56 protein-coding genes (1 of these 56 only partly in view) are annotated in these 55,076 nt (G+C 64.4%); 19 read left to right on the top strand and 37 right to left on the bottom strand.

What is annotated here, in order from left to right; all coding sequences use genetic code 11:
• Positions 1-222: 222 nt before the first annotated feature.
• Positions 223-573, bottom strand: coding sequence for a RidA family protein (locus IVB01_RS21235; protein WP_247280457.1), 351 nt, complete (start codon positions 571-573; stop codon positions 223-225).
• 200 nt (positions 574-773) lie between these two features.
• Here IVB01_RS21235 and IVB01_RS21230 point away from each other — a divergent pair, with 200 nt between their 5' ends.
• The gene (locus IVB01_RS21230; protein WP_247494831.1) at positions 774-3,095 is read left to right on the top strand and encodes a molybdopterin guanine dinucleotide-containing S/N-oxide reductase; all 2,322 of its coding nucleotides are present in this window, start codon (positions 774-776) and stop codon (positions 3,093-3,095) included.
• A 65-nt stretch (positions 3,096-3,160) separates the two neighbouring features.
• Here the strand turns inward: IVB01_RS21230 and IVB01_RS21225 are convergent, their stop codons facing one another.
• The 7 genes from IVB01_RS21225 to IVB01_RS21195 all read right to left on the bottom strand — a co-directional run bounded on the left by IVB01_RS21225 (position 3,161) and on the right by IVB01_RS21195 (position 11,335).
• Positions 3,161-4,321: an MFS transporter gene (locus IVB01_RS21225; protein WP_247280459.1), complete on the bottom strand. Its 1,161-nt coding sequence runs from the start codon at positions 4,319-4,321 to the stop codon at positions 3,161-3,163.
• A 1,027-nt stretch (positions 4,322-5,348) separates the two neighbouring features.
• Positions 5,349-6,581: a Zn-dependent hydrolase gene (locus IVB01_RS21220; RefSeq protein ID WP_247280460.1), complete on the bottom strand. Its 1,233-nt coding sequence runs from the start codon at positions 6,579-6,581 to the stop codon at positions 5,349-5,351.
• Positions 6,574-7,359: an ABC transporter ATP-binding protein gene (locus IVB01_RS21215; protein WP_247280461.1), complete on the bottom strand. Its 786-nt coding sequence runs from the start codon at positions 7,357-7,359 to the stop codon at positions 6,574-6,576. Before IVB01_RS21215 ends, IVB01_RS21220 begins: the two co-directional genes overlap by 8 nt.
• Positions 7,356-8,129, bottom strand: coding sequence for an ABC transporter permease (locus IVB01_RS21210; RefSeq protein ID WP_247280626.1), 774 nt, complete (start codon positions 8,127-8,129; stop codon positions 7,356-7,358). The genes IVB01_RS21215 and IVB01_RS21210 overlap by 4 nt, the downstream gene beginning before the upstream one ends.
• A gap of 71 nt (positions 8,130-8,200) precedes the next feature.
• Complete coding sequence (locus IVB01_RS21205; RefSeq protein ID WP_247280462.1) at positions 8,201-9,145, bottom strand: ABC transporter substrate-binding protein; 945 nt, start codon at positions 9,143-9,145, stop codon at positions 8,201-8,203.
• Between the two features lie 106 nt (positions 9,146-9,251).
• Positions 9,252-9,980, bottom strand: a complete 729-nt coding sequence (hutC, locus tag IVB01_RS21200) for a histidine utilization repressor (protein ID WP_247280463.1) — start codon at positions 9,978-9,980, stop codon at positions 9,252-9,254.
• A complete protein-coding gene (locus IVB01_RS21195; RefSeq protein WP_247280464.1) occupies positions 9,977-11,335 on the bottom strand; it encodes a formimidoylglutamate deiminase in 1,359 nt (452 codons plus the stop codon). Before IVB01_RS21195 ends, hutC begins: the two co-directional genes overlap by 4 nt.
• A gap of 82 nt (positions 11,336-11,417) precedes the next feature.
• Between IVB01_RS21195 and hutI the strand changes: the two genes are divergently transcribed.
• Genes hutI through hutU form a run of 3 tightly spaced genes read left to right on the top strand, consistent with a single transcriptional unit; the run spans position 11,418 to position 15,865 of the window.
• Positions 11,418-12,632, top strand: a complete 1,215-nt coding sequence (gene hutI, locus IVB01_RS21190; RefSeq protein WP_247280465.1) for an imidazolonepropionase — start codon at positions 11,418-11,420, stop codon at positions 12,630-12,632.
• Positions 12,629-14,188, top strand: coding sequence for a histidine ammonia-lyase (hutH, locus tag IVB01_RS21185; protein ID WP_247280466.1), 1,560 nt, complete (start codon positions 12,629-12,631; stop codon positions 14,186-14,188). The genes hutI and hutH overlap by 4 nt, the downstream gene beginning before the upstream one ends.
• A 9-nt stretch (positions 14,189-14,197) precedes the next feature.
• On the top strand, positions 14,198-15,865 hold the full coding sequence (gene hutU, locus IVB01_RS21180; RefSeq protein WP_247280467.1) for a urocanate hydratase: 1,668 nt from the start codon (positions 14,198-14,200) through the stop codon (positions 15,863-15,865).
• Between the two features lie 100 nt (positions 15,866-15,965).
• Here hutU and blaBJP read toward each other — a convergent pair whose 3' ends face one another.
• The 4 genes from blaBJP to IVB01_RS21160 all read right to left on the bottom strand — a co-directional run bounded on the left by blaBJP (position 15,966) and on the right by IVB01_RS21160 (position 19,111).
• Complete coding sequence (gene blaBJP, locus IVB01_RS21175) at positions 15,966-16,850, bottom strand: BJP family subclass B3 metallo-beta-lactamase (RefSeq protein WP_247280468.1); 885 nt, start codon at positions 16,848-16,850, stop codon at positions 15,966-15,968.
• A 171-nt stretch (positions 16,851-17,021) separates the two neighbouring features.
• A complete protein-coding gene (locus IVB01_RS21170) occupies positions 17,022-17,297 on the bottom strand; it encodes a Plug domain-containing protein (protein WP_247280469.1) in 276 nt (91 codons plus the stop codon).
• Between the two features lie 61 nt (positions 17,298-17,358).
• Positions 17,359-18,498, bottom strand: a complete 1,140-nt coding sequence (locus IVB01_RS21165; protein ID WP_247280470.1) for a hypothetical protein — start codon at positions 18,496-18,498, stop codon at positions 17,359-17,361.
• Between the two features lie 316 nt (positions 18,499-18,814).
• Positions 18,815-19,111 (bottom strand): hypothetical protein, encoded by a 297-nt coding sequence (locus tag IVB01_RS21160; RefSeq protein WP_247280471.1) that lies wholly within the window; start codon positions 19,109-19,111, stop codon positions 18,815-18,817.
• 172 nt (positions 19,112-19,283) lie between these two features.
• On the opposite strand from IVB01_RS21160, the gene IVB01_RS21155 reads away from it, so the two are divergent.
• A complete protein-coding gene (locus IVB01_RS21155; protein ID WP_247280472.1) occupies positions 19,284-20,093 on the top strand; it encodes a substrate-binding domain-containing protein in 810 nt (269 codons plus the stop codon).
• On the opposite strand, the gene IVB01_RS21150 is transcribed toward IVB01_RS21155, so the two are convergent.
• Positions 20,067-20,765: an ABC transporter permease gene (locus IVB01_RS21150; RefSeq protein WP_247280473.1), complete on the bottom strand. Its 699-nt coding sequence runs from the start codon at positions 20,763-20,765 to the stop codon at positions 20,067-20,069. The genes IVB01_RS21155 and IVB01_RS21150 overlap by 27 nt on opposite strands.
• Positions 20,766-21,193: 428 nt before the next feature.
• Here IVB01_RS21150 and IVB01_RS21145 point away from each other — a divergent pair, with 428 nt between their 5' ends.
• The 4 genes from IVB01_RS21145 (at position 21,194) to IVB01_RS21130 (ending at position 25,380) form a co-directional block, all read left to right on the top strand.
• Positions 21,194-22,045: a 3-hydroxybutyryl-CoA dehydrogenase gene (locus tag IVB01_RS21145; protein WP_247280474.1), complete on the top strand. Its 852-nt coding sequence runs from the start codon at positions 21,194-21,196 to the stop codon at positions 22,043-22,045.
• 137 nt (positions 22,046-22,182) lie between these two features.
• On the top strand, positions 22,183-22,647 hold the full coding sequence (locus IVB01_RS21140) for a group III truncated hemoglobin (RefSeq protein WP_247280627.1): 465 nt from the start codon (positions 22,183-22,185) through the stop codon (positions 22,645-22,647).
• A gap of 235 nt (positions 22,648-22,882) precedes the next feature.
• A complete protein-coding gene (locus IVB01_RS21135) occupies positions 22,883-23,536 on the top strand; it encodes a Rieske (2Fe-2S) protein (RefSeq protein ID WP_247280475.1) in 654 nt (217 codons plus the stop codon).
• A 116-nt stretch (positions 23,537-23,652) separates the two neighbouring features.
• Entirely contained in the window at positions 23,653-25,380 is a 1,728-nt protein-coding gene (locus tag IVB01_RS21130) for a methanol/ethanol family PQQ-dependent dehydrogenase (RefSeq protein WP_247280476.1), read from the top strand.
• Positions 25,381-25,640: 260 nt separating this feature from the next.
• Here IVB01_RS21130 and IVB01_RS21125 read toward each other — a convergent pair whose 3' ends face one another.
• The 7 genes from IVB01_RS21125 to xoxF5 all read right to left on the bottom strand — a co-directional run bounded on the left by IVB01_RS21125 (position 25,641) and on the right by xoxF5 (position 33,523).
• Positions 25,641-25,898, bottom strand: coding sequence for a hypothetical protein (locus IVB01_RS21125; protein WP_247280477.1), 258 nt, complete (start codon positions 25,896-25,898; stop codon positions 25,641-25,643).
• Positions 25,899-25,952: 54 nt separating this feature from the next.
• Positions 25,953-28,265: a molybdopterin cofactor-binding domain-containing protein gene (locus IVB01_RS21120; RefSeq protein ID WP_247280478.1), complete on the bottom strand. Its 2,313-nt coding sequence runs from the start codon at positions 28,263-28,265 to the stop codon at positions 25,953-25,955.
• Between the two features lies 1 nt (position 28,266).
• Complete coding sequence (locus tag IVB01_RS21115; protein ID WP_247280479.1) at positions 28,267-28,719, bottom strand: (2Fe-2S)-binding protein; 453 nt, start codon at positions 28,717-28,719, stop codon at positions 28,267-28,269.
• Positions 28,720-29,350: 631 nt separating this feature from the next.
• Positions 29,351-29,914 (bottom strand): S-(hydroxymethyl)glutathione synthase, encoded by a 564-nt coding sequence (gene gfa / locus IVB01_RS21110; RefSeq protein WP_247280480.1) that lies wholly within the window; start codon positions 29,912-29,914, stop codon positions 29,351-29,353.
• 31 nt (positions 29,915-29,945) lie between these two features.
• Positions 29,946-31,055: an S-(hydroxymethyl)glutathione dehydrogenase/class III alcohol dehydrogenase gene (locus IVB01_RS21105; RefSeq protein WP_247280481.1), complete on the bottom strand. Its 1,110-nt coding sequence runs from the start codon at positions 31,053-31,055 to the stop codon at positions 29,946-29,948.
• A 60-nt stretch (positions 31,056-31,115) separates the two neighbouring features.
• Entirely contained in the window at positions 31,116-31,628 is a 513-nt protein-coding gene (locus tag IVB01_RS21100; protein ID WP_346015556.1) for a c-type cytochrome, methanol metabolism-related, read from the bottom strand.
• Positions 31,629-31,717: 89 nt separating this feature from the next.
• On the bottom strand, positions 31,718-33,523 hold the full coding sequence (gene xoxF5, locus IVB01_RS21095) for a lanthanide-dependent methanol dehydrogenase XoxF5 (RefSeq protein ID WP_247280482.1): 1,806 nt from the start codon (positions 33,521-33,523) through the stop codon (positions 31,718-31,720).
• 510 nt (positions 33,524-34,033) lie between these two features.
• Here xoxF5 and IVB01_RS21090 point away from each other — a divergent pair.
• Positions 34,034-35,002, top strand: coding sequence for a helix-turn-helix domain-containing protein (locus IVB01_RS21090; RefSeq protein ID WP_247280483.1), 969 nt, complete (start codon positions 34,034-34,036; stop codon positions 35,000-35,002).
• Positions 35,003-35,046: 44 nt separating this feature from the next.
• On the opposite strand, the gene IVB01_RS21085 is transcribed toward IVB01_RS21090, so the two are convergent.
• From IVB01_RS21085 to IVB01_RS21065, 5 genes are all read right to left on the bottom strand, one after another.
• Complete coding sequence (locus tag IVB01_RS21085; RefSeq protein WP_247280484.1) at positions 35,047-35,472, bottom strand: hypothetical protein; 426 nt, start codon at positions 35,470-35,472, stop codon at positions 35,047-35,049.
• 128 nt (positions 35,473-35,600) lie between these two features.
• Complete coding sequence (locus IVB01_RS21080) at positions 35,601-36,590, bottom strand: tripartite tricarboxylate transporter substrate binding protein (RefSeq protein WP_247280485.1); 990 nt, start codon at positions 36,588-36,590, stop codon at positions 35,601-35,603.
• Positions 36,591-36,788: 198 nt separating this feature from the next.
• Positions 36,789-37,718: a transporter substrate-binding domain-containing protein gene (locus IVB01_RS21075; protein WP_247280486.1), complete on the bottom strand. Its 930-nt coding sequence runs from the start codon at positions 37,716-37,718 to the stop codon at positions 36,789-36,791.
• The gene (locus IVB01_RS21070) at positions 37,715-38,071 is read right to left on the bottom strand and encodes a c-type cytochrome (protein ID WP_247280487.1); all 357 of its coding nucleotides are present in this window, start codon (positions 38,069-38,071) and stop codon (positions 37,715-37,717) included. The genes IVB01_RS21075 and IVB01_RS21070 overlap by 4 nt, the downstream gene beginning before the upstream one ends.
• A gap of 10 nt (positions 38,072-38,081) precedes the next feature.
• Complete coding sequence (locus tag IVB01_RS21065) at positions 38,082-39,746, bottom strand: methanol/ethanol family PQQ-dependent dehydrogenase (RefSeq protein ID WP_247280488.1); 1,665 nt, start codon at positions 39,744-39,746, stop codon at positions 38,082-38,084.
• Between the two features lie 334 nt (positions 39,747-40,080).
• Here IVB01_RS21065 and IVB01_RS21060 point away from each other — a divergent pair, with 334 nt between their 5' ends.
• From IVB01_RS21060 to IVB01_RS21040, 5 genes are all read left to right on the top strand, one after another.
• Positions 40,081-40,473 carry a calcium-binding protein gene (locus IVB01_RS21060; RefSeq protein ID WP_247280489.1) on the top strand — a complete coding sequence of 131 codons (393 nt, stop codon included), beginning with the start codon at positions 40,081-40,083 and terminating at the stop codon, positions 40,471-40,473.
• A 122-nt stretch (positions 40,474-40,595) separates the two neighbouring features.
• On the top strand, positions 40,596-40,919 hold the full coding sequence (locus tag IVB01_RS21055; RefSeq protein ID WP_247280490.1) for a hypothetical protein: 324 nt from the start codon (positions 40,596-40,598) through the stop codon (positions 40,917-40,919).
• A gap of 228 nt (positions 40,920-41,147) precedes the next feature.
• Positions 41,148-41,228 (top strand): pyrroloquinoline quinone precursor peptide PqqA, encoded by an 81-nt coding sequence (pqqA, locus tag IVB01_RS21050; protein WP_008562446.1) that lies wholly within the window; start codon positions 41,148-41,150, stop codon positions 41,226-41,228.
• A 24-nt stretch (positions 41,229-41,252) separates the two neighbouring features.
• Entirely contained in the window at positions 41,253-42,158 is a 906-nt protein-coding gene (locus tag IVB01_RS21045) for a hypothetical protein (RefSeq protein WP_247280491.1), read from the top strand.
• A gap of 141 nt (positions 42,159-42,299) precedes the next feature.
• A complete protein-coding gene (locus IVB01_RS21040; RefSeq protein WP_130211758.1) occupies positions 42,300-42,509 on the top strand; it encodes a hypothetical protein in 210 nt (69 codons plus the stop codon).
• Between the two features lie 10 nt (positions 42,510-42,519).
• Here IVB01_RS21040 and IVB01_RS21035 read toward each other — a convergent pair whose 3' ends face one another.
• Genes IVB01_RS21035 through IVB01_RS21020 form a run of 4 tightly spaced genes read right to left on the bottom strand, consistent with a single transcriptional unit; the run spans position 42,520 to position 45,361 of the window.
• Positions 42,520-42,873, bottom strand: a complete 354-nt coding sequence (locus IVB01_RS21035; protein WP_247280492.1) for a hypothetical protein — start codon at positions 42,871-42,873, stop codon at positions 42,520-42,522.
• Between the two features lie 50 nt (positions 42,874-42,923).
• Positions 42,924-43,634 carry an ABC transporter ATP-binding protein gene (locus IVB01_RS21030; protein ID WP_247280493.1) on the bottom strand — a complete coding sequence of 237 codons (711 nt, stop codon included), beginning with the start codon at positions 43,632-43,634 and terminating at the stop codon, positions 42,924-42,926.
• Positions 43,624-44,361 carry an ABC transporter permease subunit gene (locus IVB01_RS21025; RefSeq protein ID WP_247280494.1) on the bottom strand — a complete coding sequence of 246 codons (738 nt, stop codon included), beginning with the start codon at positions 44,359-44,361 and terminating at the stop codon, positions 43,624-43,626. The genes IVB01_RS21030 and IVB01_RS21025 overlap by 11 nt, the downstream gene beginning before the upstream one ends.
• 1 nt (position 44,362) lies before the next feature.
• Positions 44,363-45,361: an ABC transporter substrate-binding protein gene (locus IVB01_RS21020; protein ID WP_247280495.1), complete on the bottom strand. Its 999-nt coding sequence runs from the start codon at positions 45,359-45,361 to the stop codon at positions 44,363-44,365.
• An 87-nt stretch (positions 45,362-45,448) separates the two neighbouring features.
• On the opposite strand from IVB01_RS21020, the gene IVB01_RS21015 reads away from it, so the two are divergent.
• Positions 45,449-45,808, top strand: coding sequence for a hypothetical protein (locus IVB01_RS21015; RefSeq protein ID WP_247280496.1), 360 nt, complete (start codon positions 45,449-45,451; stop codon positions 45,806-45,808).
• A 202-nt stretch (positions 45,809-46,010) separates the two neighbouring features.
• Here IVB01_RS21015 and IVB01_RS21010 read toward each other — a convergent pair whose 3' ends face one another.
• Together IVB01_RS21010 and IVB01_RS21005 are read right to left on the bottom strand one after the other, a co-directional pair.
• Positions 46,011-46,829 (bottom strand): quinoprotein dehydrogenase-associated SoxYZ-like carrier, encoded by an 819-nt coding sequence (locus tag IVB01_RS21010; protein WP_247494830.1) that lies wholly within the window; start codon positions 46,827-46,829, stop codon positions 46,011-46,013.
• 42 nt (positions 46,830-46,871) lie between these two features.
• Positions 46,872-47,798 carry a quinoprotein relay system zinc metallohydrolase 2 gene (locus tag IVB01_RS21005; RefSeq protein WP_247280498.1) on the bottom strand — a complete coding sequence of 309 codons (927 nt, stop codon included), beginning with the start codon at positions 47,796-47,798 and terminating at the stop codon, positions 46,872-46,874.
• A 127-nt stretch (positions 47,799-47,925) separates the two neighbouring features.
• Here IVB01_RS21005 and IVB01_RS21000 point away from each other — a divergent pair, with 127 nt between their 5' ends.
• Positions 47,926-48,810 carry a substrate-binding domain-containing protein gene (locus IVB01_RS21000; protein WP_247280499.1) on the top strand — a complete coding sequence of 295 codons (885 nt, stop codon included), beginning with the start codon at positions 47,926-47,928 and terminating at the stop codon, positions 48,808-48,810.
• On the top strand, positions 48,807-49,364 hold the full coding sequence (locus IVB01_RS20995; RefSeq protein WP_247280500.1) for a PQQ-dependent catabolism-associated CXXCW motif protein: 558 nt from the start codon (positions 48,807-48,809) through the stop codon (positions 49,362-49,364). Before IVB01_RS21000 ends, IVB01_RS20995 begins: the two co-directional genes overlap by 4 nt.
• Positions 49,365-49,532: 168 nt before the next feature.
• Here IVB01_RS20995 and IVB01_RS20990 read toward each other — a convergent pair whose 3' ends face one another.
• The 6 genes from IVB01_RS20990 to IVB01_RS20965 all read right to left on the bottom strand — a co-directional run bounded on the left by IVB01_RS20990 (position 49,533) and on the right by IVB01_RS20965 (position 54,603).
• Positions 49,533-49,832: a copper-binding protein gene (locus tag IVB01_RS20990; RefSeq protein ID WP_247280501.1), complete on the bottom strand. Its 300-nt coding sequence runs from the start codon at positions 49,830-49,832 to the stop codon at positions 49,533-49,535.
• Between the two features lie 144 nt (positions 49,833-49,976).
• Positions 49,977-50,585, bottom strand: a complete 609-nt coding sequence (locus tag IVB01_RS20985) for a hypothetical protein (protein WP_247280502.1) — start codon at positions 50,583-50,585, stop codon at positions 49,977-49,979.
• Positions 50,582-51,430: an ABC transporter permease gene (locus IVB01_RS20980; RefSeq protein ID WP_247280503.1), complete on the bottom strand. Its 849-nt coding sequence runs from the start codon at positions 51,428-51,430 to the stop codon at positions 50,582-50,584. The genes IVB01_RS20985 and IVB01_RS20980 overlap by 4 nt, the downstream gene beginning before the upstream one ends.
• A complete protein-coding gene (locus IVB01_RS20975; protein WP_247280504.1) occupies positions 51,427-52,233 on the bottom strand; it encodes an ABC transporter ATP-binding protein in 807 nt (268 codons plus the stop codon). The genes IVB01_RS20980 and IVB01_RS20975 overlap by 4 nt, the downstream gene beginning before the upstream one ends.
• Positions 52,230-53,189 carry a YVTN family beta-propeller repeat protein gene (locus tag IVB01_RS20970; RefSeq protein WP_247280505.1) on the bottom strand — a complete coding sequence of 320 codons (960 nt, stop codon included), beginning with the start codon at positions 53,187-53,189 and terminating at the stop codon, positions 52,230-52,232. The genes IVB01_RS20975 and IVB01_RS20970 overlap by 4 nt, the downstream gene beginning before the upstream one ends.
• 232 nt (positions 53,190-53,421) lie before the next feature.
• Positions 53,422-54,603: an ABC transporter substrate-binding protein gene (locus IVB01_RS20965; protein WP_247280506.1), complete on the bottom strand. Its 1,182-nt coding sequence runs from the start codon at positions 54,601-54,603 to the stop codon at positions 53,422-53,424.
• Between the two features lie 59 nt (positions 54,604-54,662).
• On the opposite strand from IVB01_RS20965, the gene IVB01_RS20960 reads away from it, so the two are divergent.
• Positions 54,663-55,076, top strand: partial view of a DUF3280 domain-containing protein gene (locus IVB01_RS20960; RefSeq protein WP_247280507.1) — the 5' portion only. It continues 159 nt past the right edge of the window; only the first 414 of its 573 coding nucleotides appear in the window; it begins with the start codon at positions 54,663-54,665; its stop codon lies off the right edge, out of view.

The raw sequence follows: 55,076 nt of genomic DNA, 5'->3' as shown, positions 1-55,076 counted from the left end.
CAGCCGTTATGAAATTCTGCGGGCGCGAGCGTGCTGGCCGCGACAGGCCATCGCCGTCAGGGACTTGAGATCATCCCAGTCAAACAACACAGGTCCCCAACGGCCGCAGCCATTCTAACGCAAGGGATCTACATCAGTGTGCTTCGAGCGCAGAATCCCTGAGGGAAGCGGACGCGCTTTGCGACCGCCACGCGAATCCGCACAGCGGATCGGCCTGCACCACTATTGTCGCGCAGCGATGGCGGTCATCTCGAGCTTGACGCCCGAGCCGAGATCGGCGACGCCAATTGCGGCCCGCGCCGGCAGATGAGCTTCTGCAAAGTGCGCCTTCCAGGCCGCATTGAACTCGGCCTTCTCCTTCAGGTCGGTCATGTAAATGGTCACCTGCAAGATGTTGGTCAGATCGGATCCGACGGTCTTCAGCAGCTGCGCCAGTTGCCGGAGGACGTCGTTTGCCTGGCCCGACATATCGAGGCTCGTGTCCTCGGGAACGATTCCACCGATGTAAAGCACGCCATTGTGCTCGACCACTTCGTGGAGCAGACCTTCGTAAGGCGAGACGCGCTTGATCATGATGAGACCGTTGTGGCTTGAGGGGAGGGACGCATATCGCACAGGTTGAGGACCAATACGAGCCCCGTGCCGCGCTCGTGCTCCGCTCGATGCCTTGCCCTTCACACACGGGAGCCCGGCGTTTGCATCAGCCCGGATCTCGATGACATCGGGATGCGGATCGCTATACTGCCACCACATACCGGAACAAGGACGATCTAATGGACGACACGATTGGCTTCCCCGACCCCGGCCTCGACCTGTCCGACGGCTTCAAGCCGCATACTTCGCATTGGGGCGTGTTTTCCGCGCGTCAAGGCAAGGCCGGGCTCGAGGTGAGGGCCTATGCGGGGGATCCCGATCCGAACGGCATCATCGACAATTTTCCGGGCGCTCTGCGGCATCAGGTCCGCATCGCCCAGCCGGCGATCCGCCGCGGCTGGCTCGAGCGCGGTCCCGGCCCGGACGATCGCCGCGGCCGCGACGAATTTGTCTCCGTGAGCTGGGAGAAGGCGCTCGATCTGCTCGGTGACGAGCTGGCGCGTGTCCGCGACACGCACGGCCCCGGCGCCGTGTTCGGCGGCTCCTATGGCTGGTCGAGCGCGGGCCGCTTTCATCACGCCCAGAGCCAGGTGCATCGCTTCCTCAACATCGCGATGGGCGGCTATGTGCGCTCGGTCAACACCTATTCTTCCGGCGCGTCCTCGGTGCTGCTGCCGCAGATCCTGGCCGGATACGAGGATATCACCAAGCGCAACGTCACCTGGGAGCAGATCGCCTCTGACACCGAGATCGTGCTGGCCTTCGGCGGCATGGCGCTGAAGAATTCCATGGTCGCCGGCGGCTCGATCAGCAAGCATGTCGAGCGCGGCGCCATGGCAGCGGCACGCCGGCGCGGCTGCGAGTTCGTCCTGGTCAGCCCGCTGCGCGACGATCTTCCGGTCGAAGCCGGCGCCGAATGGCTGAGCTGCGTGCCCGGCACCGATACCGCGCTGATGCTCGGCATCGTCCACACGCTGGTGAGCGAAGGCTTGCACGATCAGGCCTTCCTCGATCGCTATACGGAGGGGTGGCCCGTCTTCCTGCGCTATCTCACCGGCGAGAGCGATGGGCAAGCGAAGCACGCCGAATGGGCCGCCCCGATCTGCGGCGTCGACGCCGACAATATCCGCGCGCTGGCGCGCCGGCTCGCCGGAAAGCGCGCACTCATCACCGTATCGCATTCGCTGCAGCGCGCCGAACATGGCGAGCAGCCAGTGTGGAGGGGGCTGGTGCTGGCGGCAGCGCTCGGCCAGATCGGTCTGTCCGGCGGTGGCTATGCCTATTCGTTAGGTGCGATCGGCTATTACGGCCGCCGCGTCAACGACGTGCCAGGACCGACGCTGGGGCAGGGCCGCAACGGCGTTGCCGATTTCATTCCGGTCGCGCGCATCGCGGACATGCTGCTCCACCCGGGCGCTACCTACCGTTACAATGGCGAGACGCGCACCTATCCGGACATCCGCCTCGTCTACTGGGCCGGCGGCAATCCCTTCCATCACCACCAGGACATCAACCGTCTGCGCAAGGCGTTTGCGAAAGTCGACACGCTGGTCGTGCACGAGCTCGGCTGGACCGCGACGGCCCGGCATGCCGACATCGTGCTGCCCGCGACCATGACGCTGGAGCGCGAGGACATCGGCTATTCCACCAACGATCCCCTCATGGTCGCCATGCACCGGATCGCCGAGCCGTTTGGTCTTTCGCGCGACGACTATGAGATCTTCGCCGATCTCGCCGAGCGTCTCGGTGCGCGCGAACCTTTCACTGAAGGCCGCAGCTCGCGGCAGTGGCTCGAGCATCTGTATGAGCCGACCCGCGCCTCGCTGGCCAAGCGTGGCCTGGAGGCGCCGAGCTTCGATGAATTTTGGCAACGCGGCAGCCTGATCGTGCCGCAGCAGCCCGATGACGGCGGCAGGCTGCGCCGCTTCCGTGAGGATCCCACAGGTCACGCCTTGCCGACGCCGAGCGGCCGCATCGAGATCTTCTCGGCGAAGATCGCAGGCCATGGTGATGCGGATTGTCCCGGTCATCCGGTCTGGCTGGAGAAGACCGACACACCGAAGCCCGGTGCGCCGTGCTTCCTCGTCGCCAACCAGCCGGTGACGCGCCTGCATAGCCAGCTCGATTTCGGCGGCCATTCGCTGGCCGCCAAACACCGCGGCCGCGAGGTCGCGCGCATGAATCCGCGTGACGCTGATGCGCGCGGCATCAGGGATGGCGATATCATCCGCCTGTTCAACGACCGCGGCGCCTGCCTTGCCGCAGTTCACGTCACCGACGGCATCGCGCCCGGCGTGGTGCAACTGCCGACCGGCGCGTGGTATGACCCGATGGATCCCGAGGACGACGCGCCGCTCTGCGTGCACGGCAATCCGAACGTGCTCACCCGCGACATCGGCACCTCGTCCCTGGCGCAAGGTTGCACGGGGCAGTTGACAGCGGTCGAGGTGGAAAAGTTCACGGGCAATCTGCCACCGATCCGGGCGTTCGATCCGGTGTAGGGTATTCGTCGAAGCCCGGATGGAGCGCGAGCGTATTCCGGGACCGCTCGTCCAGCATCGGCCGCTCACGCCCGGGCGCGCGATGTCCGGTGCTGCTCCTTCGTGACGATGCCTGCCGACAGCGTGACCAGACCCATCAGCGCGGCGAGCAGCCAGAACGCCGTTGGCAGCCCACTGGCGCGAGCAACGAAGCCGACGCCGGCGGGACCGAGGAGGACGCCGGCATAGCCGGCAGTCGTGATCGCCGCGACGGCGAGGCCCGTTGGCATGGCTTTCTGCTTGGCCGCCCCGCGGAACAGCACCGGCACCAGATTCGATGCGCCGAGGCCGATGAGCAGGAAGCCGGCTATGGCAACCGCCGCAACGGGAGCCGTGAGCAGGACCACGAAGCCCGCGATGGCGATGAGGCTTCCCCACAACAGCGTGGCGCGGTCTCCGATGCGTGCGACGACGGCGTCGCCGCCGAGCCGCCCCACGGTCATCGCGATCGAGAACACCATATAGCCGGCGCCGCCTTGCGCCTCCGAGACGAGACCCGCGCCGATGACGAGCAGAGCTCCCCAATCGAGCATCGCGCCTTCGACGAGGAAGGTGATGGCGCCAAGCAGCGCGAGCAGGAGCACCGATCCGTGCGGCAGCACGAACAGAGGGCCGTCCTGCACCTGCGCTGAGCGGAGCAGGCGCGGCCAGGTCACCAACATCGCGATCAACATCAGGATAGAGCAGACCAGCGCGCAGGTGAGCGCGCCGAATTGCAGCGAGAGCAGTGCCGTCATCAGCGCAGAGCCGGCGAAACCGCCGATGCTGAACAGCGCGTGGAAGCCGGACATCAGCGGACTGGCTGCGGCGCGCTCCACCTCCACCGCATGGATGTTCGTGGCGACGTCGATCGAGCCGAGCGCGGCCCCGAACGCAAAGAGCGCCAGCGCCAGCGCTGAGGGCGAGCTTGCGATCGCAAGCAGCGGCAACACCAGGGCGAGACCGAGCCCGCCCGCGATGATGATCGGTCTGCTGCCGTAGCGCGCACTCAGCACGCCGGTCAGAAGCATGGCGAGGACCGAGCCGATGCCGAGGCTGAGCAGCAGCAATCCGAGCATGCCGTCGTCGACGCCGAGGCGCGTCTTCGCGAACGGCACCAGCGGTGCCCAGCACGCAATGCCGAAGCCCGCGACGAGGAAGGCGAGCCGGGTCGCAAGGCGTGTTGCCGGCCGATCGGCAGAAAGCATGGGAACTCCGGGGGAGCATGGGCGGGCGGCCGACAAGCCCCAGGATTGCCGCGCCATTATGTCCGAGCGGTGCACGAATTGTCGCAGGCAGCTCGTGAAAAATGCAAGCGGGCGCCGGCGGGGGAGAGGCCCCATGGCCCCGCGCATCGGCTGGGCGAGGTGGGACTAGGCGCCCCAGCTGGTGAAATGTGGATGGATGTAAACAGACTAGCCAGGCCGGCGCGGGTCCGTGAGGCAAAACACCCGATCGTTTCCATATGTGTCGGCGTCAAGCCCTAAGGGAAAAAATATTTCGCTTTACCGAAATTCGGAAATGGCGTATGTGTCGCCCATCCCGGCTCATCCGAGAGGGGCGGTCATGTGTCGTGATGATCGCGGAGCCGGGCTTGCGGTGGACGCGGCAGCGTCGGGCGCGAGAGGCCAGGGGCAGGGCGGATTGCTCTCCGTGAGCCCTTAAACTTCGCGCAGACGGACGGCGCTGTCAGGTTCGTCGCGCCAGCATGTCGATGGCAAGGTGCACAACGCCGTCGAACCCTGCGGCGCAGGCGAGCCGCGCGTACGGCAAAACCGTGTGGTCCTGGCCGTCGTTGCTACGGTCAAGCTCTTGCGGATGCGGCATTGGCGTCAACCGGCGCGGTGTCCGTGACTTCTACGAGGGCGAGGGAGGCCAGAACGAATTCGGCTCCCAGGAGAGCGCGGCATAAGCCGTCAAACCACTGCGCAGGGAAGGCCGTGTGTTGGGCTTCACCTGTATGCCGCTGTGCAGTTTTCTGCGTGTGCCTTTCGCACAGCAGACCGTGGGTGCCAGCCGGCATCCGGCCTTCCCTGCGCCCTCCCGGCTTTGAGGGTGGAGCGCCGAAGCAAAGCTCGGGCGAAATCCGCCGCGAGAATGCGAAGGCGTGTCTGCGACTACACGCGCTGTCTTCGCTCGGCCTTGGCCGGGCGATCCAGTACTCCGAGACCGTTGTGGATCAATCGACAGGCCGTGGCGTACTAAATTCCCCGCTTTCGCGGGGAGAAGCTCGTTCTAACCGCCGAGGATGCGCCGACAGGCATCGACGAACACCTGCGCGCCGGTGACGATGTCGGCATCGGCGGTATTCTCGGTCCAGTGGTGGCTGATGCCGCCGATCGATGGTACGAACAGCATCCCCGCGGGCATGATCGTTGCCAGCATCTGCGCATCGTGCCCGGCGCCGCTGGGCATGCGGACCGATCGCCCGCCGGCCAGGGCCTTGCTTGCGGCTTCGATCGCATCCTGAAAGCCGGCGTTCATCATGGCCGGCGCGCCGGTGCGCAGTTTCTCCACCGCGACGGTGCAGGGGCCCTTCGCATTGACCTCGTCCGCCATAGTCCGCAGCAACTGCTCCAACCGCGCGATGACCGCCGGGTCGTCGTCGCGCATCTGGAACAGCATTTCCGCGCCGCCAGGAATGATGCTGGGTGCGCCGGGATCGAGCGTGATGCGACCGGTGGTCCACACCGTGCGCGGGCCGCAGGCATCAGGGAAACGCTCGTCGATCGCGACGCAGAATTTGGCCAGCGCCAGGCCCGCATCCTTTCGCACGGCCATGCGCGTGGTGCCGGCGTGGTTCTGCTCGCCGACGAACTTGATCCGGTATTGCCAGATGCCGACGATGGAGGTCACGACGCCGATCGCGAGGCGGCCACTTTCGAGCGTGTCGCCCTGCTCGATATGGGCCTCCAGATATCCGACGTGCCGGCCGGGCGGGGCGGTGATGCGCGGACGTCCTGCGAGCCCCATGTCGGCGAGTGCGTCGCGCATGGTGCGGCCGCTGGTGCGGTCGCGGGCAGCATCGATGTCGGCCTCGGTCACCTGACCGACATAGGAGCGTGAGCCGAGGAAATGCCCAAAATGTCCTTCCTCGTCGCACCAGGCGGCGACCTCGACCGCGCCTTCGAACGAGGGATCGGCGTTGAGCACGCGTGCCGCCTCGAGCGCATAGACGACGCCGAGCGGACCGTCGAGCCAGCCGGCGTAGTTCTGGCTCTCAAGATGCGATCCCGCCAGCAGCTTCGGTCCCGGCTTCGCGCTGGTACCGAAGACGTTGCCGATGCCGTCGATGGCAGCGGAGAGGCCGGCGTCAGGCAGCTTCCGGATCAGCCAGTCCAGCGAAAGCTTGTGCGGCTCGGAGAAGGTCGGCTTGTGCACGCCGGTCTTGTAGGCGCCGATGGCGCGCAGCGCGTTGAGGTCGGCGAGGACGCGTTTCCCGTCGGCGCAGGGCGGAGTGTCAGGCATGTTCGGCAACCTTCAGCGCCTCGGTGCGAATCTCCTCGACCAGCCGCTCCTTGAGCTTGACGAATTCCGGCGTGGTCTTGATCTTGTAGGAGCGCGGATGCGGCAGCTCCACATGGATCTCGGCCTTGATCCGGCCCGGGCGCGCGCTCATGACGACGACGCGGCTACCGAGGAAGATCGCCTCCTCGATGTCGTGGGTCACGAACAGCACCGTCTTCTGGTCGCGCTCCCAGATCCCCAGCAGCATCTCCTGCATCAAGGCGCGGGTCTGGTTGTCCAGCGCGCCGAACGGCTCGTCGAGCAGCAGGATCTTCGGATCGTTGGCGAGCGCGCGAGCGATCGCGGTGCGCTGCTGCATGCCGCCGGAGAGTTGCTTCGGCCAGTGGTTCTCGAAGCCGGACAGTCCGACCTGGCGGATGAAGGCATCGGCGATCCGTTTGCGCTCGTCTTGCGGCACGCCGCGCTCGCGCAGGCCGAAGGCGATGTTCTCGCGCACGGTCAGCCAGGGGAACAACGTGTAGGACTGGAACACCATGCCGCGATCTGCGCCAGGGCCGGCCACCTCGCGCCCGTCAAGCGTGACTCGCCCGCTGGTCGGGCGATCCAGGCCCGCGACGATGCGGAGCAGCGTGGACTTGCCGCAGCCCGATGGGCCGAGGATCGTAACGAAATCGTTGTTGCCGATGATGAGATTGGTCGGCTCCAGCGCCTTGGTCGGCGCGTTGCCGTGGCGTGCCGGGAAGGTGCGCGAAACCTGTTCGATCTTGAGCGTCGTCATGCGAGCTTCCATGGAAACAGCCAGGCATTGAACGCCTTGAACAGGAAGTCCGAGATCAAGCCAATCAATCCGATCACGATGATGCCGAAGATGATCTGGCCGGTGTTGAGCAGCGCCTGACTGTCGGTGATCATGTGGCCGATGCCGGAGGACGAGCCGATCAGTTCGGCGACGATGACGTAGGTCCAGGCCCAGCCCAGCACCAGCCGCAGGATTTCCGCGATCTCGGGCGCGGAGGAAGGCAGCAGCACGCGGCGGATGATGCCGCGGTCGCTGGCCCCGAGTGTATAGGCCGCCTCGACCAGGTCACGGCGCGTCGCGCCGACGGTCACGGCGACCATCAGGATGACCTGGAACACCGAGCCGATGAAGATGACGAGCAGCTTCTGCAACTCGCCGATGCCGGCCCACAGGATCAGGAGCGGAATGAATGCGGAGGCAGGCAAGTAGCGCGCAAAGGAGACGAACGGTTCGAGGAACGCTTCGACCGGCTTGTAGGCGCCCATGAGCACGCCAAGCGGCACCGCGATGATCGCGGCGAGAGCGAAGCCGCCGACGACGCGCCAGATCGTCATGCCGATATCGTAGACGAAGCCCTGCTTGGCCAGCAGGTCATACCCTTCCTGCACCATGGTCAGCGGGTTGGCGAGGAAGGTCTTCGACACATGGCCGCCGAGCGTTGCCCACGACCAGAGGGCAACGAACAGCACGAAGAATGCAAGGCCGTACGCCATGCGTTGCTTCGATGTCACGGGATCCAGGGGACGCATCAAACTGTCTATCCGAATAGCCGATCATGCGCCGGTCCCGCGCTTCAGCGGAACCGGCAACTTGCAGAGGTTTACTTGATGAAGCTCGCGTCGAAGAGGTCCTCGACCTTCGGCGCGGCCTTGATGATGCCGATTTCGAGCAGGAGGTCGGCGGCCTCCTTGTTGAAAGTCAGGAAATCGCCGGCGAAGAACTTCTGGTTCGCGGCCTTGTCCTGCCAGCGCAGATATTTCGCCGAATTGCCGAACTGCTCGCCGGTCTGCTTCACATCGGCGCCCATGATCTCGTAGGCCTTGGCCTGATCCTTGGCGATCATGTCGAGCGCCTCGAAATAGCTGTCGGCGAGCGCCTTGGCGGCCTTGGGGTTCTCCGTTAGGAACTTCGGCGTGCAGCCAAAAGTGTCCATGACCATCGGGTAGTCGAGCGTGGTCGCGATGATCTTGCCCTTGTCCGGCGCGGCGCGCACGGTCGAAAGATAGGGTTCATAGGTCATCGCGGCATCGTTCTGGCCGGAGACGAAGGCCTGCGCAGCTGCAGCCGGCTCGAGGTTGACGACGGTGACGTCTTTCACCGACAGGCCATTTTTCTTGAGCATCCAGGCCAGCGCGAAATAAGGCGAGGTGCCGGGCGCGGAGGCCGCGACGGTCTTGCCCTTCAGGTCCTTGATCGAGGCCAGGTCGTTGCGGACGGCCATGCCGTCGGCGCCGTAGCTCTTGTCGAGCTGGAAGATCTGCTTGGTGGCGACCCCGTTGGCGTTCCAGGAAATCCAGGTCTCGACGGTCGTTGCCGCGCACTGGACGTCTCCGGAGGCGATCGCGAGGTGACGGTCCTTCTGCGGGATTTTCTTGATGGTGACGTCGAGGCCGTTCTTCTTGAAGATGCCGGCTTCCTTCGCCAGCGTCAGCGGCGCAAAGCCCGTCCATCCGGAGATGCCGATGCCGACCTTGATGTCGTCGGCGAGCACCGGAGTGGAGGCCGCGAGGGCAATGATTGTCACAAATACTTTCGAACTACGCATGATTGTCGTCCTCTTGCCGATCGATGGATTGACGTCGTGTTGATCCTTGTCGGTCCATTTGGACCGTTGCCCGAAGCATTGCACGAATTGTGCCGCCATTATTCTCTCAGCCTCCCTTGAATCGTGCGACAAGGCGGTGAGAGTCACCGGGATAGAGCAGGCGCACCGCGGTGATCGTGCGCGCGCTGCGCCAGGTATAGCGGTCGATCACGAGGCAGGGCGCGCCGACCGCGATGTCAAGTGCCTTCGCGGCGCGATGATCCGCAACAATGGCGCTGATGGTATGCTCGGCCTCGGTCCACGGGACATGGTGGAGTAGCCACGAGCCTGGCGGCTCGCGCGAGAAATCCGCGGTCGCAGCGTTCGGCACGGACGCAAGGTCGATCAGCCTGTCCTCGACGGCGAACGGCACGTTGTCGGCGCTATGCCGGCAGGCGATCGCGACCACCTTGCCGGACTTCTTGACGCCGAGGCGGGCGCGGTCAGCGGCGGTCGCTGTGCGCAGCTTGCGGCCGATCAGCTCGTAGCCGTAGCTGCGGCCGAGCGAGATGATCTCGGCACGGATGTCGGCGATCTTGAGCACGGCAGACTGATGCTGCGGCCGGCGCACGAAGGAGCCGGCGCGCCGCCGCCGTTCGATCAGGTCGGCTTGCGCCAGCTCCGACAGCGCCTTGTTCACCGTCATGCGCGAGCAGCCGTAGCGCGCGACCAGCTCGTGCTCGAAGGGGATGCGATGCCCGGGGGGCCATTCGCCGGTCAAGATGCACTTTTCGATATCGGCGCGGATTCGCTTGTAGAGCGTCGGCTTGTCGGCCGCATCGGTTGCGAGGCTCATGCGACGAGCCTCCGGACGGAGGCGTTGAAGCGCTCGCGGGCGGCTTGGCGCAGCTTGTGCCGGCCGCCCTCAACCACTTTGTCGCCGCCGGCCCAAACGCAATCGATTGCGCCGCTGCCGGCCGCAAAGATCCAGGCGTCGATGATGGCGTCGCGTGCGCGTCCCGCCAGAGATGGATGTGCCGTGTCGAGCGTGACGATGTCAGCGCGCGCTCCCGGCGCAAGGCCGACGGTCGTCTGCGCCAGCGCTTGTGCACCGCCCGCAAGCGCATGGTCGAACAGCGTGCGTCCGGTCGAGCGCCCGGCGCCGCTGGAGAGCACGTTACGCTGGCGATGCTTGAGGCGCTGGCCATATTCGAGCTGGCGTAACTCGTCGGCGACGCCGATCAGCACGTTGGAATCGGTGCCCACACCGAACGCGCCGCCGGCATCGAGGAATTCGCGTGCCGGAAAGATGCCGTCGCCGAGGCTTGCTTCGGTGATCGGACAGAGACCCGCGACCGCGCCGGTCTTGGCGAATGCGATGACTTCCTCATTCGTCGTGTGGGTGGCGTGGATGAGGCACCAGCTTTGATCGACCGGCGCGTGCTCCAGCAACCATTGCACAGGTCGCCGTCCCGACCATGCCAGGCAATCCTCGACTTCCTTCACCTGCTCGGCGGCGTGAATGTGCACCGGCCCGCCATCGGCAAGCGGAATGATCGACTTGAGCTCGTCAGGCGTCACCGCGCGCAGACTATGCGGCGCGATGCCGATATTGGCGCCCGGCAACCCGCTGATCGCCTTGCGCGAGGCGGCCATAAGGGCGGCGAACTGATCGACCGAGCAAATGAAGCGGCGTTGGCCTGCATGCGGCGGTGCGCCTCCAAATGAGCCGTGCGCATAAAAGCTCGGCAGCAGCGTCAGCGCAATGCCCGACGTTTCGGCAGCCTGTACGATGCGCGTGGCCACCTCGCCGACGTCGGCGTAGGGCGAGCCATCGCGATCATGATGCAGATAGTGGAATTCGCCGACGCGGGTGAAACCCTGCTCCAGCATCTCGATATAGAGCAGCGTTGCAACCGCCACGACGTCGTCCGGCGTCATCGCCAGCGCGAAGCGATACATCGTCTCGCGCCAGGTCCAGAAGGTGTCGGTGCTATCGCCGCGCAGCTCGGCGAGACCCGCCATGCCGCGCTGGAACGCGTGGCTGTGCAGGCTCGCCAATCCCGGAAGCGCGATTGCGTGGCGCTCGTCGCCGGCTACCGGGGCCACGCCCGGCGTCACCGCCGCGATCGCGCCGGCGGTGACGACCACCTGCACGTCATTGGCCCAGCCCGAGGGCAGGAGCGCGGAGGCGAAATGCAGTCGGGTCATGATTACACGCCGGCTGGACAGAACCGCCCCACGATTATATGTCTAGACATATAAGTCAAGCATCGCACGAAGGGGCCGTTGCATGGCAGAGCGCTTCGACCGGATCTGGCACAATGCCCGGCTCGCCACGATGCGGGCTGACCGTCCTGATCTTGGCGAGATCGAGCGGGGCGTCATCGCCACGCGCGGCGGCCGTATCGTCTATGCGGGCGCGCAGACCGATTTTCCGGCGGATGCCGATGCGGTGGAAAAGATCGATTGCGCGGGACGCTGGATCACGCCCGGTCTCATCGATTGCCACACCCATCTGGTCTATGGGGGCAACCGCGCGCACGAGTTCGAGCTGCGCCTGAAGGGTGCGAGCTACGAGGAGATCGCCCGCGCCGGCGGCGGCATCGTCTCGACGGTGGCTGCGACGCGGCAGGCGAGCGAGGTCGAGCTCGTCGCAGGCGCGCTGCCGCGGCTCGACGCCTTGATCGCCGAGGGCGCAACCACGGTCGAGATCAAGTCCGGCTATGGTCTCGATACCGAGACCGAGATGCGTCAGCTTGCCGCCGCGCGCAGCCTCTCTGGTCGGCGGCCGATTGCGATCCGCACCTCCTTCCTCGGCGCGCATGCACTGCCGCCGGAGGCGGAGGGCAACAAGGATCGTTACATCGATCTCGTGTGCCATGAGATGCTGCCCGTGATCGCAAAGGCGGGCCTTGCCGATGCCGTCGATGCCTTCATGGAAGGCATCGCGTTCTCCGCCGGGCAGACCGCGCGGGTGTTCGAGACAGCGAGGGGACTTGGACTGCCGGTCAAGCTCCATGCCGACCAGCTCTCGAATCTCGGAGGTGCTGCGCTTGCCGCGAAATTCTCCGCGCTCTCGGCCGATCATCTCGAGCACACCGATGAAGCCGGCGCCGTCGCGATGGCCAAGGCCGGAACGGTAGCGGTGCTGCTGCCCGGCGCCTTCTACTTCATCCGCGAGACGCAAAAGCCGCCGGTCGAGACGTTTCGCAAGCTTGGCGTCCACATGGCGCTGGCGACCGACTGCAATCCCGGCAGCTCACCGCTGACCTCGCTGCTGCTCGCGATGAACATGGGGGCGACTCTGTTCGGGATGACAGTGGCCGAATGCCTTGCCGGCGTGACGCGCGAGGGGGCGCGGGCGCTGGGCGTGCTGGATGAGAGCGGTACGTTAGAGGCCGGCAAATGGTGCGACCTCGCGATCTGGGACAGCGAGCGGCCGGCCGAGCTTGTCTACCGGATCGGCTTCAATCCGCTGCACGGGCGGGTATGGAGGGGGCAGTGACGGAGCGAGACACAGCGATCGTCGTCAGACCGGGGACGGTCAGTCTCGACGATCTCGGGCGTGTGCTCGATGGTGCGCCCGTCGTGCTCGATCCCTCGTTTTGGGCGCGCGTCGAAGCAGCGGCGGAGATCGTCGCAAGAGCCGCGCGCGCGGATGTCCCCGTCTACGGCATCAACACCGGCTTCGGGAAGCTTGCGTCGAAGCGCATTCCGCCGGATCAGACCGCGCTGCTCCAGCGCAACCTGATCGTCTCGCATTGCTGCGGCGTCGGCCCGGCGACACCCGAATCGATCGTGCGGCTGATGATGGCGCTGAAGATCGTCTCGCTCGGCCGCGGCGCCTCGGGCGTCCGCCGCGAGCTGATCGAGCAGCTGCAGGACATGTTGGCGCTGGGTGTCTATCCGCTGGTGCCGCAGCAGGGCTCCGTGGGCGCATCCGGCGATCTTGCACCACTTGCGCATATGACGGCCGTGATGATCGGCGAAGGGCAGGCGATCGTTGACGGGAAAATTGTATCTGGCGCCGAAGCGCTAAAGTCCGCCGGACTCGCGCCGCTGACGCTGGGGCCTAAGGAAGGGCTCGCGCTGATCAACGGGACGCAGTTCTCGACCGCCTACGCCATCTCGGGCGTGCTGCGCGCATTCCGCCTCGCTCGCGCCGCGCTCGTCACGGGGGCGCTGTCCGTCGATGCGGCGATGGCCTCGACGGCGCCGTTCCGCCCCGAAATCCAGGCGCTGCGCGGCCACGCCGGGCAGATCGCCGCGGCGGCGACGCTGACGGCGCTGCTCGACGGCAGCGACATCCGCCTGTCGCATCTCGAAGGCGACGAGCGCGTGCAGGACCCCTATTGCCTGCGCTGTCAGCCGCAGGTCGCGGGCGCAGCGCTCGACCAGATCACGCAGGCGGCGCGCACGCTGATGATCGAGGCCAACGCCGTCACCGACAATCCGCTGCTGCTGGTCGAGACGGGCGAGATCGTCTCCGGCGGCAATTTTCACGCGGAGCCGGTGGCCTTTGCCGCCGACGCGATTGCGCTCGCGCTGTCGGAGATCGGCGCAATCAGCGAGCGGCGCATCGCGACGCTGGTTGACCCCGCACTCAATTTCGGCCTGCCGCCGTTCCTGACGCCCGACCCCGGCATCAATTCCGGCTTCATGATCGCCGAGGTCACGGCGGCCGCGCTCTATGCCGAAAATAAGCAGCGGGCGCTCGCCTGCTCGATCGACTCGACCCCGACCAGCGCCAACCAGGAGGACCATGTCTCGATGGCCGCGCATGCCGCGCGGCGCCTGTCCGACATGGCCGATAATCTCGCCGCCATTCTCGGCATCGAGCTTCTGGTCGCCGCCCAAGGCATCACGCTTCGTGCGCCGCATGCGACCAGCGCGCCGCTCGCTGCCGTCATTGCCGCGCTTCGTGAGCAAGTGCCCGCACTCGGTGCCGACCGCTACATGGCCGGCGATCTCGCCAAGGCAGCTGCACTGATCGAGGCCGACGCGTTGCCGGCCATCGCGATTGCCGCACTTCCATCCGATCCGTTTCCGAGACTTGGTTAAGAGGTCCGCATGAACCGCCGACTGGACAATGACCGCACCATCCGCGCGCCCCGCGGCAGCGACATCAGCGCCAAGAGCTGGCTGACGGAAGCGCCCTTGCGCATGCTGATGAACAATCTCGATCCCGATGTGGCGGAGCGGCCGAGCGAGCTCGTCGTCTATGGCGGCATTGGCAGGGCCGCGCGCGACTGGGAGAGTTTTGATCGGATCACGGCAGCCTTGCGCAAGCTTGAAAACGACCAGACCTTGCTAATCCAGTCCGGAAAACCGGTCGGTGTCTTCCGTACCCATGCCGACGCACCGCGCGTGCTGATCGCGAACTCCAATATCGTGCCGCACTGGGCGACGCTCGATCATTTTAACGAGCTCGATCGGAAGGGCTTGATGATGTACGGCCAGATGACCGCGGGCTCCTGGATTTATATCGGCAGCCAGGGCATCGTGCAGGGCACCTACGAAACCTTTGTCGAGGTCGGCCGTCGCCACTATGGCGGCAGCCTCGCCGGCAAATGGATTCTCACCGCCGGCCTTGGCGGCATGGGCGGCGCGCAGCCGCTGGCCGCAACCATGGCCGGCGCCTCGATGCTCGCGGTCGAATGTCAGCCGAGCCGCATCGACATGCGGCTGCGCACCGGCTATCTCGATCGGCAGGCCGCAACGCTCGACGAAGCGCTTGCGATCATCGAAGAGGCGGGAAAGACCAAGAAGGCGGTCTCGGTCGGCCTGCTCGGTAATGCCGCCGAGATCTTCCCGGAGCTGGTGCGCCGCGGTGTCAAGCCCGACATCGTCACCGACCAGACCAGCGCGCACGACCCCGTCAATGGATACTTGCCGAAAGGCTGGACGCTGGCAGAGTGGGAGGCGAAGCGCGCGTCCGATCCCAAGTCGGTCGAGCGTGCCTCGAAGACGTCGATGGTCGAGCACGTCAAGGCCATGCTGGATTTCCACGCACAGGGCATTCCGACGCTCGACTACGGCAACAACATCCGCCAGATGGCGCAGGACATGGGCCTGAAGAATGCCTTCGATTTCCCGGGCTTCGTTCCCGCCTATATCCGTCCCCTGTTCTGCCGCGGCGTCGGGCCGTTCCGCTGGGCCGCACTCTCGGGCGATCCCGAGGACATCTTCAAGACGGATGCCAAGGTCAAGGCGCTGATGCCTGACGACAAGCATCTGCACAATTGGCTTGACATGGCCAAGGCGCGCATCAAGTTCCAGGGCCTGCCGGCGCGGATCTGCTGGGTCGGCCTTGGCGATCGCCATCGTCTGGGCCTTGCCTTCAACGAGATGGTGGCGCGCGGGGAATTGAAAGCGCCGATCGTGATCGGCCGCGATCACCTCGACAGCGGCTCGGTGGCAAGCCCGAACCGCGAAACCGAGGCGATGAAGGACGGGTCGGACGCGGTGTCGGATTGGCCCTTGCTCAACGCGCTGCTCAATTGCGCCAGCGGTGCGACCTGGGTCTCGTTGCATCACGGCGGCGGCGTCGGCATCGGCTATTCGCAACATGCCGGCATGGTGATCGTGGCCGACGGCACGCCGGAAGCCGCGAAGCGGATCGAGCGCGTGCTCTGGAACGATCCCGCCAGCGGCGTGATGCGCCATGCCGATGCAGGCTATGAGACCGCGATCGAGTGCGCCCACGCCAACGGCCTCGATCTGCCGAGCCTGGCCTAGCTGCGGTCAGATCGCGACCTTGGCTGCGGCTCCGTCGCGGCGCAGTCTCTGCTTCGCCGATCGCTGTGCAGGATGAGGCAAAGGCAATGCTAGACGGCCGCTATTTCTTCTCCAGTGCCGCGGTCTGTTTGGCCAGCTGCTTGTCGAAATCCTCGGAAAGGCCGGTGATGTAGGTCGCCAGCTCCCCCGGCCTGACGAACGGGTTCGGCGCACCGTCCTTCATCTGCGCGCGCTTGGCCTGCATGCCGTAGACCTCCGGATGCGGCCCGAGCAGCACGTCGATCTTCATCGCCTTGGCCTTGGCGAATGTCGCGCGATAATCATCGACGATCCCGGGATAAGTCGGTTGACCGACCAGCCTGTTCAGCGCGACCGTCCCGCTACAGAAGAACAGCACCTCGCGGTCCTCCTTGCCGTCCTTGACACTCATCTCCCAGCTCGTGCAGCCCGGCGAATGGCCGGACGTTGCATGCGCCGTCAGCGTGACGTCGCCCAGTGTGACCTTGTCGCCTTCCTTCACCGTGCGGTCAACCTTCACCGCGGGGAAGGCGAGGTCCTGGTTCTTCTCGTCGCCGGGATAGTAGCCGCCTTCGAGCAGCGGCTTGTCGCGCTCACCGGCCACGAGCTGCGCGCCGGTTTCCTTCTTGATCTCGGCAAAACCCCCGGTGTGGTCGAGATGCGCATGCGTGTTGAGGATGTATTTGATGTCTGAAACCTTGAAGCCGAGTTTGGCGATGTTGTCCTTGATCATGCCGGTTGACTGGGGCATCGCCGTGTCCATCAGGATCAGGCCCTGCGGGGTCTTGATGACGTAGACGGCGATGCCTTCGGTCCCGACATAGTAGATGTTGCCGATGAGCTGAAACGGCTCGAATGGCGCTGTCCACTTCTGCATGACCGCGGCCAGGAAATCCTTGATGGTCTGCGCCTGCGCGTCAGTTGCGAACAATGCCAGCGCGCACAGCGCGGCCGCGAGCCTCTTCATAGTCTGCCTCCCATTAGTGTTCTTGTCGTCTTGATCGAGCGCGGAAATCGTGTGGCTCGACCGGTGCGCAAGTTACGTCGTGACCGGTGTCGCGGGCAACTGCTTCGTGTCTGGAAAGTTTGATGTGCCGCGCGGCAACAGCGCCAGGCCGGCCGAAAGCTACACAAGAGCCTAGCGCCCGATCGTCACGCCGGCGGTCGCGCGCATGGCGCCCCGGAGGCTCGTCGCGTTCATGTCGTCGAGGACCTGCCGCGTCAGCACGGTGGTCTGGCCGGGCGTGTTGAGGATCGTCTCGCTGCGCGAGGACGAGAGCCGATCGGCCTTGTAGGGTGTGGCTGGACCGGCGGCGGGAGCAGCGGTATGACGCGGCCATTTCCCGGCCGCGAGAGCGGGCTGCGAGATGCAGAAGGCGGCGAGCAGGACCACAGACAATGACCTTGCGCGCATATGCGATCTCCCATGTCGGGACATCAACCTAGCACATCGCCGGCGGCCGCAGAAGAAAGGATCAGGCGAGAGCGGCCTGGCGCTCCCGCACCGGCTCGCGGGCCCGATCGTGTTTCCCAGGCTCTGCGAGCCGGGTGAAGCTGCGCTGGCTCGCATGCGCAGGCGCCTCGACGATGACGCCCTCGCAGACGATTTGTCCGCCGAGCACCTTGAATTCCAGCTTGTCGTAGCGCGGCATCGTCTCGCCGGTCGCGGGTGGCAGCAGTCCGACACTGCCCTGGATGTTGAGCGTGGCATCGCCGGTGCCGTGCAGGCGCGGATTCCACATCCTGATCCCGGTCTCGGCCCAGCGCTGCCGGATCAGCGCGGCACGATCGGTGGGCTCTGCGGGTCTAGCGCGAACTTTCCGTGCGCTGCGAATCTCCGGAGAAGCAGACACGACAGCGGGAGCCGGCTCGATATTCGTGATGGCGCCGAGCGAATAGGCAGAGGGAACCTCCGTAGCGACGGCTGTGGCGAGCGGCGGATCGTTTGCGGCGGCCGGCGCGATCTCGACGCTGCCATGTGGGGCGCTGTCGGAGCTGGTTTCAGGCACGTCCGCAGCAACGCTGATGGTATCGACGACAACGGCGGCAATTTGATCGGCGACGGCCGCGGAAGCGCTGGGCGAGGATTTGTCGCTGGTGAGAGGGGTCTCGACCTCGGCAGACGAAAGCGAAACCTTCGCTGCGACGACGGGTTCCACCGCGGCCGGGACTTCAGAGCACGACTCGCTGACGATGACGAGATCAGGAACCAAAACCGGATCGTGCTCCACGTCGGCCGATGAAGCAGAAGCGTCCTCGACGGCCGGGAATGTCGAGACCGCCTCGGCTCCTGTCAGCGTCTCCGGAGATGAAGCGTCTTCCACACCGATTCCGGTCGACGGGCTCTCCGCATCGACAGAGACAGCCGTCTCATTCTGGGCTACCGGAGCCGTGACCGCGAGGTCAGAATTGTCATGCAAAGGCTCCGCGCTGACCGCGCTGACGTCGGTGACGCGAGCCGGAGCGGCTTCCGCAATGTCGATGATGGCGGCTGGGCTATCTGCGGTCCCCGGTGCAACGTCAACGCTGCCGCTGTGCGGCGGGGGCCGAAGCCGGGTGAACGCCCAATTCACCGCAGGGATGCGGCGCAGCAACGATATCAGTCTCGAAAGCACTGGAGTTGTCCAAGAGGTACCCGGCGTGAGGCTATCGCTGATTCGCCAGCAATGTAAAAAACTGCCCCGGCCCTCGCACCGATGTCAATCGAGGCGGGACCAATTGCAGAACATCGGCGCACCAGCACAGGAGGCGGAAACCGCCAGTGCCTTTCTTTGTAATTGTGATCTCAAAGCTCGCGCTATTGCTGATTTCACTGAACAGCGCGAGCAGTCATTGGCATAGCTGTAGCAATCGGCACCAGCCGGGGCGCGGCGTAGCAGTGAACTCCCGGGGAATCTTCAGGCTAGGCGAAGTTGCAACGTCCTCTCTTGGCTATCGCCCGGAGCCGGAGCCTGCACCGCCGCCGGAGCCAGCGCCGCCACCGGCCTGGCTGCCCATGTTATTCGTATTGGTGCCACCTGCGGATGGCTGTTGTGTGCCCTTGCTGTCGGTGGCCTCGTTCTGCATGTTCGACGAACGGCCCGTCGTCATGCCCTTGGTCGCAGGCCCCCGCGACGAGGGACCGACGTCGCCCTGGCCGGATGCGCCTGGAGCGGGTTGTGTCTGCGCGAATGCGCCCCCGGTCGCCAGCGCCATGACGCACGCGGATGTCAAAATGATCTTCTTCATCGCAGTCTCCTTGCCTTTCACCTCGAAGACAACATGCCGGTGCTGACGACGTTCCTGGACGATGGCTTGTTGGCGTCCGCCTCGGATCAATTCGCGTTGCACCCAAATTTTACGGTTCCCGTCTCGTCAGTTCGTGGCTATTCAGGAACCCCGTTGCTTGTTGAGGATACGTATGAGGAAGATCGCCGCCATCGGAGCGCTTCTGCTCTGGTCCACCATCGCATCCGCGCAGGATCGCACCATCACCGTGGCCTCGACGACGTCGACGGAACAGTCGGGGCTGTTCGGCTATTTGCTGCCACTGTTCTCGAAGGCTTCCGGGATCGACGTGAAGGTCGTTGCCGTCGGCACCGGCCAGGCGCTGGACATCGGGCGGCGCGGCGACGCCGATGTGGTGTTCGTTCATGACAGGGTTGCCGAAGACAAGTTCATGTCCGAGGGGCAGGGCGTGAAGCGCTTCGACGTCATGTACAACGACTTCGTCATCGTCGGTCCCAAGAGCGATCCGGCGCAGATCGCCGGCAGCAAGGACGTCACTGATGCACTGCGCAAGATCGCGGCGGCGAAGGCGCCGTTCATCTCGCGCGGTGACAAGTCCGGCACGCACGCGGCCGAGCTGAGGCTATGGAAGGAGGCAGGCGTCGATCTCAGTGCGGCCAAGGACGGCTGGTATCGGGAGATCGGCCAAGGCATGGGACCGGCGCTGAACATGGCGTCGTCGTCGAATGCCTACCTTGTGTCGGACCGCGGCACCTGGCTCTCGTTCAAGAACCGGGGTGAGCTCGCCATCCTGACCGAGGGCGACAAGCGGCTATTCAACCAGTATGGCGTCATGCTGGTGAATCCGGCCTTGCATCCAAACGTCAAGGTGAAGGATGGGCAGGCCTTCATCGACTGGCTCATCTCATCGAAGGGGCAGGACGCGATCGCAGGCTACAAGGTGGGCGGCGAGCAGCTATTTTTCCCCAACGCGTCCCACTAGCAGGAACGCAATGGTCGACACGGCGACGCTGAGCGCAAGCAGGATCAGTCCGAGCCCCAGTGCCAGCGGCAGGTCGCCCTTGCTGGTCTCCAGCGCGATCGCCGTTGTCATCGTGCGGGTGAAGCCCCGGATATTGCCGCCGACGATGATGATGGCGCCGACTTCCGCGATGGCGCGGCCGAAGGCCGCGAGAAAGGCGGTGAGTAGCGAGGTCCGTCCCAGCGCGAACAGGAGTGCCATGCTGCGCAGGGCCGACAGTCCGTCGATCCGCGCCAGATCGCCATACTCCGCCCACAGCAGGCTGGCCGGCCGGTGCACCAGTGCCACCACGATCGGCGTCGCGAGCAGCGTCTGCGCAATCACCATGGCAGTTGGCGTGAACAGCAAGCCGGCGGCCCCAAGCGGGCCGGACCGCGACAGCAGGAGGTAGAGCGCGAGCCCGACCACGACCGGCGGAAGACCGAGCAGGGCATTGGTCAGAATGATGATGACCTGACGTCCGCGGAAGCGTGTGATCGCAAGCAGGGCCCCGAATGGGGCACCGATCAGCAACGCGACGATGCTGGCGGTCAGGCTGACACGAACCGACAAGGCGACGATGCCGAGCAGTTCGGCGTCGATTTCGCCGATCAGCGTGAAGGCGGCAGCGATGGATTGCGCGAAATCGTTCATCCGGCCGGACGCTGTTGCGCCGGCCTGGTGCCGCTGATCCCGATCACGTCCATCGCGAACCCCTTCGTCCTCAGCAGCCTGCCTTCGGCCCGCGTCGGCGGCGGGCCGGGTCCTCCACGCACATGCTCGGATGGCAATCGCACGCTGCACTTGCCACAATCAAGAGGTCGCAATCCAGGGGTGGGGGTAAGCTCTGGATAAATATGCCTTCACTAAACCCGTCAGGGCCGCAGGGCGCGGAATCCGGCACTTCGGGCAGGAAAAGCCCAAACCCCCGGCGGCCGTGGACGGCTTTATTCCGCCCGTGGATGCTGTAAGGAGGGGTAGAGTCGGGTCGCACACGCCGCTCGGCAGTGCTAGACCCTCGTGCAGGAACAGATCGGGCCGGAGCGATGCTGGTAGGCCCCAAGCATGAAGGACACAACGCAATGATCCAAACCGTTGGCATCATCGGGGCAGGGACCATGGGGAACGGCATCGCGCAGGTCTGCGCGGCGGCCGGGCTCTCGGTCGTGATGGTCGATATTTCTGATGCTGCGGTGAACCGCGGACTTTCGACCGTCGGCGGCAGCCTTGAGCGGCTGGTCAAGAAGGAGAAGATGTCGGCGGCCGATCGCGAGGCGACGCTCAAGCGCATCACCGGCACCACGGACCGCTCGAAGCTGTCGGATTGCGACCTCGTCATCGAGGCGGCGACCGAGAACGAGGAGCTCAAGGTCAAGATCCTGAAGGATCTCTGCGCGACGCTGTCGTCGCGCACGCTGGTCGCGACCAACACCTCCTCGATCTCGATCACCAAGCTCGCCGCGGCGACCGACCGCCCCGACCGATTCATCGGCATGCACTTCTTCAACCCGGTGCCGGTGATGGCCCTGCTGGAGCTGATCCGGGGCTTGCAGACCTCCGACGACACCCACGCCAAGGCGCTCGATTTCGCCAAGCGCGTCGGCAAGGTGGCGATCACGGCGAAGAACAGCCCGGGCTTCGCCGTCAACCGCATCCTCTGTCCGATGATCAACGAGGCGATCTTCGCGCTTCAGGAAGGGATCGCGACGGCGGAAGAGATCGACGCTGGCATGAAGCTTGGCTGCAACCATCCGATCGGGCCGCTCGCGCTGGCCGATCTCGTCGGCCTCGACACCATGCTTTCGGTGATGGAGGTCTTTTACAAAGGCTTCAACGACCCTAAATATCGGCCAGCCCCGCTGCTGAAAGAGATGGTCGATGCCGGTCATCTCGGCCGCAAGACCGGGCAGGGATTCTACACCTATAGCGCCTGATGAAGGCATCAGCGGCGGACCTTCAGCGTCCGCCGCCGGATCCCGCAATTTGCGCTGCGACAAAGACGCCGCGCGCAATTGGCCCGACAATGTCGAACGGGCGGCTCGCGGGCACAACGGCACGGATAACGAAGGACATGTCGGATCGACTGAAGGCCGAGCGCGACGCGGCGGCTGCGCGGCGGAACCTGCTGACCGAGGATGCGATCGAGCGCACCGGGATCACCGAGGAGATGATCGGGGAACTCGTCACCCGTTTCTATGGACGGGTGCGCGAGGACGCACTGCTCGGTCCGGTTTTTGCGATCGTCCAGAACTGGGACGAGCATCTCGCCAAGCTCACCGATTTCTGGTCATCGGTCGTTCTGATGAGCGGCCGCTATCGTGGTTCGCCGATGCGGGCGCATCTGCCGCTGAGCCTGAGTGGCGACCACTTCGACCGTTGGCTCGACCTGTTCGAACAGACTGCGCGCGAGATCTGCCCGCCGGCGGCGGCCGCGCTCTTCATAGACAAGGCACGGCGCATCGCCGACAGTTTCGAAATGGCGTCGGCGACGGTCGCAGGGCGTATCGCATCGCCCCGCCACGTGCTCCGGTCCTAGAGCGATCTGCTCCGCGTTTGCGCTCCGCAACGAAGAGCGCAGCGCACCAATGCCAGCATCATCGGTCTGATCTGCAAAATCATCATACAGATCGCGCGGTGTGACGTTGAAATCGCGAAAATCCCTTTGAATGGGCTGATGATCGCGCAATCAAAGCGAGCAAAGCCATATTGATGCACTGCGGTGCCAATTCTTCGCCTTGTTTTTGGCTGAGTTCCAGCGCCTGCTAGTAAACATGTCGCGCGCACCGTCCACCGCCTGTTCCTCACCCTCCGAACCCATTGCGGAACCTAAAGCCGACGCGGGCATCGAGCAAACGCGGCGAACGCTGCTGCTTGGCGCGCTCGCGACCACCGCGTGTCTCGGCTGTTCCCGACCGGCGCGCGCAGGTGAAGATCCACCTGGTTCGGACGAGCGGCCCCAGAAGGGCGATGTGCTCGTTTTCTCCGAAGGCGACAAGGAGGGAAAACTCATTACTGCGGCCGATGTGCCGGCCGGCGGGCCTCCGGTCCATGCCTGGCCGAAGGATCCCAACACGTCGGTGGTGCGGAGCGCCTCGCGCCTCAACGAAATCCTGATCATCAAACTCGATCCCGCCGAGCTCGACGAGAAGACTCGTGCGCGTGCCGTCGACGGCATCATCGCCTATTCGGCGATCTGCTCGCATGCGGGCTGTCCCGTCACCGCCTGGGTGAAGAGCGATGCCGGCGACAAGGAGGTGTTCAAGTGCATGTGTCACAACTCCGAATTCGATCCCCGCGAGGGCGCGCAGGTCGTGTTCGGACCGGCGCCGCGACGGCTTGCGGCGCTGCCGCTGGCGCTCGTTGACGGTTCGCTCAGCGTCGCCGGCAATTTCATCGGAAAGGTAGGAGGCGCGCAGCCGGGATGACGGACAGTGCGGGCCGTGCCCGCGTCAGGAGAGGCCGCATCCGCCGATGGGCGGACGACGGGACGAACGACAAGAATTCACAACAAGAATTCAAATGGCTGAAAAGGGGAACGTCCATGACCAGGAAGCAATGGTTACTGTCCGGATTCGTCGCCTTCACGTGTCTTGCCTCGACCGCCGCTGTATCAGGCCCGATCGAGAATTATTCTCCGGTCACCGCGCAACGGCTGGAAAATCCTGAACCCGGCAACTGGATGCTCTACCGGCGCACCTATGACGGGCACGGCTACAGTCCGCTCGACCAGATCAACGCCTCGAATGTGAAAAACCTCACGCCGGTCTGGACCTTCGCTACGGGCGTGGTCGAAGGCCACGAGGCGCCGCCGATCGTCAACAACGGCGTGATGTTCGTGGCGACCCCGATGGGCCAGGTGATCGCGCTGAACGCGAAGACCGGCGACGAATACTGGCGCTACAAGCGGCAACTCCCCGACGATTTGTTCCAGCTGCATCCGACCAGCCGCGGCGTCGGCCTATGGGAGGACAAGCTCTATCTCGCTACCACCGACGACCACGTCGTCGCGCTCGACGCCAAGACCGGCAAGGTGGTGTGGGACACCAAGGTGCAGGATTACAAGAAGGGCCAGTACATGACCCTGATGCCGCTGATCGTCGAAGGCAAGGTCATCGTCGGCGGCTCCGGCGGCGAGTTCGGTGTGCGCGGCTATGTCGCCGCCTACGATGCCAAGGACGGCAAGGAGCTGTGGCGGACCTACACCATTCCCGGGGAAGGCGAGCCTGGTCACGACACTTGGCAGGGGGACGACTGGAAAAACGGCGGCGGCTCGGCCTGGATGACCGGCAATTACGACAAGGAGACCAAGACGATCTACTGGGGTGTGGGCAATGCCGCGCCATGGCCTGGCGAAACCCATCCCGGCGACAATCTCTACACCTCCTCGGTGCTCGCGCTCGATCCCAACACCGGCAAGATCAAGACCTATCACCAGTACCACCAGAATGATTCCTGGGATTGGGACGAGGTCGAGGCGCCAATGCTGATCGACCTGCAGCGTGATGGCCGCAACATCAAGAGCCTGGTCCATCCGGGACGCGACGCGATCTTCTGGGTGCTCGAGCGCACGCCGACCAAGATCAACTACGTCGCCGGCTGGCCGTTCGTCTCCACCGATGTCTGGAAGGGCATCGAACCGGAGAGCGGCAAGCCGATCGTAGATCCCGCGCACAAGCCGGTGATCGGCAAGCGCGTGGAGTTCTGCCCCTCACTGTGGGGCGGCAAGGATTGGCCGTCGGCGGCCTATAGCCAGAAGACTGGCCTCGTCTACGTGCCTGCCAACGAGAATTTCTGCGGCGGCTTCACCGGCGAGAAGGTCGCGCTGAAGCCTGGCGAGCTCTGGCTCGGCACCAAGCCGGAGGATATCGGCCTCAAGACGAAGCCCGGCGCGGATCATTTCGGCGAGCTCCAGGCCTGGGATCCTGCGACGGGCAAGAAGGTGTGGCAGCACAACTTCCCGAAGTCGCAGCTGTTCGGCTCGGTGACGGCGACCGCAGGCGATCTCGTCTTCGTCGGCGGCACCAACGACCGTAACTTCCGCGCCTTCCACGCCAAGACCGGCGAATTGTTGTGGGAGCAGAAGACCAACTCCGGCATCATGGGCATGCCGGTCTCCTATGAGATCGACGGCACACAGTACATCGCGATCCAGTCCGGATGGGGTGTGGACGCTCAGCGCATCCAGGATGCGCTTGCGACCAATAACATCGGAATCGAAGCCAACGTGCCGCAGGGCGGCGTGATCTGGGTGTTCGCGCTCAAGAAATAGCTCCGCGGGCGGATCGAAAAAGCGGAGGCAGCAGGGGGGTGGCGAATGCGGCGGACGGCAACGTCCGCCGCATTTTTGTATCTTCCTTCTCCCCTTGTGGGAGAAGGTGGCGCGCGCATTGCGCGCGCCGGCATGAGGGGTTCTATTCACGCGCACTCATCGCGAGATTGGCGTGGAGACAAACCCCTCACCCAAGCGAGATCGTGATGGCCAGCGTCGCTGCCCTCCGCAAGGGGTCCATGCGCAGCCGTCAGATAAGACTACTTCCCCTCGCGCTCGACCTTGTCCTTCTCCTTCTGGTTCATCTCCCGAACCTTCGGATCAGGATTGTGTTGCCCGGTGGTCTGGGTGGTCGAGGCGGGCGGGGCGTTGGCGTTGGGAAGCGAGTTCTGGTCCGGCGTGGTGGGGCGCGTCGCTGTTGTCGGCGGGCTGGTGCTGCTCTGGGCGAATGCGCCGGCGCTCGTCAAAAGAAAGGCGCCCGACAGCGAGACTGCGAGCGCCTTTGAGATATTGGTCATCGATCTGCTCCTGTCAGATCGATGGCAACGGTGTGAGCCGTATTGCGTTCCCCGCTAGGCCTCCAATTGCTTGCCGATCGGAAGCGAGCGGATACGTTTTCCCGTCGCGGCGAAAATCGCATTGATCAGCGCCGGCGCGAACGGCGGAACGCCGGGTTCGCCGACGCCGCTGGGCGGCGTGTCGGGTCCGGGCGGCACGATGTGGACGTTGGTCACTGCGGGAGCTTCGTCGATCCTGACGAGTTGGAAGTCGTCAAAGTTCTTCTGCTGGACCTTGCCGTCCTTGAAGGTGATCTCGCCATATTTGGCAAGGCTCAGCCCCATGATCGCTGCGCCCTCGATCTGCGAGGCGATGCGCTCGGGGTTGACATAGGTGCCACAATCAATCGCCGTGTCCACCCTTGGCACCGTCAGTTTGCCCTTGTCGTCGACCGCGACCTCGACGATCGTCGCGATGTAGCTGACGAAGCTGCGGTGCGCGGCGATGCCCAGGCCGTGGCCCTTCGGGACCTGACGGCCCCATTCGCCCTTCTCGGCGACCAGCTCGACCACCTTGCGCAGGCGCGCGGTGTCGATCGGGTAGCTGTCCTGAGGCTCGCCGTAGTTCCAAAGGTCTTTCACCTCGGGCTTGACGATGCGCGGGCTGCCAATCAGCGCGAGCAGGGTCTCCTTCTGGTCGCGGCCGGTCGCCTGCGCGATCTCGCCGACCATCGATTGCACCGCGAAGGCACGCGGGATGTTCGAGACCGAGCGGAACCAGCCGATGCGGGTATGCGCGGCCGCCTCCGGGTTTTCGCAGGAGATGTTGGCGATCTCGAATGGCATGTCGACTAGGCCCATGCCGATTTCGAACGGCGCCTGGTGCACGGTGCCGGCGGCAAAGGTCGAGGCGATGCTGGGTGCCACGCTGCGGTGGCGCCAGGCGATCACCTTGCCGCTCTTGTCGAGGCCGGCCTCGATCCGCTCGACCGAGACGGTGTGCAGGAAGCCGTTATGGATGTCATCCTCGCGCGTCCACTGCACCTTGACCGGTGCACCGAGCTCCTTGGAGAGCAGCGCGGCCTCGAGCGCAAAGTCGCATTTCGATTTGCGTCCGAACCCGCCGCCGAGCAGCGTGACATTGACCGTCACGTTCTGCTCGGGAATGTCGAGCGTCTTGGCGACGTCCTCGCGGGTGCCGCCGGGGCTCTGCACCGGCGCCCAGATCTCCGCCTTGTCGCCCTTGACGTCGGCGACCGCCACCGGCGGCTCCATGGCGACATGAGCGAGATGGGGGATGTAGTACTCGCCGACAATGACCTTGTCAGCGCTCTTCAAGGCGGCGTCCGCATCGCCCTCCTTGCGCAGGACGAGGCCGGGCTTGCGCGACGCCTCCTCGAGCTCCTTGCGGTAGGCGACGGAGTCGTATTTGCCGTTGGGACCGTCGTCCCACACGAGCTTGAGCGCGTCGCGGCCCTTGATCGCGGCGCCGGTGTTGCGCGCGATCACGGCGACGCCGCCGAGCGGCTGGAACTTCGACGGCCACGGCCAGCCGCGCACCTGCATCACCTTTTCGACGCCGGGGACCTTCAGCGCCGCGTCGGGATCGAACGAGACCAGCTTGCCGCCGGTCACCGGCGGGCGGGCGATCACAGCATATTTCATGCCGGGCAGCCGCACGTCGGCACCATAAACTGCCTTGCCGGTGGTGATGTCGTGGAGATCGACGATGCCGATCTGACCCTTGCCGAGATAGCGGAAATCCTTGGGGTCCTTCAGCTTGAGACCTTCGATGCTCGGCACCGACTCCTTGGCGGCATCGGCGGCGAGCTCCCCGAAGCCGAGCTTGCGGCCGCTGGCGCTGTGGACGATCTCGTGATTGACGGCCTTCACCTCGGTTGCCGGTACGCCCCAGCGCTTCGCCGCGGCCTGCTCCAGCATGGTGCGAGCGGAGGCGCCGATCTGACGCATCGGGACCAAATAATGCCGCGTGCTGCGCGAGCCGTCGGTGTCCTGGTTGCCGTACTTGACCTCGTCGCCATGAGCCTGCTGCACCTTGACCCTGGTCCAATCGGCTTCCATCTCCTCGGCCACGATCAACGGGAGGCTGGTGCGCACGCCAGTGCCCATTTCCGCACGGTGCCCGACGATGGTGACGATGCCGTCCGGCGCGACCGAAACGAACACGCGCGGATCGACCACGACGCCATGCGGCATCTTTCCGGCACCGGTTTCATAGGCGAAGGCCTGGCGCGACATCACGGGGGCGGCAAGCACGAAGCCGCCGGTGACGCCGAGGCCCTTCAGAATGCTGCGGCGCGAGACCTTCTCGACCCTGACGTGCTTTTCGAAGCCGCGAAGCTTGCGGGAATTGTCGATGAAATTCATGTCACACTCCCGTCGATGCGAGATGGACGGCGTTCTCGATGCGCTGGTAGCAGCCGCAGCGGCAGATGTTGCCGGACATCGCCTCGCGGATCTGGTCGTGCGAGGGCTTTGGGTTGTCCATCAGCAGTGCCGCGGCCTGCATAATCTGGCCGGCCTGGCAGAAGCCGCATTGGGGCACGTTGAGCTGGCGCCAGGCCTTCTGCACCGGGTGATCGCCGTTGGTGTGCAGTCCCTCGATCGTCGTGACCTCGCGTCCGGCGACGTCGTTGACCGACGTGATGCAGGCGCGGACGGCCTCCTTGTCGACGATGACGGTGCACGCGCCGCATAGGGCCTGGCCGCAGCCGTATTTGGTGCCGGTCAGTCCGGCTTCGTCACGCAGGAACCAGAGTAGCGGGAGATCCGGGTCGCCGTCCCAGCTCTGTTCCTGGCCGTTGATCTTCACCTTGATCATGATCGTCCCTCGCTCTTCATAAGCATGTTCAATTCAAAACCCATTGACGCCGCCGGAGCGCAATGCCGGTTGCGTCGTGCCGCCGCATCCCGGCCCGTCATCCCGCACGGGCAGATCCCAGCGGGCGGCAGGAATACGAATCGCAATGTCCGGATGTGCTCGATACCTCCCGTTTTGTTCTTAATTGATTGCATTTCGCGCGGCATCGTGACGACGCGATCGTAGCAGAGGTCGCGCCGGCCCGGCGTTCACAGCCGAGTGTTCTCACCGGGAAAAGATTGCATCGATGGTTTGTCAAAAGCAGGGCGCGGCTTGATGCCGCGCGCTCGAACGCGGCGCAACCAAAAAAAGCTTCGTCCGCCAGAAGACTGTACGGACGAAGCAGGGTGCCTCAGTCGAGGGAGGGAGAAACGCAAGTACCGCGAACTTCAAACAGGAAGCCGGCGGCCCTGCGCAGTCATTCAGAGACCAGGACTGAGGAGCTGATGGCCCTCACATACGCGTGGTGCAGAAGCGGCGGGATCGCCGTGATGGTGCCGGAACGGGACCGGCCGGCCCGCTGGCGTTGGTGGACGCCAGCGAACCGACAGAAGTCTGGGCGAAGGCGCGGCGGCCTGCTCAGGCGCCTTGCTTAGGCGGCTTTGGCTTTCGCCACGTGGGTCGCGATCGCGTCCATCAGTGCCGGCGACAGGCAGTCATAGGGCTCCAGTCCGATCTCCTTCAGCCGCGAACGGATGCCCGCCATCTGCTCCGGCTTCACGCCCGATTCGATCACCGAGGAGACGAAGGCGGCGAATTGCGGCGCCTGTGAGCCCTCCTCCTGGAACAGCTCGGGATGGATGAAGTCCAGGCCGTAGAACGGATGGCCCTTGTTCTCGATCCGGCCGTACATGTGGGTGCCGCAGGCCTTGCAGGCATAGCGCTGGATCACCGCGGAGGGATCGACGATCTGGAGCTTGTCGCCGTTCTCGAGCACGGTGACGTTCTGGCGCGGCACCACGGCGACGACCGAGAAGGTCGCGCCCTGCGGCTTCCAGCATTTGGTGCAGCCACAGGCGTGGTTGTGCGCGACGTCGCCCTTGATGCCGACCTTCACCGGCTGGTCCTTGCATTTGCAGACCAGCGTGCCGCCGGCGAAGTTGCCGCTGCCTTGCTTGATGCCGTTGTCAATCAATGGATGGAGTGCAACAGTCATGGGTCGATCCTCCTGGGGTGATGGCTGTGAGCTAGAACACGACGACGGAACGGATGGATTTGCCCTCATGCATGAGGTCAAAACCTTTGTTGATCTCTTCGAGCTTGAGCGTGTGGGTGATCATCGGGTCGATCTGGATTTTTCCGTTCATGTACCAGTCGACGATCTTCGGCACGTCGGTGCGGCCGCGCGCGCCGCCGAAAGCGGTGCCGCGCCAGTTGCGCCCGGTGACGAGCTGGAACGGGCGGGTGGCAATCTCCTTGCCCGCTTCGGCGACGCCGATGATGATCGAGGTACCCCAGCCGCGATGGCAGGCTTCCAGTGCCTGGCGCATCACCGTGGTGTTGCCGGTGCAGTCGAAGGTGTAGTCGGCGCCGCCGTCGGTGAGACCGACGAGGTGCTGGACGATGTCGCCGGTGACCTTCTTCGGGTTGACGAAGTGGGTCATGCCGAAGCGGCGGCCCCAATCTTCCTTGGAGTCGTTGATGTCGACACCGATGATCTTGTCGGCGCCGGCCATCTTGGCACCCTGAATCACGTTGAGGCCGATACCACCGAGGCCGAACACGACCACGTTGGCGCCCGGCTCGACTTTCGCAGTGTTGACGACGGCACCGACGCCGGTGGTCACACCGCAGCCGATGTAGCAGCTCTTGTCGAACGGCGCGTCCTCGCGAATCTTGGCGACGGCGATCTCGGGCAGCACGGTGAAGTTCGAGAAGGTCGAGCAGCCCATGTAATGGTAGATCGGCTTGCCCTTGTAGGAGAAGCGGCTGGTGCCATCGGGCATCACGCCCTTGCCCTGGGTCGCGCGGATCGCGGTGCAGAGATTGGTCTTCTGGCTGAGGCAGCTTTTGCACTGCCGGCATTCCGGCGTGTAGAGCGGGATGACGTGGTCGCCCGGCTTCACCGAGGTCACGCCGGGACCGATCTCGCGTATGATGCCGGCGCCCTCATGGCCCAGGATCGACGGGAAGATTCCTTCGCTGTCGAAGCCGTCGAGCGTGTAGGCGTCTGTATGGCAGATGCCGGTAGCCTTGATCTCGACCAGGACTTCGCCGGCCTTTGGTCCCTCCAGGTCGACTTCGACGATCTCGAGCGGCTTCTTGGCTTCGAAAGCGACGGCGGCACGTGTCTTCATCGTAAACTCCTCAAATCCTCGTAGGACGCCAGGAAGTCGTCTTGGCAATCCTGGCAACGTTCATTTCTTGCCCATGCAGGCATCTTCCGCCTTGGTGTAGGCGTCCGTTTTCTCTTCCTTCTTGGCGGGACGCTGGCGGCCCCATGCTTCGGTGGAGCGGGCGCGCAGATAGACGTAGAGATCGTCCATGTAGCAAGCGACGTTCGGGTTGTCGCCGAAGGCCGGCATGACGTTCTCCTGCGCCGTCGAGATGTTCTTGCGGCCGGAGGCGATCACGCCGAGAAAGTCGCCATAGCTCATCGACTTGACGGAATCCTTCAGCGCCGGTGCGTAGGTGGATCCCATCCCGTCCGGTCCGTGGCACACGTGGCAGTCTGAATGATAGCGGCGGTATCCAGAATAGGTGAACCAGTCCACGGTGCCGTCGGCTGAAATCTTGTAAGTCGGGTTTCCTTCTTTATCGAGCCACTTCCCGTCGTCTTCCTTCTTCACCGCGGTCGGGTCGCCCGGACCTTCCGCGACCGCAGCTCCCCCGGACGCAACGAAGATCGTCACAGCAATGACAGAGCAGATTTTACGCAAGAGATTGTCCTCGAAGGCGTTCGGTGGAGACGAGCCGGCGCGTGGAGTTGATCCACGCGCCGGAGCGATGCTGAGTGGGCCTAGTTCGGCAGCGAGAACACGGTCAGCGTGCCGCCGAGCGCCGTGTAGTTGCTGAGAGCCGCGTAGCCACCCACGGCGCCGAGACCGGCGGTCGGATCGGTCAGACCTGCCGCCAGGCCGATGCCGGCCCAGCCACCCACGCCGGAGAGCACGGCAACGTACTGCTTGCCATTGTTCTCATAGGTGGTGACGTTGCCGATGATGCCGGAGGGAGTTTTGAACTTGTAGAGCTCCTTGCCGGTCTTGGCATCGACCGCCTTCAGGTAGCCTTCGAGCGTGCCGTAGAACACCACGCCGCCGGCGGTTGCGAGTGCGCCCGACCAGACCGAGAACTGCTCCTTGTTCGACCAGACGATCTTGCCGGTCTTGCCGTCCCAGGCGATGAAGTTGCCCATGTGGCTTTCACCCTGCGGCGGATACATCGAGAGCGTCGCACCCACATAGGGCTGGCCCGCGGTGTAGCTCACCTTGAACGGTTCGTAGTCCATGCAGACGTGGTTCGTCGGAACGTAGAACAGCTGCGTGTCGGGCGAGTAAGCTGCCGGCTGCTCGTCCTTGGTGCCGAGCGCGGCCGGGCAGATGCCCTTCACGTTGACGTCCTCGCCCGCCTTGTCGGTCGAAGCTGCGTCGAGCACCTTCGGGCGGCCATAGGTCGGCGAGCTCTTGTTCATGTCGACGCCGGAGGTCCAGTTCACCTTCGGATCGTACTTTTCGGCGACCAGCAGTTCGCCGTTCTCTCGGTCCATGGTGTAGGCGAGACCGTTGCGGTCGAAATGGGTCAGGAGCTTGCGAGGCTGCCCATTGATCTGCTGATCCGTGAGGATCATCTCGTTGACGCCGTCATAGTCCCACTCGTCGTGGGGCGTCATCTGATAGACCCACTTGGCCATACCGGTGTCCGCGTCGCGCGCGAAAATGGTCATGGACCATTTGTTGTCGCCCGGACGCTGCTTCGGATTCCAGGTCGAGGGGTTGCCCGACCCGTAATAGACCATGTTCAGAGCGGGATCGTAGGAGATCCAGCCCCAGGTGCAGCCGCCGCCGATCTTCCACTGATCGCCTTGCCAGGTCTTCAAGCTGGAGTCAGCTCCGACCGGTTTGCCCAGCGACGTCGTCTTGGCCGGATCGAACTTGATCTGGTCATCCGGACCTTCGCTATAAGCGCGCCAGACCTGCTTGCCGCTCTTGAGATCGTAAGCGGTGACGTGGCACTGCACGCCGAACTCGCCGCCGGAGATGCCGACCAGGACCTTGTCCTTGACCACCAGCGCAGCCGATGTGCCGGTCTCGCCCTTCGCAGGATTGCCGTTGGTCGCCGACCAAGCCACCTGGCCGGTCTTGGCGTCGAGCGCGACGAGATTGGTGTCGGCCTGATGCAGGATGATCTTGCCGTCGCCGTAAGATAGGCCGCGATTGACGGTGTCGCAGCACATCACGGGGATGACGTTCGGATCCTGCTTCGGCTCGTACTTCCACACGATCTTGTTCTCGTTCGAAAGGTCAATAGCGTAGACCTTGTTCGGGAACGGGGTGTGGACGTACATCATGTTGCCGATGATCAGCGGCCCGCCTTCATGGCCACGCAGCACGCCCGTCGAGAAGGTCCAGGCCACCTGGAGCTTGCCGACGTTCTGTGCGTTGATCTGGTTCAGCTTGGAATAGCGGGTATTGGCATAATCGCCCGCGGGCATCACCCAGTCTTTCGGGTTCTGCGACATCTTGATCAGCTCGTCATTGGCTGAGGCGCTGCCGACGGCGAGAGCCGCCGCGGAGCCAAGATAGGTCGCCAGTAGCACCTTGCGCATAGTTAATTCCTCCGTTGGTCGTTTATTGTTTCCGAAGCATTGCTCAATCACCGGGCTTTTCGTCCGGCGTCTGCTCGTGCAGGGCGGTCACGATCGAGACCAGAAACGATGATGTGCTGTTTCCTCCTCCTGATGAGAGCCACGGGTCCGCGTGCAGGAGCGGCCCGTTCTTGTTGTTCCTGCCGCAATCCCTAACGACTTCGTCAACGGGAAACTTGCCCAAGAGAGAAGCCGGTTTGCTCGACAGCGCACGGGCGCGAAGATTTTGATTTTGCAGTAGCGAATTCAGCGGTTTCCGCGCGGGCCCGCGCCGCCGTCAGCGCCGAGGTTCCCCTTGACGGCGCTGCAACTAAGGCGGAGGATTAAGTTTCAAAGGTGGCAATGGAACGGAGGCGCAGTTCCAAAAGACCGCCCAAGTTTGAGGTAAACGTCACGCAATCACGGCTGAGGGCTCCGCAGCGCTGGTCGCGATTCGCGTCGAATCTCCGGATCAAACCAGTGGCTGGATTAATGTCCGACACAATTCACACGCTCTCGACGACCGGGCTGACGCCGAAGCGGCAGATCCAGAGCTGGATCGATGGTCTGACGAGCCTGTGCGGCCATTTCGACGTCGATCCGCTGGAGGCGTCATCGCTTGAAGGTCGCATCGACTACACCACCGTCTCGCGCCTGAAGCTCTGCCAGATCGAGGTGAGCCAGCATCGCATCGCGCACACGCTGGCGCGTGCCAAGGCCAATGAACACCCCTACATCAAGATCCACTTCCAGACCTACGGCGTGTCGTATTTCGAGCAAGAAGGCCGCCACATCGAAATCAACCCTGGCGACATCATCGCCTACGACGTCTCCTGCCCGCATTCGATCATCAGCCCCGCCTTCACGCGTCACGACGTGGTGATTGTGCCCAAGGCACTGCTGCGCGACCGCGGCTTTCCCTCGCAGCGGATGCCGGCGTGCAAATTATCGGCGAAGACCGGGACGGGGCGGATCGCCCATGATTTCGTTCACGCGACTTTCGACGAGGCGGCAAAGCTGTCGGCGAACAGCGCGGTCGGCGTTGCAGATTCACTGATCGACCTCCTGCTGCTACCGCTGCGCGAGGCCGACACGATGTTGGACCGTGTCGGGCCCGAGGCGATGTATGTGCGGGCTCAGTTCTTCATCCGCGAGCATCTGCGCGATCCGGATCTGTGCATCGACCAGATCTCGGCCGAGCTCGGCTGCTCCAAGCGCTATCTGCACATGCTGTTCTCCGAGCGCGGCACCACGGTGAGCGACTACATCTGGCAGGCCCGCCTGCAGAACTGCCGTCAGGAGCTCGAGGCCCACGCCGGCAAGACCATCACGGACGTTGCGTTCTCATGGGGCTTCTCCAGCTCATCGCATTTCAGCCGCGTGTTCCGGAAATACTTTGGCGTGGTGCCGTCCTCGATCCACAAGGCGCAGCAGGGCACCGCGAGCTCGGGCGAGCATTAGGCGCGCTGCGGCCCCGTCGTCGGCAGGCCGCGTGGCGACGTCTATCAAGCCGACACGGCGATATAGGGAATGCTGGCCAAGAGAACGGCAAGCAGCACCGCGTTCGCCAGCATTCCGCTCCAATGCAGCCGGCGCAGCCGACGCGGGGCCTCGGTATCGCCGGCTTCCGTCGCGCTGAGCTGGTCGTCCATGCGTTGCAGGAACCTGCGGCGTCCCCAGATCGCCAAGGCTGCAAGCAGACCAACGCCCGCCGCGGCGATCAGGCGACCATCGAGCAGGAAGGCTATCGTTCCGATGATTCCGGCAACACGCATCACCAGAAAGTGGGCATTGAACATTCCGCGCAGCAGCTGCGCGACGGGCGCAATATCCAGCTTCACCAGCAGGAAGGCGGGCGAAGCCAACGTGAAATAGCCCATCGGAAAGAGCAGGATGATCATGACGGCTACGGCGACGCCATCCGGTGTCATGGGATCGGCCCTTCTCGTTCGCGCCGGCGAGCTGGCGCCGCACAATCATAGCGCGAAAGTGTATTTCCGACACTAGGCTTTGGTCGGACGCCAGCGCGCCGTGAGCGCGACCGCGCCTTGCCTCCGATTCAGGCGGGCTCGAGGCCGAGCGACTTTGCGCTCTCGATCCAGACCGGCAATTCGCGCTGATACAGCGCATTGGTTTCCTTGAATCCGAGGGCCGGTTCGAGCACGAAGGTCGCGAGAACCTCCTTCACCTTCGGATCGTTGTTAGCCGCGACGCAGAGCTCGGCCAGCCGGTCGACGACCGGCTGCGGTGTCGCCTTCGGCACCGCCCAGCCGGTGAAGCCGCTCACGGTGAAGAATTTCGACGTCGCGCCCTGCTCGGGGAGCGTCTTTACGGTCGGGATCGCGTCGACCTTCTTCGAATGCACGGCGAACACAGTGCCGCGGTCGCTTTGCAGGACCGATTGCGCCGCCGTATAGCTGCCCATCGCGGCATCGAGCGTGCCTTCCAGCATGCCGGTCCACATCGGGGCTTCGCCGCGGTAGTGCACCGGCTCGATGGAGAGACCGTATTGCTTGTTGAGCTCGTTGATCGTCATGTGCGGGGCCGATCCCGCGCTGTAGGTGCCGAAATTCACCTTGCCGCTCTTGCGCGCGAAGGCGACGAAATCCTCCAGCCTCTTGACGCCGATTTTGGGGTTCGCGACCAGCAACAGGCCGGCGCCGGGAATCACGCTGACGAGGGTCAGATCCCTGTCCATGTCGTAGCCGGGATTCTTCATCACCACCCGGTTCATGATGTAGGTGGTCGAGATCGAGCATAGCACGGTGTGGCCGTCGGGCTCGGCGCGGGCGACCTCCGCCGTGCCGATTGCGCCGGAGGCGCCGGGCTTGTTTTCGATGACGACGGTCTTGCCGATCTGCCTGGCGATGAATTCGCCATAGGCGCGCGCCAGCAGGTCGGTCTGTCCGCCGGCGGGATAGCTGCAAATCATGCGAATCTGCCGCGACGGCCATGCAGCTTGCGCCGAGGCGCCGCGCGAGAGGAAAGGCATCGCGAATGCGCTGGCACCGGCGGCGACGAAGTGGCGGCGATCGAGCTTTGCGGACATGATTCCCTCCAGCATTTTCATCGAGGGTACTGCATCGCATCGTCTCTGCCATCGGCGACAGCCGAGACAGATTGGCGCATTGGTCGCATCGCCAATCACTCCTGGATGCGAGCGCGGCTCGCCGGCCTGGAATCCATCGGGCTGCGCTGCCGAGAAATGGATTGCGGGCTTGCCTTCGGGCGCCGGAATACCGGGCAATCACCGCTGAATGATCTTCATCCAGACATCGCCGAGGATCGCCGGCTCGCGCGGCGGCAGATAGGTGAGGCCGGCCTGCTTGCCGAATTCGGCGATCTTGCCTTCGGCAGCAAGCTGGCCAAGCGCGGTGTTGACGGCCTCGATCAGCGCGGGATTGCCGGCAAGCCCGACATAGCCGCGATTGACGCCGATCGGATAATAGTAGCCGGATGCGGTGAGCCCCGTATCGGGGTGCGCGGCGCGATGGGCGTCGAAGCGCGCAAGGTCGATCAGCGTCGCGTCATGATCACCGCGCTGGAGCGCGCCGAGCAGGTCGTCGCGGCCGGGCACGAGATGGGTGATGTTGTCGATCAGGCGCCCCTTGTCGAAGGTCATCAGGATGGCATCGCCGAGCGAGCCGCTTTCGATGACCAGGCGAAGCCCGGCGAGATCGCCGATGTCGCCGACCTTGCGGCCCTTCGCCTTCGGCCCGAGCACCACCGTCATCGGCGAATAGAGGTAAGGCCGGCTCGGCGCGAGCACGCCGAGCGCGACGCGGCGGCGCCGGTCGTCGCGCGTGGCGCCGGCGAAATCCGGCAGGCGCGCCGTCTTCATACCGGGCTTGACGAGCGAGTCCTGCGTCAGTGCGTAGCCGCCGACCAGTGCGCAGCGCCCGTCCGAGAGCAGCGCATTCGCCTCGAGCTGTGGGCTGGAATCCTCATCGAGCTTGCTCTCGAACCATTGGATCGTCAGCGGCCGTCCCAGCCGTTCCGCGATCGCCTGCGCCAGCAGTACGTCGAAGCCCGCACCGGGCTTGCCCTTTTGATGCACCGAGAGCGGCGGCCGGTCCTCGTCGAGACAGACCTTCAGCGGATCCTCCGCCGCGTGCGCGACCGTAGGCACCGCCGCGAGGATCGCGGCAACGCTCCACGCGGCGAGCCGACCCCTCATGGCTTCCTCCGGCTCGAGATGAAGGCCCAGAGGTCTCCAATCTGGTCGTCGCTGAGGATGTCGCCCCAGGGCGGCATCTTGTTGTTCTTGCCATTCTTCACCGTGGTGACGAAGCGCGTCTTGTCGTCGGGAATGGCGCGCAGGTCCGGCGTAATGGTGCCGGAGTTCATCAAGTTCGGGCCGTGGCAGTGCGAGCATTTTTCGGCATAGGTCGACTTGCCGTGGTCGATCTGCACCTGCAGCGGCTTGCCGGGTGCATCGTCCGCGGCGCGAACGGTCGCCGCAAGCGCGACCGTCAACACCGCGACGGCGGCGAACATCGCCGCCGTCTTGTGAGATATCTGCTTCAGCATCGTGTCGTGGTTATTGCTTGACCGCAAAAACCCACAGCGAGCCGCCGGGCGGAATCTGCGCCAGTCGTTCGTCGCCGGAAAACAGCGAGTAGACGCCGCCATAGCCGCTTGTCACTGCGACGTACTGCACGCCGTCCTGCTGCCAGGTCACCGGCTGCCCCTCGATGCCGGAGCCGGTCTGGAACTGCCAGAGCTTCTTGCCGGTGTCGGCATCGAAGGCCTCGAACTCGCCGGTCAGCGCGCCGGTGAACACGACGCCGCCTGCGGTCGACAGCACGCCGGAGAAGCGCGGGATGTCGACAGGGGCCTCCCATTTCGCCTTGCCGGTCAGGGGATCGATCGCCTTGAGATGGCCGCGCGGGCCGTCTCCGTACTCCCAGAGATCGGTCAGATCCATGCCGAGATACCATTCACCCTGCTTGAAGGTGACGGGCTCGGTCTTATACCTGCCGCCGAAGGCGAGCGTGTTGGCATAGGCCAGGCCGGTCTGCGGATTGAACGACATCGGCTCCCAGTTCTTGCCGCCGAGGATCGACGGATAGACGGTGACCTTCTTGCCCTCGCGCGCGTCCTTCGAAACGTCGGTCTCGATCGGACGTCCGGTCTTCATATCGATGCCGGTGGCCCAGTTGACCTTCACGTAGGGGTTGGCCGCGAGCAGCTTGCCGTTGGTGCGGTCGAGCACGTAGAAGAAGCCGTTGCGGTTGGCGTCCATCAGCACCTTGGTCGGCTTGCCCTCGACGTTCATGTCGGCGAGCACCATCTCGGCCACGCTGTCATAGTCGAACGGATTATTCGGCGAGAACTGGTAGTGCCACTTGATCTTGCCGGTCTTCGGATCCATCGCCAGCACGGAGCAGGTGTAGAGATTGTCGCCGGGGCGGACCGCCGAATTGAACGGGCCGGGATTGCCGATGCCCCAATAGACGGTGTTCAGCTCGGGATCGTAGGACCCGGTGATCCAGGTCGAGCCGCCGCCGAGCTTCCAGGTGTCGCCCTTCCAAGTGTCGCCGCCGGGCTCGTCAGGGGAAGGGATCGAATGGGTGCGCCAGAGATGCTTGCCCGTCGCCGGATCCCAGCCGTCGATGAAGCCGCGCGTGCCGAATTCGGCGCCCGAGATGCCGGTGATGACGACGCCGTCGGCGACCAGCGGAGCCACCGTCATCGAATAGCCTTCTTTGATGTCGGCAGCCTTCTGCCGCCACAACTCCTTGCCGGTCTTGGCGTCCAGCGCGATCACGTTGGCGTCGAGGGTGGTGCGGTATACCTTGCCGTCGTAGAGCGCGGCGCCGCGATTGATGATGCCGCAGCAGACGATGCGCGGCGTCTCGGCGGGATACTCGACCTTGGTTTTCCAGATCTGCTTGCCGGTCTTGGCATCCACCGCCATGGTCGCATTGTGCGAGGTCACGTAGATCACGCCCTGGTACACCAGCGGCTGCGATTCCTCGCTGCGATCATCGTTGAAAGAGTAGTTCCAGACCGGGACGAGGTTCTTGACGGTGTCCTTATTGATCTGGTTCAGCGTGGAGAAACGCTGCAGATTGTAGCCCATTCCGTAATTGAGAACATTCGATGTATCGGTCGCGCCCTTGACCAGTTGCTCGGTGGTCTGTGCGCTTGCACAAGTCGATGCAAGCATGACGAGGCTCGCGGCCATCGCAAAGCGTTTCATCCGTTCCTCCCAATGTGCGCGCCTTTTGACGCTGCAGGTGCAACACTCCGCCCGAATACAAAACGCGTCAATACGAAAGTCGCAAGTCCGGCGCCGATATGCTGGCGCCGGATGCCGGTGACCTGACGGAGACCTGACAGCCCAGCACTCACTTGTGCGCAGGCGCTGGAAAAATTCCGCGACGCGAAGCGCTGGGCCGGAAGCGGGCCGGGTCGGCGCGGCTCGCTTCCGCGAGTCGTGGCGCGCGCAGGTTGTAATTTCCGTTGAACCGGGTCACATTTGTGGCCTTATCTCATTTCGATCCCGCTCGAATTGAGGTTCTCAGGAGGTTTCGATGATGTCACGTCACTCAGTCGCGCTTGCGCTCACGATTGCATTGCTGTCCGGTCCGGCCCTCGCGGCATCCGGCAACGCGGTCAAGATGTTCGATACCGACAATGACGGAACGCTCGATCTCGCCGAGGTGAAGAAGGCGGCCAGCGCATTGTTCGCCAAGCTCGACCCCGACCACGACGGCACGCTCGACGCCCGCGAGTTGCGGGGACGGTTGTCGGCGAAAGAGCTCGCCGCCGCCGATCCTGATCGCGATGGGACGCTTACGCTCGACGAATACCTGTCCGTGGTGGAGCAGCGCTTCAATGCGGCCAACCCGGACAAGGACGGGACGCTCGATGCAAAAGAGCTGAAGGCGCGGGCCGGCCGCGCGCTGCTGCGGCTGCTGCGCTGAGGTCCGCCCCGGCAGGAGCTTAATTCCGATCGGAAGCCCGGAACATCGGGCTATTCGGCCTGTTCTCTTCGCGATGTCCTGCTCCGCGCCGGGGCAGCGCGGCGGGAGAAGAGGAGAAGCAGATGACCATGAAACATTCCGTTCTTGCTGCCTGCGCGATCCTGACGTTGAGCGCGGGCGTCGCTATGGCCGGCCCGTGCAACACCGGCAGTGCCAGCACTGACAAGGATGCCGGTTCCGGTCCAGTCACCGTGGGCTCGGCGCAGTCGCAGAGTTCGTCCAGCGAAACGGGTCAGCATCCGCCGACCAGCACGATGAATCGTGCCAGCGGCGGCGCAGCTGCCTCGTCCGAAGATGCGCAGCGGCAGATGCAGAGCCAGCCAACTGCGGCGGAGCGGGCGGAAGGTGCTAAGCCCAACACGCAAACGGCAGGTAAGGACTGCTGACGACGCGGCACTGTTGGTGTCGATTCGAGGCGCGGTGTGTCGCGCAGGGCGATGTCCCCAAGATCTGTAATTGACCAAGAGAGAACTGGCTTTGCCCGAGAGAGAAATGCCGCCGCGAAGAATCGACCCAGACGCATCCGAACACCGATTCGGCGCTTGAACTACAGGGGACCCAGCCCTACGTTTTGCCCCGCGCGATGTCGCGCTCAATACCTTGGGAGACCCCGAATGGCTTGGAAAGCTCCGAAGATCGTGGAAGTGCCGGTCGGCATGGAAATCAACATGTACGCCTGCGCTTCGCGCAAGTAAGACTGACGACCTGCCGCGGCTTCGATGGCAAACGCCGTCGAAGCCGTGGTAGTGTCAGGAATGCGCGCGAGAGCCAATCCCTTCTGGACCATAGCTGCCTGCACAGTCGCGCTTCTACCTGTATGCGTCAGCGCCGAAGAAGGCTTTGATACCGAGCACATCTTCGGCTTCATGATCGGCACCGATGTCGGCAGCGTCGGCGAGCGCGAATTCCAGAGCGAGACGACGGGACGATTTGGTAAGGGCGGTGGGACCTATCGCGCGCTCACGCAGGAGGTCGAGATCGAGGTGGTGCCGCTGCCGAACTTCCGTGTCGAGGTCGGCGGTACCGCCAGCTTGCACGACATCACCGGCGTCCCCGACATCGACGATCGCCGCCAGTTCAACTTCCAGGGCGCCTCGCTCGATCTGCGTTATCGTCTGCTCGACCGCGCGCACGCGCCGTTCGGCCTGACTGTCGCCGCCGAGCTCCATCGCGACCGCATCGACGAGACCAGCGGCGCGAAGGGACGGATGTACGGCACCGACTTCACGCTTGCGTTCGACCGCGAGCTCGTTCCGAACTTCGCCATCGCCGCGCTCAATCTGATCTATCAGCCGGAATGGGCGCGCTTCGAGATGGCGGGACTGTCCGAGAAGAGCTCGACGATCGGGGCGGCGGTTGCCGGCATGGTGCGCGTGCGGCCCAATGTGCTGCTCGGCGGGGAGATGCGCTATTTCCGGCAATACGACGGCATCGGCCTCGGCGAGTTTTCGGGCCACGCCCTGTTCGTCGGCCCCACCGCCTATCTTCAGCTCTCCGAGCGCTCGCGGCTGACCTTGAGCTGGAGCATGCAGGCCTGGGGACGTCCGGCCGGATCATCCGCCAATCTCGACCTCGTCAATTTCGAGCGTCACCAGGCGAGGGTTGTCTTCGGGGTTAACTTTTAACGCGCCCATGTTCCCCTCTGTCTGCCCGGGCGGAGACGGGAAAGAGCCCCATTTTCTCTCACGCCGGATTGAAACTTCCCGCTCCTTGGCACGTAACCTTTCGTGCTAGTCTCCATCGCCCCTTTGCGAGAGGATCCCGGCATGAACCCGATTGACCTGGTGGTGACTGTCTGTGCGGTGCTCTCGCCCGCGACCTGCGAGGAGCAGCATCTGGTGTTCAACTATTCCGGGTCGCCACGGCAATGCGCGATGGCCGCGCCGCCCTATATCGCGCAATGGGTCGGCGAGCACCCGAAGTGGCATGCGGTGCGATGGCGCTGCGAATATCCGCACCCGAACGACAAGGCGTAAGCCGGCCTCGCTATTTGGTGCAGTCCTTCAGATCCTTGTCGACGATCGAGAACACCGCATCCGCCCTGATCTCGATGTCGCGGACGATGCACTGCCGTGAATTGGCATAGCTGACCTTGGCATCATAGCGGCCCGGCTCGACGCCGGTAATGCGCAGCCGCTCGTCGTGGTCGACCTCCTTGTCCTTGTCGTTCAAGCATTGGTTCGGACCCCAGTCGGTCCTGCCGGCGGGAGCGAGCTGGAAGCCGGAGATCGTCTCCGTTGTGAGATTCCAGAGCCGGATGCCCTTGCCTTTGGTCTGCGCGAGCGCCGCGCCCGGCATCGCGACCAACAGGATGCAGATCGCAATCAGCTGACGTCGCATCGTGAACCCTCCCTCGACGGTCTTGTTTGGCCCCAGTTGACCACGAGTGTTCATTTCGATTCAAGCTGCAGCGCCGCGAGCTCGGCCTTTATCCTGCCGAGATCGGTTTCGCTGCGCTCCGCTCGCGGGATCGCGATCGGCACCTCCTGCACGATGCGCGCCGGCCTTGGCGACAGGAAGAGCAGTCGGTCGCCGAGCCGGATCGCATCGTCGATGCTATGGGTGACGAGCAGCGTCATCACCGGACGGCTCGCCACCAGCGTTGCGATCTCGTCGCGCAGGCGGCCGGCGAGCGCGTCGTCAAGCGAGGCGAGGGGCTCGTCGAGCACCAGCAGATCGGGCTCGACCGCGAAGGCGCGGGCCAGCGCCACGCGCCGGGCAAGGCCCAGCGACAACTCGCCGGGGAAATGGTCGCGATGCGCCTGAAGCTCCAGGATCCTGAAAAGCTCGGATAGTTTGGCCTCGGTCACACCGGGCGCAGCCAAGCGCACGTTCTGCTCGACCGAGCGCCACGGCAGCAGCCGCGGCTCCTGGAACACCATGCCGATCCGCGCCTTCGGCGGCCGCGCGATGCGACCCTGAAATTCATGATCGAGCCCGAGGATGATGCGCAGCATCGTGCTCTTGCCGCAGCCGGAGGGGCCGATCAGCACGCCGACCTCGCCGGATTGAAGCGCGAATTTGACTGGCGCCAGCACCTCGTGCGTTCCGCCCGCGGCACTCCTGAACGTCTTGCCTGTGATCTCGACCTCAAGCCGCACGGGGCCGCCACCGTGTTGCGCGGGCTTCGAACGGCTGCACCAGCAAGGTTTCGATGACGAGCACAACGGCGGCGAAGGTCAGCGAATAGGCGAGCAGCCGCGGCGTGTCGAATAGCTGGAAAGCGACGCCGATCTCGAAGCCGACGCCGTTCGGGCGGCCCAAAAGCTCGGCGACCAGCACGATCTTCCATACCAGAGACAATCCGGAGCGCGCGGAGGCTGCGATATAGGGCGCAAGTTGCGGCAGCACGACGTGGCGGAAGGCGCGCCAGCGCGGCATCGCGAACACGCTCGCCATCTCGTCGAGCGAGCGGTCGAGCGCGCGGGTGCCCTCGCGCAAGGTGACGATGGCGGTCGGCAGCTTGTTGATGGCGATCGCTGCGATCGCGGCGGCTTCAGTCAGGCCAGCCCAGATATAGGCCAGCACAATCACGACCAAAGCCGGCAAATTGAGCAGCAGGATCAGCCAGGGATCGCCGAGCCGGTCGGCAAGCTTCACTCGTCCCATCAGATAGCCGATGGCGCTGCCGAGCGACATTGCCAGCACGAAGGCGAGTGTGACGCGGGCCAGCGTGACGCCGAGATGCAGGAACAACGCGCCGCTCGCGGCTTCCGCGATCATCACCTCGAGCACGGCAGGCGGGGAGGGCAGCTTTGCGCCGCCGACGAACAGCGCGGCGATCCACCAGATTGCAAGGAACAGGACAGACGAGACAAGACGCAGCACCTCAGTCTCCGGGGACTGCGTGATAGAACGTGCCGGGATCGAGCTCGGCCGCTGGCCCGACGAGATCGCGGCCACCGATCTCGGCGAGCACGCGGTAGAGCACGCGTGCATCCGCCTCCTCGTCGGCAATGCTCCGGCGCGGGATGCCGTCGCGATAGCGGTCGCGATAGGTCTTGAGCAGGACCGGATCGGCGGTGCCGGTGAGCGGCGCTATCTTGTCCCAGGCCGGGGCCGAGGTCACCAGCAGCTCTTTGGCCTTTCGCGTCATTGCGATGAAACGCGCGATGGCGTCACGATGGCTTGCCGCCCAGCTCTCGTCGAAGACATAGCCGACCGCGGCGACCGGGCCCTTGGCGCCGAGTTTTGGCAGGATGTCCTCGATGCCGGCGAGGCGGCGAAAGCCCTTGGCTTCGAGCTGTGCGCAGAAATTCCAGAAATTGAGGCTCGCATCCATCTCGCCGTCGAGCGCCTTGGCAGCGATCAGGGGCGGTGCGCCATAGACGATGGTCGCCGCAGATTTCAGGTCGATGCCGTCCTGCTTCATGCGGGCCTGGAGCAGTAGCCAGCTCTTGTCGATCGCTCCGCCGGCGATCGCGAGCTTGCGTCCCCTGAGGTCGGCGAGCGTCTTGATCGGAGAAGCCGCCGGCACCATCACCGCGCCGAGCGCGCTGGAATAGGGATAGAAAGTGAGCTTGGCGCCGAGCGCGCGCTCGCGCGACACCCACAGCCAGTCCGACAGGATGATATCGGCGCCGCCTGCGCGCATCGCGATCTTGCCCGCTTCCGTGCTCGCGAGCTCGGTGACCTCGAGCGAGAGGTCGGCCTCCTTGTCCAGACCGTTCGCGCGGATCGCGGCCAGCTCCCAGGAGAATGTTCCGGTTTTCTGCACCGCAAGGCGGATGGTCTCGGCGGCGCGGCCGGGTACGGCCAGCGTCGAGACCAGCGTCACTGCGAGCACCAATGTTCGACCGAGTGCTCTTATCACACCACGTGCTCTCATCACCTTGTGAGCCGTTTCCTCTGACGGAGTGCTTTTCAGGACAATACGCATAGCATAGCTTTGGTCGCAACCAGCGGGAGGATGCGTATGAAACTGGCGGGACAGGTACGACCGATTGTCGCCGCATTGGCCGTATTGGCAGTAACCGCGTGCGCGGCGCAGGCCGAGGACGCCAATGATTATCCGACATCGGCGCGCGCGGAGTACGTCTATGGTTGCATGAAGGCCAATGGCGAGACGCGGTCTGCGATCGAGCAATGTTCGTGCTCGATCGACGTAGTCGCCTCGATCGTGCCCTATGAGCGCTACGTCACCGCGGAGACCGCGCTCAGCATGTCCCAGGTCCGCGGCAATCTCGGCGTCCAGTTCCGCACCTCGGAGCAGGCGAACTCGGCGGTGAATGATCTCCGGCGCGCGCAGGCCGAAGCCGAGGTGAGGTGTTTTTGAGTTGTGCGGCGATCACGCTCCCCTGGAGGGCAGGGTCGATCGCGCGCCGCGCGAGGGGGGTGGGGTGATCTCTCCACTCGGGCATTGTTGGGTGTGGAGAAACCGGCACCCCACCCCGTCTCACATTCCGCTGCGCTCCATGTGAGCCGACCCACGGGCGAGCTACGCTCGTCCCGGACCCCTCCAGGGGAGGGCGCTCGCGTTACGTCCCCGGCTTCTCCACGTCCCACTCATTGCGGAACACGTGCCCATCCGTGTCCTTCGCCTCCGCGCGAAAGCGCTTGGCGCCGTTGGAGACGTAGGTGAAGCGCAGATTGGGATCTTCCGAGATGGAGATACCGCCTTCCATCGACAGCACCGGGCTGTCGTCCTGCGTCAGCTTGAGCTGGTTGATGAAGAAGGCCGGGATATAGAGCTGCGTGACCTGGTCCATCTGCAGGCCCGAATTGTTGGGATGGCCGATCATGATCTGCGCCTCGCGGACGCGGCTCGCCGGCGCGTCCTCGCGCGCGAATTGCCGGTAGCGCATCTGGCCGAGACGGTTCTTGGCCTCCTCGACGTTCTTTGCCGCCGGCGCAGAGCAACCGCCAGAGGCCTTGACATAGACCTTGGAGACATAGAGCTGGCCGTCGCTGAGCTCGGCGACCGCATGCACGTCGGTGTAATTGTTGACGCGCACGCGCGTCGAGATTTCCGTCACATTGGCATCCGGTCCGAGTTCGAACTTCGCCGCCATCGGAGCGGGATTGCGGTCGATCACCAGCGTGATCGAACGGATGCGGCGCCCATCGCCGAGCGACAGCTTGCTGCGCAGCGTGACCGGCACGATGGCCGCATCCTCGGCGCGATAGGGCATTTCGATGCCGATGACGGTGCTGCCGTCGTTCATCGGACGGTTGCTGAAGATGTCCTGCACCAGGCCCGGCCAGGGGTCGTCGGCCTCTTCCGCCTGCACCGGCATCGCGAACGCGATGCCAAGCAGTACGGCGGTCAAGGCCAGGCGGCGTGTGCATCCCAACATGGTCATGGTCCTGCGGGCGTTTCGCCCATCGTAGCGCGCCCGCTACTCCCATTCAATTTCTGAAAATGCTGCGGTTGCGTTGCGGGCGTTGTAGTCCTCGAACAACGCCCAGCGCGGCCGTTCCGACCCGGCGGCCTTGTCGGCGGCGGTTCGGATCGGCTCGCCCTTCTTGTTCAGGGCGCGGACGTCGGACAGCAGCGTTGACAGGTAGCGCCGCTCATCGGTCAGTGCGGCAGGCCAGTCGCTCACGGGGCCGTGACCAGGAACGACGCGCAGCGCCGGAATGGCTTGCAATTCCTTCAACGTGTCTAGCCAGACGCGGATGCTGCCGTCCATGACCGGAATGTGGCGGAGAAAGACGAGATCGCCTGCCAACAAGGTTTTAGTCGTCTCATCGAACACAGTCAGATCATTGTCGCTGTGCCCGGCCGGCCAGGCCCGCAGGGTCAGCCGGCGCGACCCGAGATCGAGCGTCGTCGTGTCCGAAACGAGCAGGGTAGGGGCAATGATCTTCACGGGATCGATCAGCTCATTGCCCATGATGCGGCGGAAATTGTCGAGATAGAAAGGCCCGCGCGTCGCGAGCGCCTGGGGAAGCTTTTGGTGCCCGACGAAGATGGTGTTTCCATCGGCGAAGGCCGCATTGCCGAAAACATGATCGGGATGGCCGTGGGTGTTGATGACGTAGCGGATCGGCTTGGGCGTCTTCGCCCGCACGGCCGCCAGCAGCGCCTTGCCTTCGCGGTAGCTCCCGCCGGTATCGATCACAGCCACCGCATCACCGCCCACGATGAAGCCGACGTTGGCGATGTCGCCCTCGTTTTCGCGGGTCATCAGGGCGATGGTCCCGGAGTGTACGAAGATTCCCGGCGCGACTTCGCTCACAGGCAATTCGGATGCCTCGGCGCGTGCTAACGTGACGAACCCCAGCAGGAACAGGACTGCGATCGTTGAAGCGATGTGAGACACTTTTCCGCCTCAGTTCAGAGTGTTTGCTGCATTGCGCTGCAACAAAGCAAAACCAACACAAAGCTGGCAAACATGGCCCGTCATGCGTTGCATGGATAACATTCAAACAAAACGAGGAGGAAGCGCGATGACGGAGGCCGGACGACATCGTCGCTGGTTGTTTTCACTGTGGATCCTGGTGGCGTCCTGCGCGTTCGGCGATGCTGCGATCGCGCAGACCAACGAGGCCGGCGATCTCTCCTTCGAATTGGTCGATCCGAAGGTGCTGCGCGTCTGCGCCGACCCGCGCAATTTGCCGTTCTCGAACGAGAAGGGTGAGGGGTTCGAGAACAAGCTCGCCGAGTTCTTGGCGGACAAGCTCCAGAAGAAGCTCGACTACGTCTTCTTCCCGCAGGCCACCGGCTTCGTGCGCATGACGCTGGGTGCGCATCGCTGCGACGTCATCATGGGTTTCCCGCAGGGCGACGACCTCGTTCAGGGCACCAATCCCTATTACCGCACGACCTATGCGCTGGTCGCCAAGGCCGGCAGCGGACTCGAGGACGTCGATACGCTGGAGGATGCGCGGCTGAAGGGCAAGCATGTCGGCATCGTCGCTGGCACACCGCCGGCGACCAACATGGCGATAGCCGGTCTGATGGGCGATGCAAAGCCCTATCCGCTGATGATCGACACCCGCTTCGACAATTCGGCGCAGGCCATGATCGACGACCTCGCCGCCGGCAAGATCGACGCCGGCGTGCTGTGGGGCCCGATGGCCGGCTATTATGCGAAAAATGCCGGCGCTTCGCTTCACGTTACGCCATTGGTCAAAGAAACCACCGGGCCGAAGCTGGTCTATCGCATCGGCATGGGCGTGCGCCCGGCCGATCAGAACTGGAAGCGGCAGCTCAACAAGCTGATCCAGGAGAACCAGGGCGAGATCAACAAGATCCTGCTCGACTTCGGCGTACCTCTTTTGGATGAGAACAATCGGCCGCTCGGCGCGGAGACGGCCAAGAAGACGCCATGAAACGGCATATTGCCGTTGCGCTGCTCGCCACTGTTCTGACAGGGCCGGCATTGGCGCAGCAGCAGGAGCCGTTCGAGCCTGAAGGCTACCGCACCGACAATTACCGCGCGCCGGTGCCCGCGACGCTCGCCGGCGCCCGCGTGCTGACGACGGCGGAAGCCGAGGCGATCTGGCGGACGAAAAGCGGTGCCTTCGTCGACGTGATGCCGCGGCCGCCGAAGCCGAAGAATCTTCCCGCAGGCACGGTGTGGCGAGATGCACCGCGCAGGAACATTCCGGGCAGCCTGTGGCTGCCGGACTCCGGCTACGGCGCGTTGCCGCCGTCCGTGGACGATTACCTGCAGCGCGGCCTCGCGCGTGCCTCGCGCGGCGACAAGGCCGCGCTGCTCGTGATCTATTGCCTGGCCGATTGCTGGATGTCCTGGAACGCCGCCAAGCGCGCGCTGGCGTATGGCTACTCCAACATCGCCTGGTACCCTGACGGCACCGACGGTTGGGAGGGCGCAAAACTCCCCACCGAGGAAGCGCACCCGGAGCCGCGCCCGGAGCAGTAACGCCACACAATTATGCCGGGGCTTGTCCTGCCTGCGCGCCCGAAGCCGCGTCGGCGCAAGGCCGGGGCATCCACGTTCTTCGTTCCGCGTGGCTAGACGTGGATGGCCGGGACAAGCCCGGCCATGACGCTGTGTCGCACCTTGGAGAAGTGAAGGCGAAGACCGCACCTATTGCTTCTGCAACTTCGTCAGCGTGCCCGTGCCGTTGGTCTCGGTGGCGGTATAGGTCACGCGGTCGCCGGCATGAACGGCATCCAGCATCGCGGCGTCCTTTGCTTTGTACTCCTGGAGTGCGCCGGCGCTGCCTGAGCTGGCGCCGACCGTGCCCTTCTGCGTCTGCTGGATCGAGATCGTGCCGTTGAGCCGATCGATCCGCGTGATCATTCCGGTCAGATCGTCGGCAAAGGCGCTGGATGCGAACATGGTGATGACCGCAACGCTCGCGAAGATGAATTTCGTTGTTCCCATCGAGGCCTCCCGATGTCCTGGATTGGATGTCCTGGATTGACCAAGACATCCTAGAGCGATTTGGTTCCGCCAGATAGCGCGGCGGAAGGTTAACGATCGCGGTGATGTCGCGGGAACTTTGGTGAGCTGTCAGCCAGCCTGACGCTATTCCATTTCCTGCTGGATCACGCGCCCGAGCGCGAACAGGCGCTGGTCGATCGTGGTCGGAACCTCGCAGACGAATCGCACCACTTTGTGACGATCCTCGAAGATACGGGTCTTCCAGATCAGTTCGTTGCTGAGCGCCTCGATCTTGGCATCGTCGCGGGGCGTTACGCCTTGGAGCGCCTGGAGCGCCAGCGTTTCCTCGCGGATCTTGTCGGCGGCCTCGCGCTGCTTGCGGCTGACGCGTTCGAGGCCGTTTATCACCTGGGAGCGCTGGGCGTTAAGCGTGTCGAACAGGCCGGCGAACAGCAGCTTGGCGTTCGCCGTCTTGTCCGACGCGGAGGCGGCCAGAAACTCCTTCACCAACTTCTCGGCCTCGTCGAGTGGCGTCTTGCGCGCCGACAGCTTTGCGACCAGCGCGCTGATCTTGGCATCGTCCTTCCATTTGCTCTGCACTTCGTCGAGCGGCGGGCCGGCCCAGACGGCCGCGAGCGAAATCTCCGGCACCTTGGCTTGGGTGCAGGGCCAGTCGGGATAGCGCGGATCGGCCGCGCGCGCGGCCGTGCCCGACAGCACAATCGCCATGACCGCCAGGACCAGAACCCTCATCCTTCGCCTCCTGCAGGCCCCCGTCGCGCCAGCCCGCGTGACGGATCATAGGCGAAAATCGCACCAATCATGAACACGATTGTGCAGATTGCGACCACCGCCAGCGAGACCCAGTTGATCTGTCCGTACAGCGCAAATCGTATCAGCTCGACCGCATGAGTGAACGGATTGGCCTCGCAGAGGTAATACAGATAAGGGCTGCCCTCCTGGACCCGCCAGAGCGGGTAGAGCGCGGAGGAGGCGAAGAACATCGGGAAAATGACAAAATTCATCACGCCGGCGAAGTTTTCCAGCTGCTTGATGCCGGAGGAGATCAGCATGCCGAGTGAGCCCAGCATCAGGCCGGACAGGATCAGCGCCGGCAGGACGGTGAGATAGCCCGAGGGTGGCGGCGTGATGTCCCAAAACCAGGCGATCAAGAGGAACGCATAGACCTGGAGCAGCGACACCGCGGTGCCCGCCAGCAGCTTGCAGAACAAGAGGAAGCCGCGCGGCAGCGGACTGACCAGCAGCGTACGCATGTTGCCCATCTCGCGGTCATAGACCATCGACAGCGAGGACTGCATGCCGTTGAAGAGCTGGATCATCGCCATCAAGCCGGGCGCGATATAGACCTCGTAGAGGATGTAAGTCTCGTAGGGCGGGATGATGGAGATGCCGAGCACCTGGCGGAAGCCGGCGGCGAAGATGAACAGCCACACCAATGGCCGCACCAGCGCCGAGACGAAGCGCTCGCGCTGATGCAGGAAGCGCAGGCCTTCGCGCCAGACGATGCCGGTGAGGCAGGTCATGTACTCCGCGGACGAAAAGCCGCGCGGCGCCTCGCGGGTCGTGATGCTGCTCATGCGATGCCTCCCGGCATCGCTTGCGCGCCGGTCAGGCGCATGAAGGCGGTGTTGACGTCCTGCGCACCGACTTCCGTGACGACGCGGCTCATCGGCCCCTGCGCCAGCACCTTGCCCTGGTGGAGCACCACGAGATCGTCATTGGGCATGACCTCGTCGAACAGATGCGTCGCCCAGAGCACGCCGATGCCTTGCTCGGTCACGAGCTGGCGGACATGGCCGATGATGTCGGCGCGCGCCTTGACATCGAGGCCGACGGTCGGCTCGTCCAACAACAGCAGCCGCGGCCGGTGCAGCAGTGCCCGTGCGATCTCCAGTCGCCGCATCTGCCCGCCCGAGAGATCGCGCACCTTGCTGCCGGCGCGCTCGGAGAGCCCGATGCGCCCGAGCAGCTCGGCGCTACGTGAAGCCGCCTCACGCCGGCTGATGCCGTGAAGCGCAGCGTGATAGAGCAGGTTCTGCGTCAGCGAGAGGTCGAGATCGAGCGTACGCGGCTGGAACACGACACCGAGCAGCCGCAGCGCCTCGCCCGGAGTATTGCTGATGTCGTGACCGAAGATGGCGACACGGCCAGCCTGGATGCCGAACAGGCGCGTGATCAGCGAGAACAGCGTGCTCTTGCCGGCACCGTTGAGGCCGAGCAGCGCGGTGAAGCTCGCGGGCTGCACGTTGAAGGAGACGTCGGTCAGTGCCCGCCGCGGCCCGTAAGAATGACTGACGCTGTCGATCGATAGCGCCGGCACTGCGGCCAATTCCAGCCTCGGCGTCTCACGCGGTTCGGCGATGGGGGCAGGGCTGGTCATGGCGCGATCGTGATGCCCCAGGGCAGTTCGCCCACCTGAATGGTCTTGATCACCTTTTGCGCGGCGACGTCGATGACGGAGACGTCATTCGACACGCCGTTGGTGGTGAGCAGGTATTTTTCATCCGGCGTGAACGCCATGTGCCAGACCCGCTGCCCCACCAGCAAATATTTCAGCACCTTGCGCGTCGCGACGTCGACCACGGCGATGCGGTTGGCGGGGCCGAGCGCGATGAAGGCGGTCTTGTCGTCCTTGGTCATGCCGATGCCGACCGGCTGGATCGCCTCTTTCCGCAAGCCCGGGATCTCGAAGGTGACCTTACCGATCACCTCATGCTTGTTGGGATCGATGATCGAGACGGTGCCGCCGATCTCGGAGGAGACCCACACTTCCGAGCTGTCATGCTTGAATTCGGCAAAGCGCGGCCGCGCATCGACCAGCACGTTGGCGACGATCTGGCGCGACGATGTGTCGATGAAATGCGCCATGTTGGTCGTCTCGGACGTGTTGATCAGCGTCTTGCCATCGGGGCTGATGGTCATGCCCTCGGGCTCGACGCCGACCTGGATGTCGCCGAGCCGGGCGCGCTTCTCGAGGTCGATCACAGTCACCGTGTTGTCGTTCTCGTTGGCGACGTAGAGGATTTTCCCCGCGGCATCCTGAGCGAACAATTCCGGGTCGGGCCCGGAGGGCAAGCTGTCCACCACGCTTTGCGTCTTGGCGTCGATCACCTGGATGGTGTCGTCGTCGCCGACCGCGACCATCACGAACTTGCCGTCACGGGTGAAATCGATGCCGCGTGGACGCTGGCCGACCTTGATGGTCTTGGTCACGGTCCAGCTGTCGGTGTCGATCACAGACACCGTGTTGCTTTTCTCGTTCGAGACATAGGCGATGAACGCATGCGCGGGCGCGTTCGCAAGCGCTAGTCCGGCAAACAGCGAGAGGGGCAACATCAGCGTATGCAAGGGACGTTGCACTTCGATGCGCTGAGGTTGTGCGCGGGCTGCCTTCACCTCCCCCGCTTGCGGGGGAGGTCGTATCGCATCGACAGATGCGATGCGGGAGAGGGCTCGCTCCTCTTGGGGAGTCTTCCTTACTGAGACACCCTCTTCCCAACCCTCCCCCGCAAGCGGGGGAGGGGGCGCAGCGTCGTCGCGGTGGCGGCTCGAACTCATCTCAAATTGCTCACTTCAGCTTGCATTTGCTCTCCGGACGGTCGTAGCCGAGCGTGTCGAGCTCGGAGACCTGGTGCAGGAATCCCTCCTGCGGCGAGACCGACACCACCATGCGGCCGTCGACCAGCAGGATCGGCTGGCGAAGCTGGAGATTCCAGTCGCGCAGGGTGAGCCGCGTCCCCTTGAAGGCGGCGACCGAGAAATCCGGGCCCTTGATGAAATCGGCGACTTTCTTGACCTCGCCGGAATTGGTGCGCGAGGTGGCTTCGCCGATCATGCGCACCGCGGTCCAGGCCTGCATGTCGAGCGCGGTCATGCGCCGCGAGTTCAGCTTGACGAAGCGGTTCTGCATCTGGATCGCGCCCCATTGATCCTGCGCCGCGTCCCAGCTGCGCGGCACGAGACCGGCCGAGCCCGCGACGGGCCGCGGATCCCAGGTGCGATAGGGAAGGTACGCGCCGAACACCTCGCTCTCGTCGGCGACAACGAGCACGTCATAGGCCGGCGCCTGTTGCGTGAACACCGGCATCTGGCGCTGGATCAGCGTCACGCCCGAGTCGGTGCGCCGCGCGCCGCCTTTGTCTTCAAACGTGCGCTCCTGCACGATCTTGGCGCCGAACCGCGTCGCGGTGCGCCTGAGCGCATCGGCGAACAGCTTGTCCTCCTCATGCGAGCCGACCACGAGCAGCCAGCGCTTCCACTGCTTCCACACCAGATATTGGCCGAGCGCATCCGCCAGCATCGCGCGCGTCGGTGCGGTGTGGATGACGTTGGCGCGGCAATCGGCCTCGCGCAGCCGCTCGTCGATTGCGCCTGCATTGAACAGCAGCGTGCCGCGATCGCGCAGGGCGTCCGAGACTTTCAGCAGCGCATCGGCCGGCAGGTCGGCGATGATGAAGCCGTTCTTCTCGGCGAGCGCGGTCGCAGCCTGCACCACGTCCTCGCCTTCCCCGATGCGGCGCTCCTCCAGCGTGAAACGCTGGTTGAGGAATTTCCCCGTGGTGTTGTTGTCCTCGATGGCGAGGCGGGCGCCGGCGATGCCGTCATTCTCCGCGGGCTGCTCGACCAGCGACAGCGTCGATCTGGTGCCGGCGACGCCGAGATAGCCGACGCCGATCATGACAGGGTCGGCCGCGAGCGCACTCGCCGCGGCAGCACCCAAGCCGATCAGGCCGACCAACCATCGGATCATGTTTCCTCCAGGCGTTCCCCCCGGCTTGACCGCTGGTGGAGAATTGTCTCTGCTAAAGCATGACCAATTTGTCAGGGCATGCAACCCCGCATTTCGTCCTCGCAGGCGCGGGGACTGGAATCACGATCGTGCGAGCGCTGATATGTCTCGCCGCACTACTGTTGACGGGATCGGCCGCGTTCGCCGATCCGCCGAAACTCGCGGTGTTCGATTTCGAGCTGATCGACACCAGCCTGCCCGGCGAGTTCTACGGCTCGAAGCTTGAAGAGGCGCGGCTGGAGCGCATCAGCGAGCAGCTGCGCAAGGAACTGGCTGACTCAGGCAAGTTCCAGGTGCTCGACATCGCGCCAATCAGGGATGCCGCCCGTCACGCCAACCTGCAGGCCTGCGGCGGCTGCGACCTTAAGCTCGCCGGGCAGCTCGGCGCCGACTTAGAAATCACCGGCATGGTGCAGAAGGTCTCGAACCTGATC

This window comes from Bradyrhizobium sp. 164 (genome assembly GCF_023073715.1).
GTDB lineage: Bacteria > Pseudomonadota > Alphaproteobacteria > Rhizobiales > Xanthobacteraceae > Bradyrhizobium.
The sequence above is the reverse complement of the archived record's forward strand: the minus strand, read 5'-3'. Positions and strand labels throughout refer to the sequence as shown.

Excerpts from the sequence above, each read along its gene's own strand:
- blaBJP (WP_247280468.1), bottom strand. The coding sequence starts at position 16,850 with ATGAAGAGGCTCGCGGCCGCGCTGTGCGCGCTGGCATTGTTCGCAACT.
- gfa (WP_247280480.1), bottom strand. The coding sequence starts at position 29,914 with ATGACTGTTGCACTCCATCCATTGATTGACAACGGCATCAAGCAAGGC.
- IVB01_RS20970 (WP_247280505.1), bottom strand. The coding sequence starts at position 53,189 with ATGTTGCCCCTCTCGCTGTTTGCCGGACTAGCGCTTGCGAACGCGCCC.
- hutC (WP_247280463.1), bottom strand. The coding sequence starts at position 9,980 with ATGAGCCTCGCAACCGATGCGGCCGACAAGCCGACGCTCTACAAGCGA.
- IVB01_RS21015 (WP_247280496.1), top strand. The coding sequence starts at position 45,449 with ATGAAACTGGCGGGACAGGTACGACCGATTGTCGCCGCATTGGCCGTA.
- IVB01_RS20990 (WP_247280501.1), bottom strand. The coding sequence starts at position 49,832 with ATGGGAACAACGAAATTCATCTTCGCGAGCGTTGCGGTCATCACCATG.
- IVB01_RS21210 (WP_247280626.1), bottom strand. The coding sequence starts at position 8,129 with ATGCGTCCCCTGGATCCCGTGACATCGAAGCAACGCATGGCGTACGGC.
- IVB01_RS21105 (WP_247280481.1), bottom strand. The coding sequence starts at position 31,055 with ATGAAGACACGTGCCGCCGTCGCTTTCGAAGCCAAGAAGCCGCTCGAG.
- IVB01_RS21055 (WP_247280490.1), top strand. The coding sequence starts at position 40,596 with ATGACCATGAAACATTCCGTTCTTGCTGCCTGCGCGATCCTGACGTTG.
- IVB01_RS21195 (WP_247280464.1), bottom strand. The coding sequence starts at position 11,335 with ATGACCCGACTGCATTTCGCCTCCGCGCTCCTGCCCTCGGGCTGGGCC.
- IVB01_RS21235 (WP_247280457.1), bottom strand. The coding sequence starts at position 573 with ATGATCAAGCGCGTCTCGCCTTACGAAGGTCTGCTCCACGAAGTGGTC.
- IVB01_RS21130 (WP_247280476.1), top strand. The coding sequence starts at position 23,653 with ATGACCAGGAAGCAATGGTTACTGTCCGGATTCGTCGCCTTCACGTGT.
- IVB01_RS20985 (WP_247280502.1), bottom strand. The coding sequence starts at position 50,585 with ATGAGGGTTCTGGTCCTGGCGGTCATGGCGATTGTGCTGTCGGGCACG.
- IVB01_RS21040 (WP_130211758.1), top strand. The coding sequence starts at position 42,300 with ATGAACCCGATTGACCTGGTGGTGACTGTCTGTGCGGTGCTCTCGCCC.
- IVB01_RS21160 (WP_247280471.1), bottom strand. The coding sequence starts at position 19,111 with ATGAAGAAGATCATTTTGACATCCGCGTGCGTCATGGCGCTGGCGACC.
- IVB01_RS21120 (WP_247280478.1), bottom strand. The coding sequence starts at position 28,265 with ATGAATTTCATCGACAATTCCCGCAAGCTTCGCGGCTTCGAAAAGCAC.
- IVB01_RS20975 (WP_247280504.1), bottom strand. The coding sequence starts at position 52,233 with ATGACCAGCCCTGCCCCCATCGCCGAACCGCGTGAGACGCCGAGGCTG.
- IVB01_RS20965 (WP_247280506.1), bottom strand. The coding sequence starts at position 54,603 with ATGATCCGATGGTTGGTCGGCCTGATCGGCTTGGGTGCTGCCGCGGCG.
- hutU (WP_247280467.1), top strand. The coding sequence starts at position 14,198 with ATGAACCGCCGACTGGACAATGACCGCACCATCCGCGCGCCCCGCGGC.
- IVB01_RS21225 (WP_247280459.1), bottom strand. The coding sequence starts at position 4,321 with ATGCTTTCTGCCGATCGGCCGGCAACACGCCTTGCGACCCGGCTCGCC.
- IVB01_RS21150 (WP_247280473.1), bottom strand. The coding sequence starts at position 20,765 with ATGAACGATTTCGCGCAATCCATCGCTGCCGCCTTCACGCTGATCGGC.
- hutI (WP_247280465.1), top strand. The coding sequence starts at position 11,418 with ATGGCAGAGCGCTTCGACCGGATCTGGCACAATGCCCGGCTCGCCACG.
- IVB01_RS21135 (WP_247280475.1), top strand. The coding sequence starts at position 22,883 with ATGTCGCGCGCACCGTCCACCGCCTGTTCCTCACCCTCCGAACCCATT.
- IVB01_RS20980 (WP_247280503.1), bottom strand. The coding sequence starts at position 51,430 with ATGAGCAGCATCACGACCCGCGAGGCGCCGCGCGGCTTTTCGTCCGCG.
- IVB01_RS21080 (WP_247280485.1), bottom strand. The coding sequence starts at position 36,590 with ATGTCCGCAAAGCTCGATCGCCGCCACTTCGTCGCCGCCGGTGCCAGC.
- IVB01_RS21140 (WP_247280627.1), top strand. The coding sequence starts at position 22,183 with ATGTCGGATCGACTGAAGGCCGAGCGCGACGCGGCGGCTGCGCGGCGG.
- IVB01_RS21070 (WP_247280487.1), bottom strand. The coding sequence starts at position 38,071 with ATGCTGAAGCAGATATCTCACAAGACGGCGGCGATGTTCGCCGCCGTC.
- IVB01_RS21205 (WP_247280462.1), bottom strand. The coding sequence starts at position 9,145 with ATGCGTAGTTCGAAAGTATTTGTGACAATCATTGCCCTCGCGGCCTCC.
- IVB01_RS21075 (WP_247280486.1), bottom strand. The coding sequence starts at position 37,718 with ATGAGGGGTCGGCTCGCCGCGTGGAGCGTTGCCGCGATCCTCGCGGCG.
- IVB01_RS21155 (WP_247280472.1), top strand. The coding sequence starts at position 19,284 with ATGAGGAAGATCGCCGCCATCGGAGCGCTTCTGCTCTGGTCCACCATC.
- IVB01_RS21020 (WP_247280495.1), bottom strand. The coding sequence starts at position 45,361 with ATGAGAGCACGTGGTGTGATAAGAGCACTCGGTCGAACATTGGTGCTC.
- IVB01_RS21000 (WP_247280499.1), top strand. The coding sequence starts at position 47,926 with ATGACGGAGGCCGGACGACATCGTCGCTGGTTGTTTTCACTGTGGATC.
- IVB01_RS20995 (WP_247280500.1), top strand. The coding sequence starts at position 48,807 with ATGAAACGGCATATTGCCGTTGCGCTGCTCGCCACTGTTCTGACAGGG.
- IVB01_RS21215 (WP_247280461.1), bottom strand. The coding sequence starts at position 7,359 with ATGACGACGCTCAAGATCGAACAGGTTTCGCGCACCTTCCCGGCACGC.
- IVB01_RS21090 (WP_247280483.1), top strand. The coding sequence starts at position 34,034 with ATGTCCGACACAATTCACACGCTCTCGACGACCGGGCTGACGCCGAAG.
- IVB01_RS21170 (WP_247280469.1), bottom strand. The coding sequence starts at position 17,297 with ATGCGCGCAAGGTCATTGTCTGTGGTCCTGCTCGCCGCCTTCTGCATC.
- pqqA (WP_008562446.1), top strand. The coding sequence starts at position 41,148 with ATGGCTTGGAAAGCTCCGAAGATCGTGGAAGTGCCGGTCGGCATGGAA.
- IVB01_RS21010 (WP_247494830.1), bottom strand. The coding sequence starts at position 46,829 with ATGTTGGGATGCACACGCCGCCTGGCCTTGACCGCCGTACTGCTTGGC.
- IVB01_RS21045 (WP_247280491.1), top strand. The coding sequence starts at position 41,253 with ATGGCAAACGCCGTCGAAGCCGTGGTAGTGTCAGGAATGCGCGCGAGA.
- IVB01_RS21115 (WP_247280479.1), bottom strand. The coding sequence starts at position 28,719 with ATGATCAAGGTGAAGATCAACGGCCAGGAACAGAGCTGGGACGGCGAC.
- IVB01_RS21065 (WP_247280488.1), bottom strand. The coding sequence starts at position 39,746 with ATGAAACGCTTTGCGATGGCCGCGAGCCTCGTCATGCTTGCATCGACT.
- IVB01_RS21125 (WP_247280477.1), bottom strand. The coding sequence starts at position 25,898 with ATGACCAATATCTCAAAGGCGCTCGCAGTCTCGCTGTCGGGCGCCTTT.
- IVB01_RS21220 (WP_247280460.1), bottom strand. The coding sequence starts at position 6,581 with ATGCCTGACACTCCGCCCTGCGCCGACGGGAAACGCGTCCTCGCCGAC.
- IVB01_RS21085 (WP_247280484.1), bottom strand. The coding sequence starts at position 35,472 with ATGACACCGGATGGCGTCGCCGTAGCCGTCATGATCATCCTGCTCTTT.
- IVB01_RS21230 (WP_247494831.1), top strand. The coding sequence starts at position 774 with ATGGACGACACGATTGGCTTCCCCGACCCCGGCCTCGACCTGTCCGAC.
- IVB01_RS21145 (WP_247280474.1), top strand. The coding sequence starts at position 21,194 with ATGATCCAAACCGTTGGCATCATCGGGGCAGGGACCATGGGGAACGGC.
- IVB01_RS21060 (WP_247280489.1), top strand. The coding sequence starts at position 40,081 with ATGATGTCACGTCACTCAGTCGCGCTTGCGCTCACGATTGCATTGCTG.
- xoxF5 (WP_247280482.1), bottom strand. The coding sequence starts at position 33,523 with ATGCGCAAGGTGCTACTGGCGACCTATCTTGGCTCCGCGGCGGCTCTC.
- IVB01_RS21035 (WP_247280492.1), bottom strand. The coding sequence starts at position 42,873 with ATGCGACGTCAGCTGATTGCGATCTGCATCCTGTTGGTCGCGATGCCG.